A 54,281-nucleotide genomic window follows, 5' to 3' on the forward strand; every position below is an offset into this window, starting at 1 on the left:
AGAGAGAAGCTTTCAGAAGAAGAAACGGCTACCATTTACCGTCAACGGAAAATTGACGTAGAGCCTGTTTTTGGATTCTTGAAAGCTAATTTAGGTTTTACTCGATTTTCGGTTCGCGGAAAAGCGAAGGTCGAAAATGAAATCGGACTTGCGTTAATGGCTGTTAACTTAAGAAAATATGCGGTAAGGGGCTAAATCCTTGCCTGTATTTCTTTAAACCACATTAAAAAAGGTGAAATCGACGAAGCGATTTCACCTTTTTACTTCTAGAGACTAGTTATGTCCCAGCCTCTTTTTTACATTTACATAAGGTAACGTTAGCCGGGTGTAAAGCGTTTGACTTGTTTTTTGCCATTTTAATCATGTATAATGATTTCAAGTGACTGGGTGCGGTGATTTAAAAATTTAATGTAACTAATATACAACGTCCAAATTAACTAGGAGGGTTAGATTCACTTGTCCAAAAAAATGAATAATGATAAATTGACGATCTTTGCATTGGGCGGCGTAGCGGAAATCGGAAAGAATATGTACGTCGTTCAATATGCCAATGACATCGTTGTGATTGATGCTGGCCTTAAATTTCCAGAGGAGGACATGCTTGGCATTGACATCGTCATTCCCGATATCACTTACTTAACGGAAAATCGTGACAAAGTAAGGGGCATCGTGCTTACGCACGGCCATGAAGACCATATCGGAGGACTGCCGTACGTTCTCAAAAATTTAAATGTTCCGGTTTACGGGACGAAATTAACGCTGGGCCTGGTGGAAAATAAGCTGAAGGAAGCTGGCCTGCTTGGCGATACGAAGCGTGTACTCATTCACGCCGATTCAGAAGTTCAGTTAGGCTCCACGCTTAAAGCGACGTTTTTCAAAACGAACCACAGTATTCCTGATTCGGTTGGTGTCTGTATTGAAACGCCGGAAGGCAACGTCGTGCATACAGGTGACTTTAAATTTGATCATACTCCAGTCAATGATCAATTTGCCGATTTGCACCGTATGGGTGAAATTGGTAAAAAGGGGGTGCTTGCTCTTTTATCGGACAGCACCAATGCGGAGAAGCCGGGATTTACCCCTTCGGAGAAAAATGTCGGCATTGTACTGGATGATATTTTCCGCAAAGCGCAGCAGCGTGTAGTCGTTGCTACGTTTGCCTCCAATGTGCACCGGATTCAGCAGGTGATTGACGCGGCATATTCAACGGACCGCAAGCTGACAATTATCGGCCGCAGTATGGTTAACGTAGTGACGATCGCTTCGGAGCTTGGTTATTTAAACGTTCCTGACGGCATTTTGATCGAGCCGGAGGAAGTGAATAAAATGTCTGCCGACCGCGTAGTTATTCTGTGCACAGGCAGTCAGGGCGAGCCGATGTCCGCGCTGACGCGGATGGCGCGTTCTACGCACCGGAAAGTTGATATTTTACCCGGCGATACGGTCATTATCGCAGCGACGCCAGTGCCTGGCAACGAGAAATATGTTGGCCGTACGATTGATGAGCTGTTCCGCCTCGGAGCAGAAGTCATTTACAGCGGCTCCAATTCCGGTGTTCACGTATCCGGCCACGGAAGCCAGGAGGAATTGAAGCTGATGCTCAATTTGATGCGTCCTCAGTACTTCATTCCTGTTCACGGTGAATATCGTATGCTGCGCAAGCATGCGCTGCTTGGAGAATCGGTTGGTGTTGACCCGGACAACATTTTCCTATTGGATATCGGTGAAATGGTGGAAATTCAAAATGGGGCGGCTCGTAAAGCAGGGAAAGTTCCAGCTGGAAATGTGCTTATCGATGGTCTTGGCGTTGGCGATGTGGGCAATATTGTGCTTCGCGACCGCAAGCTGCTGTCCCAGGACGGTATTCTGGTCGTCGTCGTAACTTTAAGCAAGCAGGATGGAACTATAGTTTCAGGCCCTGATATTATTTCGAGAGGCTTTGTCTACGTAAGGGAATCGGAAGGACTTCTCGAGGAAGCCAATCGGATTGTCTCCAGCACTTTGGAGAAATTGATGAGCGAGAATGTAAATGAATGGGCTTCATTGAAGACCAATGTCAAAGACGCTCTAGGCCGCTTCTTATATGAGCAAACACGGCGCAGACCGATGATTCTTCCCATTATTATGGAAGTCTAAGCAAACAGGCAATTAAAAATTAAAAAACAGAGCCAAATAACGATTTAATATACTGACCTTTTCAGGTTGGGCACACAGTCGCCCCTTCTCCTGCCGGTAATAATGGACGGTTTCTTGCAGGAGAGGGGGCTTTCTTTTTGTCTTTGGCTGAATACCCTGCATGAAGGCTGCCAGCCTAGGCACATAATAACTTCACGATGAAATCACAATTGGCCTACGGCCGAAAGGAAGTGTCAATCGATGAAGGAGCAGTGGCAACAACTCGAATTTACCGACAACGATGGGGCAGAACCTCCACCGGGGACCCCAGGGACTCCGGGGGCTCCAGGGGAGGAAAAAACGCCGGCAGCCGTAACGGAAATGATCCAGCAATTGGGGCAAACAGCAGTTCCTGCGCCTGGAGAATCCAATATATACTGTTTGACAATTATCGGCCAAGTTGAGGGACATCTCGTGCTGCCGCCGCAAAATAAAACGACCAAATACGAGCATTTGATCCCGCAGCTTGTAGCGGCTGAACAAAATCCGCGAATTGAAGGCATATTGATTATTCTTAATACGGTTGGCGGTGACGTTGAGGCCGGGCTGGCCATTGCCGAAATGATATCCTCGCTCTCCAAGCCGACTGTCACGGTCGTAATCGGCGGCGGGCACAGCATAGGCGTACCGATTGCCGTAGCTTCCGATTATTCGTTTATTGCGGAAAGTGCTACGATGACCATTCATCCGATCCGGATGACAGGCATGGTAATTGGGGTGCCGCAAACTTTTGAATACATTGAAAAAATGCAGGAAAGGGTTGTTCGCTTTGTAACAGCGCACTCCAATATTTCAGAAGAACTGTTCAAGGAACTGATGTTCAAAACCGGCGAACTGAACCGTGATATTGGTACGGCCGTAGGCGGCAGCGATGCGATTAAATACGGATTGATCGACGGGATTGGCGGCATTGGCCAGGGGCTTAAGCAGTTGAACTCCCTCATTGACTCAAGGCGGTCGGTGACCCCGGGAGGAGGAATTACGCAGTGACCCATTATACGGTTATGCCTGAAGATGCTTATTGGGACAATAAAGAGGTCGCGGACAGTTATACAGAAATTGAGCTCGGCGGCGTATTGATGCAGGTTAGAATGGAGCAGAACAATCAGGCGACGATTATAAGGCTGCTAAGCTGTTCCCTTGACGACTATTTAAACCCTGCATTTGCGCCAGGGCAGCAAATTACGTTTAGGCCTGTATTGAAAAATGAGTAGGTTCACCAACTTGTAAACTCTGTCCAACATCTTCAACATCTACTAGGTGGCCCCCTGTGAGTATGGTATAATATTCATCTAGGGGGTGTTCCTGTTTGGCACGGAAAAAGAAGAAAAAGAAAAATGCGCTTGGCAGTATGCTCAAGTATGAAATATACGGGATCATCCTGATCACATTATCAATTATCGCCTTGTCAGGGGAAGCCGCAGTCGGCAGATCCTTATCTAAAATGTCAGCGCTTCTCCTTGGTAAATTTTATTTTGCAATCCCGTTAGTGGGCGTGTTCGTCGGGCTGAGCGTCATGATTCACCGCAAGTGGCCTTCGCGCTGGAATACACGGCGCAGCGGGCTGGTGCTGAGTGTGTTATCGCTCGTACTGATGAGTACGATTTTTGCGATGGAAAAAAAATTGGCTCCATCTGTCTCTTTGTCTGCCGGGAATATTATGTCGCAGATACATCATGATCTACAGACGGCATTATTTACATCGGCACAAGGGGATAAAGGATTCAGTATGCTAGGTCTCGACATTAGCGGAGGATATATAGGCGGCCTAGAATTCGCCTTGCTATACTCCTTATTTGGCATTCCCGGGGCAAAGCTGATCATGATCGTTATGATGGCCATTAGCTTCATGCTTATTACAGGACTGTCTTATGTCGATTTATTCCGTATAATCCGTAAAAATTTAAGCGGGGCAGGCGCCAGCTTCAGTCGGAAAATGAAATTGCTGCGGCCTGTCCCTGTAAATCATAAACCGAAGCGGCCAGAAGCCAAAATTCAGGACACCCGTTACGTAGACGTGGATGAAGAGGAAGAGGAGAAGGACGAGCAGCTGTCTGGACCTGATCGCCTGCCGAGAAAAAAACCAGTGTTTTTCCAGCTGTTTAATTTCAAGCCGCGGTCTAAGTCTGCCGGCGCGGCCGGGCACGAGGAGGAAGAAGGCGCCGATAAGAACGTCGCCGCATTCGATTCGCCAATCATTGGTTCAGAGGTGAACTGGAATGATCTGGACTATGCGGGTAGTGGCTCTGCAGAGCAAGGACAGGCCCGGTTTGATCCCTTGACGGGAGAACTGCTGCATGGCGAAGAGGAAGGGGGAGCGGTGGGTCCCATTATCCGCGATTTCTTCGATAACATCCAGTTGGAAGGACGTTCCGATGAAGAGGAACAGGATGGGGAAGAGCGGCCGGACGAGCCTGTCTCATGGCAAGAGGATATGCCGGAAGCGGCGGGTGCGCCGGGCATGAGTGGAGATGAACTTGACGCTTCAGAAGACGCCGGGGCCAGTACAGCAGCTGCTGAAATGCTGAATGATGCCCCAGACGAACCGGAAGCGGTCGTGGCTTTGCCGCCCAAACCGCCGCCTAAACCGTATAAATTGCCGCCATTCCGGCTGCTCTCCAAGCCGGCGGGAAGCGGGAAAGCAGGGGACCAGGCGGATTACAAGCAGACTGCCCGCAAGCTGGAGGCGACGCTGGAGAGCTTCGGCGTGCGAGCCCGCGTGCTTGAGGTCGTGCGCGGCCCGGCTGTAACCCGATATGAAATACAACCGGATATCGGAGTCAAAGTTAGCCGCATTGTCAACTTGACGGATGATATAGCGCTGGCCTTGGCGGCAAAAGACATCCGTATGGAGGCGCCGATTCCAGGGAAATCGGCCATTGGTATTGAGGTGCCGAACAATGAGGTTTCACTTGTTACGATGCGGGAAGTGATGGAGACTCCGATTTTTCAGGACGCGGAATCGAAGCTGTCGATCGCTTTCGGCCGGGATATTTCCGGTCAGACGATCGTTGGCAACCTGGCAAAGATGCCTCACTTGTTAGTTGCAGGTGCTACCGGTTCAGGGAAGTCAGTATGCATCAACGGCATCATTACCAGTATTTTATATAAAGCGAAGCCGGATGAAGTCAAATTTATGATGGTCGATCCGAAAATGGTTGAGCTTAATGTGTACAACGGGATTCCTCATCTGCTTGCCCCGGTTGTTACGGATCCGAAGCGGGCTTCGCTGGCTCTGAAGAAGATCGTCGTAGAAATGGAAAAGCGTTACGAGCTGTTTTCTAAATCGGGTGCTCGTAACGTTGAAGGCTATAATCTGATGATGAAAGACAATCCCGAGGCGGTGCTGCCGTATATTGTTGTCATCGTTGATGAGCTTGCAGATTTGATGATGGTTGCAGCTAATGATGTGGAGGAGGCGATATCCCGTCTGGCGCAAATGGCCCGTGCCGCAGGCATCCATCTTATTATCGCTACGCAGCGGCCTTCCGTGGATGTCATCACAGGCGTAATCAAAGCTAACATTCCTTCTCGCATCGCCTTCGGTGTATCTTCGCAGGTCGATTCCCGCACGATACTGGATATGGCTGGCGCTGAGAAGCTGCTTGGGCGCGGCGATATGCTCTTTATGCCAATGGGAGCTTCAAAACCGATCCGTGTGCAGGGGGCGTTTATGTCCGATCAGGAGGTTGAAGCGATCGTCAACTACGTTCGCGGGCAAGGCCAGGCGGAGTACGATGACAGCCTTGTTCCTGAAGTGGATGATGACGTGCAGGAGGCTGAAGAAATCGTGGACGAGCTGTTCGATCAGGCGGTGCAAATTATACTGGAAGCCAAGCAAGCTTCAGTATCGCTGCTGCAAAGAAGAATGCGCATCGGATACACCCGCGCCGCCCGGCTGATCGATTCGATGGAGGCGCGCGGCATCGTTGGCCCTTATGAAGGAAGCAAACCCCGCGAAGTGCTGATATCGGCAGACCAGTTCAAGGCAGGGAAAATATCATCTTAATTTTATGTCACGGCAGTTCCCGGCAATTTTGGGAGCCTGCCGTTTTTTTACATAGGCATGAAGTCGCTGTTTCGTACGGAGGTTTCTTTTGCAGGATTGTTTTTTTGGGTGCATAGGAAAAGGCTGCAGTAGTCATAATAATGTCATCCATCTATGTTAATCCACAAAAGAAAGGTAGAGCTAAACGTATGAAAAAAGCGAAAATTTGGTTTGCTACCGGTTTAGTGCTGCTTTTGTGCGGTGCGTTGTTCGGTGCTTATCGACTATGGAATAATGCACCCGTTTTGACGGAAAGAAGCGAGGAGCCGAAATCTTCCCTTCCCGTATTCAGCGAACAGGTTATCCAGTATGGAGCATTCGGCACTGACGTGTATGAACTGCAAGGCCGGCTGGGCTTTCTAGGATTTTATCATGGCAAGCTTGACAGTTACTTTGGTCCCAAAACTCAGGATGCCTTGAAGTGGTTCCAATCCGAATTCGGGATGAAGGTTGATGGTCTCGCCGGACCGAAAACAAAGCTGAAGCTGTACAATGCCACAAAAGAATGGAGACCGGGAATAGAAACCGCTGAAGGGACTGAAAGCAACAAAGAGGCGCCCGCTAAGACGGGGCAAGAGCAGGCGAACAAGGGAACGGCTGATCTGTCATCGGCCAATGCGATGGGGCTGTCTGCGAACGACCTCAAAATTATGGCTAACGCAGTATATGGGGAGGCACGGGGAGAGCCCTTTGAAGGCCAGGTAGCCGTAGCCGCCGTTATTCTTAACCGTGTGAAATCGCCGAGCTTCCCAAATTCGGTGTCAGGCGTCATTTTTCAGCCGCTCGCCTTTACCGCGGTCGCTGATGGGCAAATTTGGCTTGAGCCTAACGAAAGCGCAAAAAAAGCGGTACAGCAAGCTTTAAATGGATGGGATCCTTCAGGCGGCTGCTTGTATTATTTCAATCCGGAGACGGCGACGTCAAAATGGATATGGTCTCGGCCGCAGGTGAAGACGATTGGTAAACATATATTCTGTATGTAATAAGATTTGGCAGGGAAGCAGCCGCTCATTCGTCGGGTTGCTTCTTTACTTTGCCATGGTATAGAATGGTACTAAAATTGCGAAAGCATTGTAAGCATGTACGTACAGTCTCTTGTAAAGGAGTTATCAATTTTGAAAAAAACCCTATTTGAGCGGGGCAGCGCAGGTCATATCCGGATTCACGTTCTGCCGACCACCAGATTTAAAACGTTTGCGGTCTCATTATATGCGGGGATTCCGCTGAATGAGGATACTGTGACGGCCACGGCATTAACTCCGTTTGTTCTGCGCCGCGGAACGGCGTCGTATCCGGAGACAATTCAGTTTCGCGAGCAGCTCGAACATCTTTATGGTGCGGGCTTTGGCTTTGACGTATATAAACGCGGAAATTATCAAATCGTGCAGTTTCGCATGGATACGATTAACGATGACTTTGTATCGAGCAATGAATCCTTGCTGCACAAGACGTTTTCATTTCTCGGGGAAGTAGTAACAAAGCCTGTAACAGAGAATGGCGCTTTCCGGGAAGCTTACGTTGCTTCAGAGCGGGAAACGGTCCGCAAGAAGCTGGAATCCATCATTAATGATAAAATACGCTATGCTGCCGAGCGCTGCATGGAGGAGATGTTCCGTAACGACCCTTATCGTCTTCATCCCCTCGGCGAGCGAAAAGAGCTGGACGGCATTACCCCACAATCGCTGTATGATGCTTACCAGCAGTGGCTGCAGCATGCGAGTCTCGACCTTTATGTTGTCGGTGATACGACGCTTAGTGAGGTGCAGCAGCTTGTTGAACAGCATTTTACTTTGAACCGTGCCTCTTCTCCTCAATATGTTCCGGCCGTAAGCCGCTTGACAGATCGCGAGGTCCGCACGGTAGAAGAGGTACTCGATGTGAACCAGGGCAAGCTGAATTTAGGACTCCGCATCCCGGTCACGTATGGTGATGACGCTTATGCCAGTGCATTGCTCTATAATGGCATTCTCGGCAGCTATCCTCATTCCAAGCTCTTTATGAACGTGCGGGAGAAGGAGAGTCTGGCTTATTACGCAGCTTCAAGATTCGACGGTCATAAAGGCATTGTCTCGATCCAGTCGGGGATAGAAATCGCTAATTATTCCAAAGCGCTCGATATCATTAAGGCACAGCTGGCCAGTTTGCGCGAAGGCCAAATTAGCGAGCTGGAGATGTCCCAAACGAAGGCGATGATCCGCAACAGCTTGCTGGAAATGCAGGACTCGGCTTTTGATATGGTCGCTTATGATTTCAATCGCGTACTTTCCGGGCGGGAACGGCCGGCGGAGGAGCTTCTGCAGCAAGTGGCGGCTGTAACGCCAGAAAATGTCGTTGAGGTGGCTAATCAGGTTCAACTGGATACGATTTACTTTTTGACAGGGAAGAAGGAGGTGTAACGGATGGAAGTGATCACGCATGAACGGCTGAAAGAGACAGTGTACTTGGAAACGATGGATAACGGTTTGCAAGTGTATGTGCTCCCGAAGCCGGGATTTAAGAAGACGTATGCCACCTTCTCGACGAAATTCGGATCGATCGACAATCATTTTCAAGTAGCTGGAGAAGAAGAAACGACTGTTCCTGACGGGATTGCTCACTTTTTAGAGCATAAAATGTTTGAGGAGCCGGAAGGCGATATTTTTGCAACATTTGCCTCACAGGGAGCATCCGCCAACGCTTTTACCAGCTTCGACCAGACAGTATATTTGTTCTCGGCTACCGACAACATTTTAAAAAATTTGGAGACGTTGATTGATTTTGTGCAGCATCCGTATTTCACGGATCAGAACGTGGAGAAGGAAAAAGGGATCATCGGCCAGGAGATTGGCATGTACCAGGACAATCCAGATTGGAGAGTTTATTTCGGCATAATTGAGGCTATGTATGCTGTCCATCCTGTTCATATTGATATTGCCGGTACGGTGGAATCCATCGGCACGATCACGAAGGAAACGCTGTACACGTGCTATAACGCTTTCTATCATCCGAGCAATATGCTGCTGTTCGTTGTAGGCGGCGTCGATCCAGAGGAAGTATTTTCTTTGGTACGGAGCAACCAGATGAAGAAGGAGTATAAGCCGCAGGGGGAAATTAAACGGATATTTACGGCGGAGCCGGCGGAAGTTCATGAGAAGCGGAAGGAAATTAAGCTTCCGGTGTCCTTGCCCAAATGCTTGTTTGGGTTTAAAGAGACCAAGATCGGTCTGAGCGGCGAAGCATTACTGCGTCAAGATCTTACAACAAAGCTGGCGCTGGATTTGCTGCTTGGCACCAGTACGAAGCTTTATCAGAAGCTGTATGATATGGATTTGATTTCCGATGGCTTTGGCCACGAATACAATAGCAATCCGAACTATGCTTTTTCGGCGATCGGCGGAGACACCCGGGACCCTGATCAACTTCTAGAGGTTGTGACAGAGGCCGCGAATGAGATGATGGCCAGCGGCTTCCAAGCGGATGATTTTGAGCGTGCGCGGAAGAAGAAAATCGGCGGTTTTTTACGAATGCTGAATTCCCCGGAAAACATAGCTCATGAGTTTACAAGGTACCGCTTCCGGGGCGGCGATTTATTTAAGGTGCTTCAGATGTATGAATCCTTGACGCTAGAGGAAGTAAACACCCGGCTTCGCGAGCATTTTAACTGGGAGCAATTGGCGGTTTCGCTTGTGGTCAGCCCGTAAATGATGAATAGCAACTATGGGATAGATAAAAGCATTGGGGAAATGACGGTGCTGGTCACCGGGGCAAGCCGGGGAATCGGGGCCGCGATTGCACTCCGTTTCGCAGCTGAGGGGATGAACATCGTCCTTCATTATATGAAATCACACGAGGCTGCCAATGAGGTGGCCAGAAAGTGTCTGGAGCTCGGGGCTAATGTGTACACTGTAACGGCTGATATCAGAAGCCGGGAAGACATTTGCCGGATGAAGGAAAAGCTGGAGAGCCGCGGCCTTAAACCGGATATTCTCGTCAACAATGCAGGAATATCTCATTATGGCCTGCTTTCGGATGTCGATGATGAGCAGTGGGATGAAGTGATGGCCGTCAACTTAAAAAGTGTTTTTTTGTGCACGCAGACTTTTATGCCTTATATGATCCGGCAGCGGTTCGGCCGCATCATTAACGTCTCCTCGGTCTGGGGAATATCCGGAGGGGCCTGTGAAGCGGTCTATTCGGCCGCCAAAGGAGGCGTTAACGCCTTTACTAAGGCGTTGGCTAAGGAGTTGGCCCCTTCTATGGTTACGGTGAATGCGGTCGCTCCAGGCGCTGTCAGGACCGATATGATGGAGCGTTTTGCTGCAGATGAAATTCAGATGCTGAAAGAGGAAATTCCAGCCGGCCGGTTAGCAGACCCGGAGGAAATCGCTTCTTTGGTTTATTTTCTTGCCCTGCCCGAATCAGGCTACATTACAGGTCAAGTCATAAGCCCTAACGGCGGCTGGCTTACCTAATAGATGAGCATATTGTTGAAATTCGGCTGAAGAGGCAAGGAAAAGCGGTTTGCTGGCCGCAGATTAACGTATAAAGCTGCCGATTATTTCGCATATTACGACTGTTGATTTAAATCTCAAGCGCTAAGCGAAGGAGGATTTAAACATGTCAACAGTACTCAAAAATTTTGATACCTGGAAGAAGTTTTTGGGCGAGCGGGTAAAGCATGCGGAAAGCGTAGGTTTTAGTGATGAGGCCATTTCCCGTCTGGCTTATGAGATCGGAGGCTTTCTCGATGAGAAGGTCGACCCTCAGAACTCTTCAAACCGTACCTTGAAAGAGCTTTGGGATGTCGGTAATGAAGAGGAGCGTAAGACGATCGCCCGGCTAATGGTGAAATTAGCCAAGCAAAACGCATAGGTTGGAGACAAAAAGCTCCCTGCTTCGGGGAGCTTTTCTCCCATTTTTTACAGCCGCTTGCCTTTCGAAAATATTTTATATATCATAAAACACGTATTGTTAATGACGCCTATATTTTCACACAGCATTAAAAATTCTAAAAGCAGTGCAGGAGTAATGACCTATTTTGTCGAATGGGTACATAGGATAAAAGTAGTGGCGGTTAGTGGTATCACGTTTGTTTCCGCCGGCTTTTGGATATATACCGCTTGGATATCCTGCATTACACATTTGTGGCTTTTGGTGAAATAATATAGAAATTGTTGAAAAAGGAAACGTTGTTGAAATTCGTTGAAAATTGACAATGTTATAAAAAAGCGTAACAATTTTGGTTATGCGAACGTTATGTACGTAAATGCTGAATATGAATCCAATAGGGTTAACAATAATGGCCTTCAATTTAAATTAATTATATCAATTATTTGCAGGAGGTGATGGACGTGTCGGATTTGGGCGAACAATTAAAGGAAGCCCGCCTTGCCAGAGGCTTGTCGCTGGATGATGTGCAGGATATGACAAAAATTCGCAAAAGATACTTAGAAGCCATCGAAGCGGGGGATTATAAAGTGCTGCCGGGGAGCTTCTACGTTCGGGCCTTTATAAAAACTTATGCTGAAGCGGTAGGAGTGAATGCGGATGAACTGCTGAATGAGCATCGCCAGGATGTGCCGGCCCCGGCCGCCGAGCCGGCGATGGAGCCGGTTATGCAGAAGCGCCGCAGCAGGCAAACATCGGAGCGTAATTCGAAATGGATGTCGACTACGTTGATGTGGTCTTTTTTAATTCTTATACTGATCGTTATTTATTTAAATTTCGCGGTATGGGGCAAAAATCCGTCTGCGGACAAAAACAGTGAAACCGACCCGACGAAAGTGACGCAATCGAAGGATCCTACGAAGCAAGGCGAGCAAAGCCAGAACGGGGCTTCGAATGGAGACGGTAACGGGGCTAATGCGACAAATGGAGGAAATGCTTCAACCGGCGCGGATGGAGCATCAGAGGATGGGAATGCGCCGGATGACAATGGTACCGCAAATGAAGGAAACCTGCCCGAATCAGGCGGTGCTATTGTAGTGTCTCCGGACGGCAAAAGCGGCGGCACGACGAATTTCAAAGTATACAGCCCTGGCGGTCAACCGGTGCCCGTTGTAATCAATGCGTCGGGAAAAAGCTGGGTTGAGGTATACAAGGGTGGAAAAGACGGCGAGAAGCTGTATTTTGCTAACACTTCCGAAGGTGAGGTGCTGACGTACGAGCTGGGCCCTGAAGGGATGTATATTAAATCGGGCGCTTCCTCGTACACTGCTATTACGGTAGCGGGACAGGTGGTAGAGGATGGCAAGAATACATCCAAAATACAGCTTGTTTGGGATGCTGACGGAACCGGGTCTGGTTCTGCTGACGGTACCAATTCTTTAGCTGGGGATGGAAATACGGACGGGGAACAGCAGTAATATAACGGCAGGCGTTCTCGGGCTGAATGCCCTGGGAGCGCCTTTTGAGTTCCAATACATGGTTGGACTTTAACTATCGGATTACATATAATTAATAAATATATGCACAAGGAAGGGATGGAGAAGGTATGGCTTCTGAAAGTTCATTTGATATTGTATCCAAAATGGACATGCAGGAATTAACGAACGCGATCGATCAGACGGAACGGGAAATCGCCAATCGATATGACTTTAAAGGCAGCAAAAGCGATCTTAAGGTCGAAAAAGATGATCTGGTCATCGTATCGGATGATGAATACAAGCTGGGAGCTGTAATTGACATTTTACAAACGAAAATGATCAAACGAGGACTGCCTATCAAAAACCTGGATTATGGCAAAGTTGAGCCGGCTTCACTGGGAACTGTACGCCAGCGCATTAAATTGAAGCAGGGCATCGATGCGGAGAATGCGAAGAAAATTAATGTCATGATCCGCGATTCCAAACTGAAGGTGAAGAGCCAGATTCAAGGCGATCAAATCCGCGTCACAGGCAAAAGCAAGGATGATTTACAGCAAGTGATGCAACTGCTTCGCAAAGGCGATCTATCCGTGGATTTGCAATTTACAAACTTCAAATAATGTCACGATATAATGGTCTTTCTCTGCGTCCAAGGCGTGGAGGGGGGCCTTTGTACTTTTTTGACATGCTATATTCATAAAGCTTATACTTGTATGGAAAAACGGGTATTTCGGTTATTTTCGATGGGGGATACTGCATATGATTGAAAAAGTAAAGATCGTGACACTCGGTTGTGAAAAAAATTTAGTGGATTCGGAAATCATGTCTGGCCTGATCGATCAAAGAGGCTACCGCCTAGTCGAGGATCGTGAGGAAGCGACGGTTATTATCGTGAACACATGCGGTTTTATTGATGCGGCCAAGGAAGAGTCAGTCAATACGATTCTGGACCTGGCGGATCTGAAACAGACCGCTAACCTAAAGGCTTTAATTGTGTCCGGCTGTCTCACGCAGCGGTACAAGCAGGCGTTAATGGAAGAAATGCCTGAGATCGATGGTATTGTCGGTACGGGTGATTTTTACAATATTAATGAAATTGTCGATGAGGCGCTAAAGGGAAAGAAACCGATTCAAGTCGGAAATCCGGTGTTTAATTATGAAGAGGTGCTGCCTCGCAAGCTATCGACTGCTAAATATACGACGTATGTAAAAATAGCCGAAGGCTGCGATAACAACTGCACCTTCTGCAGCATTCCGATTATGCGGGGCAGCTTCCGCAGCCGCTCTATTGAATCGGTCGTGGCTGAGGTGAAGCACATGGCTGCGCAAGGGGTAAAAGAGATCAGCCTGATCGCCCAGGATTCTACGAATTACGGAACCGATCTGTACGGAGAATATAAGCTGGCAGAGCTGATGGATCACGTGACTAAGGTAGATGGTATTGAATGGGTAAGGCTGCACTATGCTTATCCTGGCTTTTTTACGGATGAATTGATCGAGATGATCGCGGCGAACCCTAAAATTTGCAAGTATGTGGACATGCCGCTGCAGCATAGCGAAGACGCTGTCCTCAAGCGAATGCGCCGGCCTGGACGGAACCGGGACATCCGGGAGCTTGTGGCCAAAATCCGCGCTCGAATTCCAAATGTGGCCCTGCGTACATCGCTCATTGTCGGATTTCCAGGGGAAACGGACGAAGACTTTGCAAGGTTGTGCGAATTTGTTAAAGAGATTAAGTTTGACCGGTTAGGTGTATTTACATATTCAAAAGAAGAGGACACGCCAGCGTCCAGGCTGCCTGATCAAGTGCCCGAAGAGGTGAAGGAATGGCGCGCAAACACACTGATGGAAATTCAGCGTGAAGTGTCCAATCAAAGCAGCGGTAAATATATCGGCCAAGTGATGGATGTGCTTGTGGAGCGTTATGACGGGCGCAGCGACGTATATATTGGACGTTCCCAGTACGATGCTCCGGAAATCGACGGCGAAGTATATGTAGCCAACTGCCCAGTAGGGATCGGCGAGATGGCCAAGGTTCGCATTACCCATGCCTATGAATACGACTTGTCCGGGGAGGGTGTCCTTTGAATTTACCCAATCGCATAACGCTTGCGCGTATTATGATGATTCCCCTTATGCTTGTTTTTTTGCTGCTGGATTTCCAGTGGCTCTCTTATGAGCTAAAGCTCGGGGTGTATACGCTGCCGCTCAACCAATTAATCGGCGCATTATTGTTTATTGTCGCAGCCTCTACAGACGGCATCGACGGTTACATTGCCCGCAAGCATAACCTCGTTACCAATCTTGGCAAGCTGCTTGATCCGCTGGCAGACAAGCTGCTCGTGGCTGCAGTGCTGGTTGCGCTCGTCTCCATGGGCGAGATTGAAGCGGTCATAGCGATTATTATCATCAGCCGTGAATTTGCAGTGACCGGACTGCGTGAAATCGCATTGCTTGAGGGGGCTGTCATCGCTGCCAGCAAATGGGGCAAGGCGAAGACCGTTGCGCAAATCATTGCCATTTCAGCGCTGCTTCTGAACAATTTTCCGTTCGAATGGCTGGGTATCCCTTTTGACAATATGGCTATTTGGATCGCTACGATCATTACGATTTATTCCGGTATCGATTATTTTGTTAAGAACAAAAATTTGCTTTCGTTTTCTAAAAGCTAATTCTAAAAAGCTAGTTCTAAAAGCTAATATTCAGGTAAGAAAAGAAGCAAGCGGAACAATTTCTTATTAGTATAATACGGAAGCGCTGCTGTACTTGACTGGCGTAAGGAGACGTGAGAGAAAAATGAAAGCGGAAATTATTGCCGTAGGCACCGAGCTGCTGCTCGGGCAAATCGTGAACACCAATGCACAGTTTTTGTCTCAGGAATTGGCGTCTCTTGGTATTGACGTATATTTTCAGACGGTGGTCGGCGACAATATGGGGCGGTTATGCCAAGCGATACGGGCCGCTCAGTCCAGAGCGGATTTGCTCATCTTTTCGGGCGGTATCGGACCAACTCAGGATGATTTGACGAAAGAGGCGCTAGCTTCGGTGCTGGGGAGATCCCTTCATTATGACCGGATGGCGATGGACAGCCTCGACCGGTTTTTCCAAGGCCGCGGAACGCCAATGACGGAGAACAATTTGCGCCAGGCGCTAGCAATAGATGGCTGTACGCCGCTGCAGAATGAGACGGGACTTGCGGTAGGGAATGCGATTGAGCAGAACGGAAAGTTCTATATCGTATTGCCCGGGCCGCCGAAAGAAATGATCCCTATGGTTCAAAATCAGGCGAAGACCTGGATATTGCAGCATGTGCTCACGCACGAGAAGCCGATCTATTCCAAAATGCTCAAATTTGCCGGCATCGGCGAATCCGCACTGGAAACCCGGGTGATCGATTTGATTGAACAGCAAAGCGACCCGACTGTGGCCCCGTACGCCAAGGAGAGTGAAGTTACCCTTCGTCTAACGACGAAGGCGGACAGTGAAAGCGAGGCGATGGCCAAGCTGGAAGGACTGGAGCAGGAAATCAGTTCCCGGTTTGCCGATCATTTGTACGCCACGGAAGATGTGCCTATTGAGAAAACGATCGTCGATATGCTGACCGAGCGGAACCTGACGGTCAGCTGCGCAGAGAGCTGTACCGGCGGATTGCTCATGCAGACGATTACTACGATTCCCGGGAGCGCTGCCGTATTTCACGGTGGAATCGTATGCTATTCCAATGAAATGAAAGAGAAGCTTCTGAATGTTCCTCATGATATGCTGGAGGGGGAGTCGGCTCCCGGTGCGGTCAGCGCTGAGACGGCAAAAGTGCTCGCGGAGCAGGTCCGGATGATCGTGGACACCGACTTCGGCTTGTCGATTACCGGTGTTGCCGGCCCGGGATACTCCGAACGCAAGCCGGTGGGGCTCGTATATATCGGCATATCGCGCCGCGGCAAGGATACAGCGGTATATGAGCTGAACCTGAAGGGCAATCGGGAAACGATCCGCATGCGCTCAACGAAGACGATACTTTATCATTTATGGAAGCTGCTTAAGGAAATAGAAGGCAAGGCATAACCTTTCTTGCACGCAGTTATTGTTCGCAGTATAATGTAATTACGGAAGAACCGTAGCCTGACAAATTGTTTGCGCTGCGGTTCTTTTTTTGTTTCTTTATATAAATGAGCGGATGAAAGAAGCAATTATCCCGTGTTTTTGTCGTTATGTTTAATTTCATATCATTGCGGTATTGCGGCCTTGCGGCGGGATTTACAACGCGAGTTCATCCCCTCATGGGCCATCACAAGAACAATTTCCGAACACGGCCAAGCTTCAATTAAACGAAAATCAACTATTACTCAAAGGAGGAATCTAAAAAGTTGAATACGCTAAATGGAATTCATGTATCTAATCGCGCTCTAAGCGAATGGTTCAGGGGATTAGATGGATTTTACGTACCTAAACTTCAGAATCCAGCCCATCATTGATAATTTACTTTACTAGCGACATGGAATCCATTTAAATCCATATTCCTTTCCTTGGCGCAGAAACTAACTACTATAAATCCATTTACTGTATCTAAGGTGCATTAGAATTAAGCACCGAAAATCGCAGCACCTTGAGAGTCAGACATCATCGTATGTCCTTCCCGAGTACTGCTTTAAGAGCACTGCGCCCAAAGCGAGCGTATCCCGCAGGGAGAGCGCCCTCCTAGCTGGCATTAGAATCAAACACGGCCAAAGGCCCCACCGAGTGTGTTACAGCATCATTGTATGCCCATCACGAGCAAATCACTAGGAGCACTGCGCCCAAAGCGAGCGTATCCCGAAGAGAGAGCGCCCTCCTAGCTGGCATTAGAATCAAACACGGCCAATGGCCTCACCCTAGTGTGTTACAGCATCATTGTATGCCCATCGCGAGCAACTCACTAAGAGCACTGCTCCTAAAGCGAGCGTATCCCGAAGGGAGAGCGCTCTCCTAGCTAGGAGTAGAACCAAACGCCGCAAACTGCTTCTCCCAGCGCCCAGCAGGAGCACAACCCTAAAGCGTGCCCGCGGGGCGACAAGCGGCTTGCTTGCAGTAAAATGTTCGGGAGATCCACCTTTACTCATTGAGCAGCGTGTCTTCAGGTAGCCCGGGTGGACCCAAAGTAAGACGTACCCGAAGGGGGAAAAGCGTTCCACGCTCAACAGTCAAGCGCATCCCCAAAGGGGACAGCGTGCAGGAGCGCCTCTGTCACTCCCACGTTCCCCCAATTTGCGGGAGTCCCGATGGGCTGCAAGCCCTGCGGGGGCCCTCCCTTACGGTAAGGGAGGGTTTGGGAGGGTTGAGCCACCCGAATGTATGTTCGAAAAAATGCTTGGCAAACGTTCCAAAACAAGGTACAATTATATTATAACAAGCCTGAAATTAATTAATTTTGATAAGGATGTGAGCTGATTGTCAGATCGTCGTGCAGCGCTGGATATGGCGCTTCGTCAAATAGAAAAGCAATTCGGTAAAGGTTCAATTATGAAACTGGGTGAATCTACGCATATGCAGGTGGAAATTGTACCCAGCGGCTCATTGGCGCTAGATATAGCTCTCGGCACAGGCGGCTTGCCTCGCGGCCGGATTATTGAAGTATACGGCCCGGAGTCTTCCGGTAAGACAACGGTGGCTTTGCACGCTATCGCTGAAGTTCAGAAAGTGGGAGGACAAGCTGCATTTATCGATGCAGAGCATGCGCTTGATCCTTCGTATGCCAGCAAGCTGGGTGTAAACATTGATGAATTGCTGCTTTCTCAGCCGGATACAGGAGAACAGGCGCTGGAAATCGCCGAAGCACTCGTCCGAAGCGGAGCTGTCGATGTTATCGTAATCGACTCCGTTGCTGCGCTTGTACCTAAAGCGGAGATTGAAGGGGAGATGGGGGATTCGCACGTTGGCTTGCAGGCGAGGCTGATGTCCCAAGCACTTCGTAAATTGTCCGGAGCGATTAGCAAATCCAAGACAATTGCCATATTTATTAACCAGCTGCGCGAGAAAGTCGGCGTTATGTTCGGAAATCCCGAGACGACGCCAGGCGGCCGGGCATTGAAGTTCTACTCTACGGTCCGCCTCGATGTACGCCGCATTGAGACGATCAAGATGGGCAATGACATGGTAGGTAACCGCACAAGAATTAAAGTAGTCAAGAATAAGGTAGCCCCTCCATTCAAGCAGGCGGAGATTGATATTATGTACGGTGAAGGAATTTCGAAGGAAGGCAGCATTATTGATATCGGGGTGGAACTTGACATCGTTGATAAAAGCGGTGCATGGTACTCTTATTCTGGAGAGCGGTTAGGCCAAGGCCGCGAGAATGCCAAGCAATTTTTGAAGGAGAACCCACATATTTGTGATGCAATTGAACAGAAAATTCGCGAGGCCAGCAATTTGACGACATTGGTTCCTTCCGCCTCGGCAAACGAGCTTGCGGCGGAAGAGAAAGAAGAGCAGGCGCTTTTCGAAGAATAAGGAACAATAATTCGAAGAATGTAAGAAACAATAATAAATGTTGATGATGATGCGCCCTGTAGTCTGGTGGAATCCAGGACAGGGCGCATTTATGTTGTGACTTCATTGTGCTGTATAACAAAATTTAAGTCATGATCAATGGGAAGTAAAGGTTGAACAAGGAGGACTGTCCGATGAGCGAACGTTACAGAAGCTGGGGGAGAAAGAGCACTCGGGGGAAGGAAAATAGCCCCTTGGAGAAAGAACAGGGAATAGTTGATATTTCTGAAGAGCGCTTTTGGGGAAAGACTATAGATGAGCCCAGTCATGAAAAGGAGAGCTTCGCGGATTTTCCTGAGGAAGGCGAATTGGAAATCACGAAAGTGGAGGCTCTAAGGCGGCCTAAATTCAGGTATCGTATCTATTTCGGCCCCTATGCCATTGAAGTTCATGAAGATGTCATGATTAAATACCGGATGATAAAAGGAACCGCTTTTTCCAAAGCTGATCTGGAAGAAATTATCGCTGCCGATGAGCGGCAGAGAAGCTACGGAGATGCTCTAGCCTACTTAAGCCGCAAACCGCGTACAGCTTACGAAATCTGCCTGCGCCTGGACGAAAAGGGGTGGAGCGAGGGCACGGCAAGTGACGTGATTCGCAGGCTAACGCAGGAGGGCCTAGTAGATGATGCCGCATACGCCCAAGAATGGGTCAGGCAGCGTGTAGGAAGCCACGGGAAGGGTAAACTATGGGTTCGTCATGAATTGCAGCAGAAGGGCATTGCCAAGCCTTTAATCGAGGAAGCGCTGAACGAAGTGAGCGAAGAGGATGAATATGATAGCGCCTTTCAGCTGGGATTAAAAAAATGGAAATCCACTAAAGGTGAATTGATGGAAAGGAAACGTAAGACAGGGGCTTTTCTTATGCGCAGAGGATACCCGGGCGGACTCGTCGCGAAAGTCATTCGCGAGTTGGTGCGTCAGGATGGTCAGGAATATGCGGAGGATTGGGAAGAGGAATAGGCCTGTCGCAGCGGCTGCTGTCATTTGCTTGACAATATCTTTCGTCAAATAATAAAATGTCTATATGTACAGAGTCCTTTTTTCCTTCCAAAATCATGACTCTGTGCACATTCTATTCGCCAATCATGAAGGCTTATAATGACGTGGCTCAGGATTAACGATGAGCAGCCTACCTGAATCGGCCTGTATACGATTCTTAGAAATGATGATGAATTGAGAAAGTTAACTACAACTGCAAGTATCCCAAGGAATGCCTTGGAGGAATCAACGGGGAGGTGAACAGATGGACGACTATGGAGTCTGGATCGCTCTCGTTGCAGCCGCTTTATTCTTTGGGTTCGTGATCGGATATTTTATTCGCAAGTCTCTTGCAGAAGCTAAAATTTCCAGTGCTGAACATGCTGCAAGCCAAATTTTGGAAAGCGCAAAGAAGGATGCAGAAGCACTGAAGAAAGAAACAGTTCTGGAAGCTAAGGACGAAGTCCATAAAATCCGGACTGAAGCTGATAAAGACATTCGTGAACGTCGAAATGAAGTTCAACGGCAGGAAAGACGATTGTTGCAAAAGGAAGAGTCGCTGGATAAAAAATTGGAATCGCTGGAACGTAAAGAAGAGCAGGTGGCAGGCAAAGAGAAGCGAATTGAAGAAACTCAGCAGCAAATTGATCTGATTTATAAAAGCCAGGTTGCGGAATTGGAACGCATCTCCAATTTAAGTATGGAGGATGCGCGGACTATTATTCTGAACAACGTGGAGCAGGAAGTCCGCCATGAAACAGCACAGCTGATTAAAGACATTGAACAGCAGGCGAAAGAGGAAGCGGATAAGAAATCCCGTGAAATTATCTCGCTGGCGATTCAACGCTGTGCCGCCGATCATGTTGCAGAAACAACCGTATCTGTCGTAGCATTGCCGAACGAGGAGATGAAAGGCCGGATTATCGGACGTGAAGGCCGGAATATCCGGGCACTTGAGACGTTGACGGGGATCGATCTGATCATTGATGATACTCCGGAGGCGGTCATCTTGTCAGGCTTTGATCCGATTCGTCGCGAAATTGCCCGTACTGCACTGGAGAAGCTTGTGGCAGATGGACGAATTCATCCGGCGCGGATTGAAGAAATGGTCGAGAAATCCCGTCGCGAGGTGGATGAACGGATTCGTGAATATGGTGAGCAAGCTACCTTTGAGGTGGGTGTCCATGCTTTACATCCGGATCTGATTAAAATTTTGGGACGTCTAAAATTCCGGACAAGCTACGGACAAAATGTGCTGAAACACTCGATGGAAGTTGCTTATTTGGCTGGCCTGATGGCTGGGGAATTAGGCGAGGACATCGTTCTGGCGAAGCGTGCGGGTTTGCTGCATGATATCGGTAAAGCGCTTGATCATGAAGTGGAAGGATCTCATGTCGAGATCGGCGTGGAACTGGCTAAGAAGTACAAAGAGCATCCGGTGGTTATCAACAGTATTGCATCCCACCATGGCGACTGTGAGGCTACCTCGGTGATTGCGATGCTGGTAGGTGCGGCTGACGCCTTGTCTGCTGCAAGACCTGGCGCTCGTCGAGAAACGCTGGAGACGTACATCCGGCGTCTGGAGAAGCTTGAAGAGATTTCGGAGTCGTTCGAGGGTGTCGAGAAATCGTACGCTATTCAAGCTGGCCGTGAGGTTCGCGTTATGGTGCAGCCTGACAAAATCGACGATGCAGAAGCATTCCGTCTTGCCAGAGATATTACGAAGACGATTGAGAATGAGCTGGATTACCCAGGGCATATCAAAGTTACCGTTATTCGTGAGACGAGAGCGGTTGAATACGCAAAGTAAAGGTAATGCTGAGAAGTGGCCCCGCGGGGCCGCTTTTTCTCATTGCTGCAGACATAAAGCCAGGTTTTTATGATGTGAAAAAGGTTATTAGTTATAGAGGAGGAAAAATCATTAAGGTATTATTTATCGGAGATATCGTTGGAAATACGGGCCGGAAAGCATTAAAGGAAACACTTCCTCATTTGAAATCGAAATTCAATCCGCATGTCATTATAGCTAACGGTGAAAATGCTGCCGGAGGAAGAGGGATAACCGCAGCGATTGCGAAGGAGTTTTTTGAACTTGGCGTTCATGGCCTGACGATGGGCAACCATACTTGGGACAATAAAGACATTTTTGATTTCATTGATGACGAGCCGCGAATGGTCCGTCCGGCTAACTTTCCGCCAGGTACGCCAGGAATGGGTCATACCGTGATCAAAGCGAATGGAAAAGAACTGGGGGTTGTCAATTTGATGGGGCGGACCTTTCTCCCGGCGATCGATGATCCGTTTAGAGCCGCCGATGAAATCGTCGGGAAATTAGCGAAGAAGCATAAGTGCATCCTGGTCGATTTTCACGCTGAAGCTACCTCGGAAAAAATCGCAATGGGCTGGCATTTGGATGGCCGTGTCTCGCTGGTCGTTGGTACGCATACGCATGTGCAAAGCAATGATGATATCATTCTGCCGCAAGGAACCGCATATTTGACCGATGTTGGGATGGTTGGATCGCGTGAGGGCGTGCTTGGAATGCAGAGGGAAGCGGTGCTCCGTAAGTTTATAACGCAGCTTCCTGTGCGTTTTCAAGTGTGCGAGGGCAAATGGCATTTTCACGCTGTCGTTGTCGATATAGATGAATCTACCGGCAGGGCGAAGAAAATAACTAAAATTCGTATGCTGGAAGATGAATGGATTTTGGATTAACTTTGAAGCAACAGAAACATTGCCTCTTGAAAGAAGGAGAACATGGTAAAAAGCAGGAATTTTTTCGCTTCTAACGAATATCTTCTAAGTAGTGGAATCAACCATTATTCCCAGGGAGGTACTTACCATGGAAGTATTAAAAGTTTCAGCAAAATCCAATCCCAACTCCGTTGCCGGTGCGCTTGCTGGAGTTCTAAGAGAACGTGGCGCTGCTGAACTTCAGGCTATTGGGGCCGGTGCTCTTAATCAAGCCATAAAAGCGGTAGCGATTGCCCGGGGATTCGTCGCACCTAGCGGTGTTGACTTGATTTGTATTCCGGCGTTTACGGACATTGTCATTGATGGTGAAGATCGTACAGCAATTAAACTGATCGTTGAACCTAGATAAAATAATAAACGTTCCAGCTATAAGTAGATACCTGTTTACGAGCGTAATGACGTAGACAGGTTTTTTGCATTAGGGAGAGCCGATGCTGTCATTTTTCGTTTCATTTCGCGGCCGATAGTGTAATCAGCTAATGAAAAGAGGGGTGTAAAGGTTGAAATTGAAAGTCGTCGATTTCCATTGTGATGCACTGAGTAAAATGCAGCTTAACCCGGGAATGGACTTCAATACAGACGACAAACTCGACGTTACAGCAGAACGGATGGAACGAGGCAATGTGATGCTGCAGTGCTTTGCCATTTTTGTACCCAAACGTCTTGGTTCTCCGAATATGGGGCATATTCTGGATCAAATAGATATTTACAAAACAAACGTCGTTCCCAGCGGAATACACCCGCTTCGTTTCGCCGAAGATTTGGAGTGGTGGGAGCGGATGGACGCGAAGGGCGGCCTGCTGTCCTTGGAAGGAGCGGACGGTCTGGAAAGCAATCTGCATTATTTGCGGATTTGCTTTGATCTTGGCGTAAGATTTCTAGGTCTGACCTGGAATAATGCAAACTGGGCTGCCGATGGCATCATGGAGGCACGGGGCGGAGGATTGACTTCCAAAGGGGGCGAGCTGGTTCATTTGTGCCATCAGCTTGGCATGATCCTTGACGTATCCCATTTGTCTCATCAAGGCTTCTGGGACCTTGCTGAGCTTGCGGAAGCGGCCGGAAGGCCCTTCATCGCCTCTCATTCCAATGCCTATCGCATTTGTCCGCACGTTAGAAATTTGCATGATGAGCAAATTACCGCTATGATACGGATGAATGGCCGAATTGGTGTGACATTTGTCCCATGGTTCGTGCATAATAGTAATATAGTGTCTAGCAAACAGCTATTGCCGCATATTGAACATATATGCTCTTTGGGGGGCGAAAATCATATTATGTTCGGTTCTGACTTCGATGGAATAGAATATCATCTAAGTGATTTTAGTCATTGCGGACAATATTCGGAGTGGGCGGAAACCCTGCTAAAACATTACCCCGAGCAGCTTGTCCGGGGGTGGTTGTACGGCAATGCGGTTGAGTTTTTGCGAGCGTGGCTGCCAAAAAAGGAGAAAGCGCTTTAATTAATCCAATCGTGAGATCGATATGATCGAAAACAACTATATGAGAAAAGGCTCGAAAACGCTTGCTTTTTATTCGTTTGCGACATAAAATTGACATGACTCTGAAACAGAATGTTCACAAATATGGAAGCGGCGGAATGATGCTTCCAAGTTAACATTCTAGCTGCACTATAAATATACTAAATAGTGCTAAGCGATACGATTAAAGGGGTGGGCGATCTTGATTAGTCAATTGTCTTGGAAGATCGGTGGACAGCAAGGTGAAGGCGTTGAAAGTACGGATCGAATTTTTTCGACGGCCTTGAACAGACTTGGATATTATTTATACGGGTATCGTCATTTTTCTTCCCGTATTAAGGGCGGCCATACGAATAACAAAATTCGGATCAGTACAATGCCGATTCGTGCGATTTCCGACGATTTGGACATTTTAGTCGCTTTTGACCAAGAAAGTATCGATTTGAATGCACACGAGCTTCGCAGCGGTGGTGTCATCGTAGCGGATGCGAAATTCGATCCTACTGTTCCTGAAGGTGTGGATGCAACTCTTTTCGCAGTTCCAATTACGGCGATTGCGGAGGAGCTGGGTACTTCACTGATGAAAAATATGGTGGCGTCCGGTGCATCATGGGCATTGCTTGGTCTGCCATTGGAAGTGTTCAATAAAGCAGTCGAAGAAGAGTTTGGCCGCAAAGGGCCAGCTATCGTTGAGAAAAATATCGAAGCGGTGAAACGCGGTGCGGATTATGTACTTGAGCTTGCTGGAGGGCCTATCGACAGCTTCAAGCTAGGGCCTGCAGACGGCAAGCAAAAGCTCTTCATGATCGGTAATGACGCTATCGGTCTCGGAGCGGTTGCGGCAGGATGCCGGATTATGAGTGCCTATCCGATTACACCGGCTTCTGAAATTATGGAATATTTAATTACAAAATTGCCGAAATTCGGCGGAACAGTCGTTCAAACCGAAGATGAAATCGCCGCAATTACGATGGCGATCGGCTCGAACTATGCTGGCGTTCGGACAATGACCGCATCGGCGGGACCCGGTTTATCTCTAATGATGGAAGCGATTGGGCTGGCCGGCATGACGGAGACGCCTGTCGTTATTGTAGATACGCAGCGTGGAGGACCAAGTACGGGGCTTCCAACGAAGCAGGAGCAAAGTGACATTAACGCACTGATCTACGGTACTCATGGTGAAATTCCGAAAATTGTAATTGCGCCTAGTTCAATCGAAGAATGCTTCTACGACACGATTGAAGCCTTTAACCTGGCGGATAAATATCAGGTGCCTGTCATTTTGGCGACGGATCTTCAGCTTTCGCTAGGCAAGCAGTCCTGTGAAATGCTTGATTATAACAAGATCGTCATTGACCGCGGATATGTAGTGAAGGATATTCCAGATCGCGAAGATGGCAGCATGTTCAACCGCTATGCGTTCACGGAGAATGGTATTTCTCCACGGGTGCTGCCTGGCGAGAAGAACGGCATTCACCACGTTACCGGCGTAGAGCATGACGAGGCAGGCCGTCCATCAGAAAGCCCGATTAACCGGAAGAAAATGATGGATAAGCGTTTACGCAAGCTGAACAAACTGGAAGTGACGAACCCGATCCACCTGCAAGCGCCGCATGCTGAGCCGGATATTCTCGTCATCGGAATGGGCTCGACGGGCGGTACCATTGACCAGGCGCGCACGCGTCTCGATGGCGAAGGCATCAAGACAAACCATATGACTGTGCGGCTGCTGCACCCGTTTCCGGTGGATGAAGTTCTTCCGCAAATTCAGAAAGCGAAGAAAGTACTCGTCCTGGAGAACAACGCAACTGGCCAGCTGGCCAATTTGATTAAGCAAAACATCGGACATCACGATAAAATTGTCAATGTGCTTAAATATGACGGTAATCCGTTCCTTCCTTCGGAAGTTTACAACGAATGCAAAAATGTAGCCGGAAATAAACCGCAGGAGGAGTTGGTGTAAATGGCAACTTTTAAGGATTTTCGCAATAAAATTAAACCGAATTGGTGTCCTGGGTGCGGAGACTTCTCCGTGCAAGCTGCCATTCAACGCGCTGCGGCCAATGTAGGGCTGGAGCCGGAGGAGTTGGCTGTCATTTCCGGAATCGGTTGTTCCGGCCGGATTTCCGGGTATATTAACGCTTACGGCCTCCATGGCATTCATGGGCGCGCACTGCCGATTGCCCAAGGGGTGAAGCTGGCGAATCGTGACCTGACGGTTATTGCTTCCGGCGGCGACGGCGACGGCTTCGCGATTGGTTTAGGTCATACGGTTCATGCGATTCGCCGCAACATTAACATTACCTATATCGTTATGGATAACCAGATTTATGGTCTTACCAAAGGACAAACTTCCCCACGGAGCGGCGAAGGCTTCAAAACGAAGAGTACGCCCGAAGGTTCAATCGAATCTACGTTGTCTCCGCTGGAGGTCGCGCTCGCTTCGGGAGCGACTTTTGTAGCGCAATCGTTCTCCAGTGATTTGAAACAGTTGACTTCACTAATTGAACAAGGGATCCAGCATGAAGGCTTTTCACTCATTAACGTATTCAGCCCATGCGTCACGTTCAACAAAGTGAACACCTACGACTGGTTCAAGGAGAACATCATCAATCTGGATACGGTGGAAGGCTATGATCCTACAAACCGTCTAGCTGCGATGACGAAGCTGATGGAGACGGGCAGCATGATTACCGGCTTGATCTATCAGAACAAAGAGAAGAGAAGTTACGAGAATCTCGTACACGGCTTTTCCCGGGAACCGCTGGCGCATCAATCGCTGGCATTATCCGAAGCTGACTTTGACAATCTTGTAGCGGAATTCAGATAATTTAGTGAAAGACGTCCATTTTGTACGGACGTCTTTTTCTTTTTGTTTGGATTAGGTGTATAATGGGTATCGATGTGAAACGATATCGACATAGAGAAAAAACTGAGGAGTGTTTGCAAAATGAGCAAAACAGTGCCAGTCGGCGTATCAGCGCGTCATATTCATTTGACTCAAGAACATATCGAGACTTTGTTCGGACAAGGCTACCAGCTTACGGAATTTAAGCCGCTATCCCAGCCGGGGCAATTTGCGGCCAACGAGACGGTTGCTGTCATCGGTCCGAAGGGTCAATTCGACAAAGTGCGTATACTGGGACCTGCACGTCCTGCTTCGCAGCTCGAAATTTCCCGTACGGATTCGTTTGCCATCGGTGTGAAGGCGCCCGTTAGGGAATCTGGAAATATCGATGGTACACCAGGCATTAAAGTTAAAGGCCCGGCCGGAGAAGTGGAACTGCAAGAAGGGGTAATCGTTGCGGCTCGCCATATTCATTTCCATACCTCTGATGCTGAGAAATGGGGCATTAAAGATAAACAAATGCTGAAAGTTCGTTTGAGCGGAGAGCGCGGCCTTGTGCTGGAAAACGTCATTGCGCGCGTATCTGATTCCTTTGCACTGGACATGCATATCGATACGGACGAGGCTAATGCAGCTGGCGCCAGCAATGGCGATACGGCTGAAATTATTGATTAATTTACAGTATTTGATAACGGGCTATTCCAAGGAGTTTCTCCTGTGGATAGCCCGTTTCAGCATTTTTATAGTTAATTTTTATAGTTTATGGTTTACGTTGCCTGCGTATTCTCAATTGATACGGCGTGAGCGATGCAAGGGATCGTCTCGCCCTGCTGGAATGACAAGGGAGAGAGAAGCGCGCCTGTCGCTACGACAAGAATTCGGTTTAATTCGCCGCGCTCCAGTTGATTCAGCAAGTGTCCATAGGTTACGACAGCGGAACAAGCACAGCCGCTGGCCCCCGCTTGAACTTTCTGTTTGGTGTAATCGTAAATCATCATCCCGCAGTCCTTATAAACGGTTCCTTCCATCGGGATACGATGTTCTCTCAGTAAATCTTTGGCGATATCATAGCCTATTTTGGCTAAGTCGCCTGTGACGATCAGGTCATAGTACGACGGATCGATTCTCAAATCCCTGAAATGGGCTTGAATGGTGTCTACCGCCGCAGGTGCCATGGCCGCTCCCATATTAAACGGGTCGCTGATTCCCATATCGATAACTCTGCCAATCGTCGCTGAAGTGACAGACGGACCATTCCCCTCCAGTGATACTACGGCAGCGCCAGACCCGGTGACGGTAAACTGGGCCGTTGGCGGCTTCTGGGAGCCATACTCCGTCGGATAGCGGAACTGCTTCTCCGCACTGGCGTTATGGCTGCACGTACCGGCCAGTGCGTATTTGGCACCGCCATGATTCACGGTGAAAGAAGCGAGCGCGAGACTTTCCATCGAGGTGGAACAGGCACCGAAGAGGCCTAGGAAAGGGATGTTTAGCGATCTGGCGGCAAAGCTGCTGCTGATGATCTGATTCATCAAATCTCCGCCAAAATAAAACTGAACCTGCTCTTTGTTCAGACCTGCTTTTTTTACGGCTAGGTTGGCTGATTCTTCAATGAGCGTCTTCTCCGCCTTCTCCCAGCTTTCCTGTCCGAGATACAGGTCTGAATGTATGATGTCAAAATCTTCGGCCAACGGCCCATCGCCCTCGAATGGGCCAACGATCGCCGCCCTGCCGACGATCTTCGGTTTGTTCTCAAATATCCAGCTTTGGTGGCCTTTAAGCATGTCACGAACCTCCTCCTCCTGTATATCCAGGCACGAAAATCGCGTAAATTAGCCCAATGATGAACGCGGCTACGGTACCGAATACGATAACGGATCCGGCTAATTTAAACATTCCCGCTCCGATTCCCAGGACGGTTCCTTCGCTGCGATGCTCAATGGCGGAAGAGGCCATGGAATTGGCGAAGCCGGTAACTGGCACGGCGGACCCGGCGCCGGCCCACTGGGCGATTTTATCGTAAACTCCTAGTGCCGTAAGTATGACGGATAGTAATATCAGTATGGCAACGGTCGGGTTTCCCGCATCCTTTTCCGTAAAACCGCCATACTTCATGAATGCTTGCCGAATAGCTTCTCCAATAAGGCAGATCGTCCCTCCGATCAGAAAAGCACGGATACAATTGCTCCATACGGGGCGCTTCGGTTCTTTGGATTGTGCCAGCTTCTGGTATTTTTGCTGGACCGGCGTCATCTTTTCGTTTTTGTTACCCATCGATATGCCTCCTATCTAGCTAAAATCGGCCTGACGTCTTTTATAATTTGCTGCAGTTGCTTGGAGCAGCTGGCATATGACTGCCTCGGTTGTTCTGCTTCCGTCGATAAAGCATACATTTCCAGATCGGCTTCGCATTTTTTCAATAGCGCGAGCAGCGCTGCTTTTTCTTGAGGCACAGGGACAGTAATTTTATCGTCGTAAAGGTCCACATATAGCTGACCGAAGCCGTCAACTTGTGCGAGATAGACATTATCGACAGTTACGCCAAGCTTCTCCAGTTCGGTATGAAGCCATGCCCTGCTCAACCCGATCGTAGAGAGCGGTTCGTCCATTATGTTTCCGTCAAGTATGACGGCCTGTGTCTCGGGCTCCGGAGAAACCTTGATCCCTAAATGAGATGGAGTTATAGGTTGATACTCTCTCTTCAGCAGCACATTGATTTCCCCACTGGGCTCGATGATAGCAAATTCAACCTCGGCCGCTTTGAATATGCTTTTTTTACGAAGCTGTTCCAGCAGCTCCTCGTTCGTAAGTTTTTCTTTCTTCAAATTGTCCTCAAGGATTTTGCCGTCCTTAATAAGTACGGTAGAGCTGTTATCGATCCATGTTCTTGCTTTTTTACTTTTGATCTGCAGAAATTCGATTCCTAGCGAGATGAGAACCCAGACACTCAGGGCGATAACACCGACATACCATTTATTCTCATAGTTTATTGAAATATAAGCAGCCAAATCTCCGATCGTAATCCCTGTAATGTACTCAAATAAGGAAAGCTGCGAGATCTGTCTTTTGCCAAGCAATTTGGTCAGAAGAAACAGGACCGAGATCGCAGCCAAAGTTCTTACGACAACCTCTAACCATATTTGCACAATGACACTCCTTTCGCTGCGGATTAAACACGGGTAACCAAATTATGTGCAGAAGCAGTTTTTTTACTATTACAAAATTTGGTATTTTGGAAGCGGTATGTTTTGTGGGGAAATGGTGAAATTATGATGGCGAAAAGTAAAGTTATTAGCGAAGGTGGTGAATGAAAAAATGACAGTAGCAGCACAAGTAAAAACGACGCTGGCGTCTTTAAAAAGCGCCCAAGCGAACCTGGAGCAATTTGCTCTGAACACGCAAAACCAAAACGCTAAAAATTTGTTTACTACTGCCGCTCAGCAAACGCAGCAAATCGTTGATCAGGTAGAAATGCGGGTTCAAGACCTTGAAAATGAAGAGCCGCAATACAAAGGATTCTAAATTAACGCAAAATGAAGGCTGGCCCAACGTCATAAGATGACAGCGGGGCAGTCTTTTTATGTTGGCTCCAAGAGTAGGATCCGCCTGACCATATTAAAGTAAAGCATTGATGTTCTGGATATCACTTTAGAACCATGTTATAATTTAGTGTAATGCATTTTTAAAATTATCATTAAGACTTTTGTGTTTAGCGATAGATTTAATTAAAGGAGTGGGCCGACATCATGGCTAAGGAAACGAAAGATTACTCCAAATATTTTGACTTCTCGGACGCTAAAGTCATTTCCGAAGACGAGCGCGGGAAGAAGATCAGAATCCGCGGACGGGATATTCAAATTCTTTCGGAGCCGGATCACCGTAAAGAAAAGCAGCGCGGAAAAGAGGATATTCAGGTACTGTACGACACCGCAGTGCCTGACGAACTCAAAGGGATCGGAACCGGTAAAAAATACATTATTTATACGTATGGCTGTCAGATGAATGAGCATGATACCGAAACGATGAAGGGCCTGCTGGAAGAAATGGGCTATACATCAACGGAGGAACGCAAGGAAGCGAACATTATTTTACTTAATACGTGTGCAATTCGGGAGAATGCCGAGGATAAAGTATTCGGCGAGCTTGGCCACCTGAAGGGATTAAAGACGGAAAATCCGGATTTGCTGCTTGGGGTATGCGGCTGCATGTCGCAGGAAGAGGTCGTCGTCAACCGAATTTTGCAAAAGCACGGCTTTGTCGATATGATTTTCGGCACACATAATATTCACCGTCTCCCTTACTTAATTCAGGAAGCGTTATTCAGCAAGGAAATGGTTGTCGAAGTATGGTCCAAAGAAGGGGACATTATCGAGAACTTGCCGAAGAAGCGGGAAGGCATGCGCGCTTGGGTTAACATTATGTACGGCTGCGACAAATTTTGCACCTATTGCATCGTACCGTTTACACGTGGCAAGGAGCGCAGCCGCCTTCCAGAGGATGTCATTGCTGAGGTTCGCAACTTGGCACGGCAGGGCTTCAAGGAAATTACGCTGCTGGGACAGAACGTCAACGCATACGGCAAGGATTTCACGGACATCGATTACACGTTTGCCAATTTGATGGATGATATCCGCCAGATCGACATTCCGCGTGTTCGTTTCACTACCTCGCATCCGCGTGATTTTGATGATGCTTTAATTGAAGTATTGGCGAAGGGCGGCAACTTGGTGGAGCATATTCATCTTCCGGTTCAATCCGGCAACACCGAGGTGCTGAAGCGAATGAGCCGGAAATATACGCGGGAGCACTATTTGGAGCTCGTAAAGAAAATCAAGACGGCGATTCCAAACGTAGTCTTGACGACGGATATTATCGTCGGATTTCCCGGGGAAACCGAGGAGCAGTTCGCGGACACGGTGTCACTCGTTTGTGAAGTTGGCTTTGACTTCGCTTATACGTTTATTTATTCACCACGTGAAGGGACGCCGGCCGCCGTCATGGAGGACAATGTGCCGATGGAGGTCAAGAAGGAGCGTTTGCAGCGGCTGAATGACGTCGTTAATGAACATTGCCGGATAAGCAATGACCTGCTGGAAGGGGCGATCGTCGAGGTGCTTGTGGAAGGCGAGAGCAAGAACAACGCCGACGTACTGTCCGGTAGAACACGGAGCAATAAGCTGGTTCATTTTGAAGGCAGCAAAGATTTGATCGGCAGCTTCGTTCAAGTAGAAATAACGGATCCAATGACATGGTATATTAAAGGAAACATCGTATCAGAGCAGGTTACCTCTGCTTAAACAGTAAGCTGGAGGGCGAATCCAGATACCGCGAAGGTGAAGCGGATACTCTGATGTGATCATAATAGGGAGGATAGAAACTTGGGACAAGAGCATGAGAACATGACAGATTGCGGAATTCCGAAATACAATTCCCGCGATCTTGTCATTCGGGAAGATATTATGTCTAAAGCAAAAGAGCTGGCAGAGCTCATAGGAACGAGTGAAGAGGTTCAGCATTTCCAGAAAGCGGAGCGTCTGATTCAGAAGCATGAAAGAGTACAGACATTAATTAGCGCCATTAAGAAGAAGCAGAAAGAAATCGTTGCTTTTCAGAGCTTCGAGAATCAGGCGATGGTGGACAAAATCGAGCGGGAAATTGATGAGCTTCAGGATGAATTAGACGGAATTCCGGTCGTTACCGAGTTCCAGCAAAGCCAGAGCGATATTAATTACTTGCTGCAGCTTGTTGTTTCTGTTATCCGTGATACGGTGTCAGAGAAGGTAAACGTCGAAGAGGGCAGTGAACCGGCTCCCTCATCGGGGTATGGCGAGTAAGTTGTCATTCAAGGTGCGGAGGCTTCCCCTTCGCACTTTTTTTGACCAGATATGATATATATTTATTGCCTTGTATATTTAATGAGGTTAAATATTAGAGATGTGTGCATATGTGTAATCGAATAGCGGCATCTATGCAATAATACAACTAGAAGGGTGATTACCCGCATCAGAACAGGGGGGACGATAATGGATTGGACGGATATCATGTCCCGCAGCGAGAGCTCATTCTGGGGACTGCTTGGCCTCCGGCTGTTATCGGCAGACAGTCAGCGCGTTGAGATCGGTCTTACCGCTAACCAGTCGCACCTAAATTCTATGGGAATTGTTCACGGTGGAGTGCTGTCTTCGATGATGGATCAGGCGATGGGGATGCTAGTAACCGCTGTTAAAGGCGGCCAGGAGGGTGTAACGACCCATTTGAATATTAACTATCTAAGTCCGATGTCCGCCGGAGAATTAATTGTAACTGCCTATCCGCTGCATGAAACTTACCGGACGATGACATTGCGGGCCGAGGTTTGCAATAGCGAGGGGATACTAGGTTGTATTTCGACCGGCACCTTCCGCTTGCCAAAAGATAAGGGGAAAGCCGTCACAGACCGGGGCTAAATTAAGTTTTAATATAAGATAGGGCTAAGGAAATGTTGTCGCAGCGAAAGCTGCGCAGCATTATCATATGATTAATGTGGTGATTCAAGATGAGTATGGAACAGGAAAAGGAACAGGATCAGGGACAGCAGCGATATGATGCTAAGAAATACAGGACGCCGGACGGCATTCCTGCCGATATCGTCATGTTTACATTAGCGAAGCAGGAGCGGAAGGCGTCAACGAAATCCCTCCCAAGGTTCGATTTGAAGGTGATGCTGATACGACGGAGAAGCTGGCCGTTTGCCGGTGCCTGGGCGCTGCCGGGAGGATTTTCCCAAGAGGACGAATCGCTGTACGAAACAGCTCGCAGAGAGCTGAAAGAGGAGACAGGGGTAGACGGCCATCATTTGGAGTATCTTGGCGTGTACAGCAAGCCGGGCCGGGATCCGCGCGGATGGATTATTTCGCATGCTTTTTTCGCTCTCGTAGAGGAGTGGGTGCTGGAAAAACGCCAATCGGCGGACGACGCCCAGGAAGTAGGATTGTTTACGGTCAAGGAGGCGCTGGATGATTTGCAATTGGCGTTCGACCACCGGGAGATTTTGGAGGATGCATATAAAAGAATTCAGCAGCAAATGCTCCATACTACGATTGCGAAGCAGTTTTTGCCGCCTCATTTTACACTAGGTGAGCTGTATCAGGTCATTCAGACCGTCGTTCCGGATTTTGCCGAGCTGAACTTTATTCGCAAAATTACGTCGACCCGCAGCAGGCAAGGCATTTTGGAGGAGGTACATGATGAGAAGGGCGTTCCGATGCTGTCCAACCAATACTCGCAGCGGCCGGCTCAACTGTATCGCTTTACGGATTACACGCCGCGCCTGTCCATTTATACGTAGTGACTCGTAAATCAGTTTTAAGGTGTGTTTTACATACAACGGTGAAAGCTTATAATAATAAATACAGCATTTTGGATTCGTTTTCAGCGCTTCAGGGATGAAGCCGCTGTGGAGTTTTGGAGAGAGGATGAAAGAAATATGGAAAGCGCAAGTCTGGCGCTGCATACGGATAAATATCAAATCAATATGATTTACGCGCATTGGGTGAATGGCACCCATGAGCGTAAGGCCGTGTTCGAGGCTTACTTCCGCAGACTTCCTTTCGGCAACGGGTATGCCGTGTTTGCGGGCTTGGAACGCATCGTGCAATATATATCCAATTTGCATTTTACAGATAAAGATATGGCGTTTTTGGCTAAGCAGGAGGAAGAATACGATCCGGCATTTCTGGAGCTGTTGCGCAGCTTCCGGTTTAAGGGGAATCTTCATTCCGTTCCTGAAGGCGCGCTTGTCTTCCCAAATGAGCCATTGATCCGTGTAGATGGGACCATTATGGAAGCTCAGCTTATCGAGACAGCATTGCTTAATTTCATGAATTTCCAGACGCTGATCGCCACGAAGGCATCCCGCATTAAACGGGTAGCAGAAAAAGAGGTGCTGTTGGAATTCGGCACGCGCCGCGCCCAGGAAGCTGACGCCGCCATTTGGGGTGCCCGGGCTGCCTATTTGTCCGGGTTCGATGCAACATCGAATTTGCTGGCTGGAGAAATTTTCGGCATCCCGACGAAAGGCACGCATGCGCATTCCTGGGTACAGAGCTTTGACTCCGAGCTTGAAGCGTTCGAACGGTTCGCCAAAGCGCTTCCCGATCAAGTCTCGCTGCTCGTTGACACGTTTGATACGCTGGATAGCGGCGTGCCGAATGCGATTAAGACCGCTAAACTATTGGAGAGTAAAGGGAAGCGGCTTAGCAGCATTCGGCTGGATAGCGGCGATTTAGCCTACTTGTCGATCCAGGCTCGCAAAATGCTCGATGAGGCAGGTCTGCCTTACGTCAAAATCGTCGCCTCTAACGACCTGGATGAGAATACGATCTTTAACCTGAAAGCCCAGGGGGCCCGGATCGACATTTGGGGCGTGGGCACTCAGCTTATTACGGCTGCAGACCAGCCGGCGCTTGGCGGGGTGTACAAGCTTGTTGAACGGGAGAAGGATGGCCAAATGGAGCCGGCGATCAAAATTTCCGCCAATCCGGAGAAAGTAACGACACCAGGCAAGAAAGACGTGCTTCGAATCGTCGATAAGGAGAGCGGTAAAGCGATAGCGGACTACATTTGCTTTCCTCATGAGCAGCAGGCGCGAGATGGAGGCAAGCTCCGTCTGTTTGATCCGGTTCATCCCTATCTGAAGAAATCCGTTAAAAACTATACGGCGGTATCTATGCTGCAGCCCATTTATACAGATGGCGAGCTTGTGTATCAATTGCCTTGCTTGGAGGAAATCCGGGAGTATCACAAGGAGCAGCTGAAGATGTTTTGGCCGGAGTACCTGCGAAAGCTTAACCCGGAAATTTACCGGATCAATTTAAGCCAGGAAGCTTGGGAATTAAAGCAAAGTTTGATCGAAGAGTATATGGGCCATTCCGAAGATTAATTTAAATATGTATATTTTGAGACTGTTACCAGGCAATTTGCCCGGGGCAGTCTTTTTTTTAGCTATTAGAAAGTATAAAGTACGTGGCCAGAATTTCCTGATAAGGCATGAAAAACTGCCGCTAATCGCGGTCTATCTTAGAGAATACGCCGCTGGACGTTTTTTTATTTCTCGGGAAAGCGCAAAAAACGCTATTTTCAGCGCTGCTGCCCGCCCCATTCGACACTGGTCTCAAAACTGTCCTTATGACATTTGTTACATCCGTCACACCCCACATATGATAAATTGAAAAATTAATCGAGGGTTTATTGACTCGAAGAAAAAGCACTGCATTTGAAGTGTGTTTTCATCGTTTTTTAGCTTTTAATAATGTCGTTATGATGAACTCGCAAAGGCGAAGGAAGGGAGTCAAAGCGCGTGGTCCAATTACCAAAATTGAACGAGTTGGGTTTTTTTGAAATTAGGCTGGAGTCCATCGGAGGGCTTGGTGCGAATCTTGCCGGCAAGATGCTGGCCGAGGCAGGAGTTGAGGGAGCTGGGCTTAACGGGGTAAGCTTTTCTTCCTATGGATCGGAGAAGAAGGGTTCTCCGGTGAAAGCGCATATCCGTTTCTGTGATCTGAAAACACCGATTCGGGATACCTCGCCCGTAGAACGGCCGCATATCGTCGCTATTTTCCAAGAAGCGCTCGCTAAGACTGTAAATGTGATCAGCGGAATTTATGAAGACAGTACGGTGCTTGTAAATTCACGGAAATCTCCGGCCGAGCTCAAAAATCAAATGAAGCTGCTCGGCGGAACGATCGCTGTTGTCGATGCTACGGGAATCGCTCTCGAAGAGAAGAACCGTGTCAACATGGCGATGCTGGGGGCCATGTTCCGGCTGTGTCCTTTCCTGGATCCGCAAACGATGAAGGACGTTATCCGAAAATCACTGGAAGCGAAATATCCTCAGTCGGTTGCTCCTGCACTGGCTACATTTGAAAGAGGGTACCAGGAAGTGACGTTCGAAACTTTTCCGCTGCCAGAGGGAATGAGCATGCCTTCATTCGTTCGGGCTGATACGCCAATTCTTGGCTATCAAACGCAACCGATTGGAGGAATTGTCGCCAATCCGGGCAACAGTATTTTGAAAGATTTAAGCATTTCCCGCTCGGGCATGATGCCTCATTTTAAAGCAGACGCTTGCATTCACTGTGCGCAATGCGACAACGTATGTCCTGACAACTGCTTTGTCTGGGAGGAGCTGCCGGATAAAAGAGGACGCTTACAGATGTTTTTGCAGGGGATCGATTATCAGTATTGCAAGGGCTGTCTGAAATGTATTCATGCCTGTCCTACGGACGCACTGTCCGGGGAGCGGGAAGAAGAAGGATATGCGGAAGCGAACCGTTTCCCGCATCGTTTTGACCTGGCTGTACAGTAAGAAGAGATGTCGGCGGACGAATGCTATGGTTGAAGAAGTCTAATATATTATAGAAGGGCGGAAGCGATATGGCGATGGATATTGCAAAAGAGCGAGGCACTGCCAAAGTGGAGCAGCGGGTAGTCTATGAATCAGGCAACGAAATGGCGGCATATGCAGCGCATCAAATAAATTATCATATCATGGGGTATTTTCCGATATCCCCCTCAACAGAAGTAGCTCAGTTTCTCGATTTAATGAAGGCTAACGGTGAGCATGACATTAAGCTGATTCCTTCTGACGGGGAACACAGCTCTGCGGGAATTTGCTATGGGGCATCTACAGCCGGCGGCCGGGTATTCAATGCTACGAGCGCTAACGGTTATATGTATATGCTGGAACAAATGCCAGTCCAGTCAGGAACACGATTTCCGATGGTCATGAATTTGGTGTGCCGCTCTATTTCCGGCCCATTGGATATTCACGGCGACCATTCCGATTTGTATTTTGCACTGAATACCGGCTGGCCGATCTTGATGTGCCGTGATCCTCAGGCGGTATATGACATGAATATTATGGCCATTAAGCTGGCCGAAGATCCGGAAGTACGGCTGCCTGTACTCGTTGCCTCGGACGGTTATTTTACATCGCATCAGAAACGCCGTGTGCATACTTTTGCTCATAAGGAAGATGTATTGAAATTTGTCGGCGAGCAGCCGCCAGCCGGGTTTCCTGATACGCTTGACCGCAATAACCCGATTACCGTCGGTCCGTACATGAATGAGCCGGACTATATCAACAACCGTTATCAGCAATCTCAGGCGATGTACAAGGCGGAGGAAGTGTTTGAACGGATTGCGGAAGAGTATGAGCTGCTGACTGGAAGAAAATATGAAATGCTTGATACGTACCGGATGGAGGATGCGGAAGTTGCTGTTTTCTTGATGAATTCTGCGTCTGAAATTATTAAGGATGTAGTGGATAATTTGCGGAGCCAGGGAATCAAGGCCGGGTCGATTGCGCCGAACATGATCCGTCCATTCCCGCAGCGGAAAATCGCCGAAGCGTTGAAAAATGTCAAGGCGGTCACCGTAGGGGATCGGGCAGACTCCTATGGGGCGCATGGCGGAAATATGTCAAACGAAATTAAGGCTGCGCTGTTTACTTATGGCAATACGACGACCCAGGTAGTCAGCCGCGTATACGGACTGGGAGGGAAAGAGTTTTATGCCGAGGATGGCCATTATTTATTTTCTCTCGCTATTGAGGCGGCGAACAGTCAGCGCGTAGAGGTGCCGTTCGACTATTACGGACATACTCCGGGAGATGCGGAGAAGGCTCCGAAGCGGTTGCTGAAGCCGCTGCGTTTTGAAGATTTGAAAACAGGGCTCATTACAGTAACGAAAAATGAAGAGTCCGGAAAGCTTGGCGTCCGTATTCCTCCGCTGCGCGCCTTGACCAAGAAGCCGAAGCGCATTGCACCAGGGCATGGCGCATGTCCGGGCTGCGGCATTTTCTCGGGACTTGAGCTGTTCTTTAAAGGGATTGAAGGGGATATCGTCGCTTTATTTCATACGGGCTGTGCAATGGTTGTCACGACGGGATACCCTTATTCCTCCCATAAGGCAACTTACATCCATAATTTGTTCCAAAACGGGGCGGCGACGCTGTCAGGCGTTGTGGAAATGTTCTGGGAGCGCAAGCGCCGGGGCGAGCTGGATGATCTCGGATTGCAGGACGATTTCACCTTTGTGATGGTTACCGGAGACGGCGGGATGGATATCGGCATGGGACCAGCGATTGGCGCCGCGCTGCGCAACCATCGCATGATCATCGTGGAATATGACAATGAGGGCTATATGAATACAGGTGCTCAGCTGTCTTATTCGACTCCGCTAGGGCATCGTACATCTACTTCGAATATCGGTTCCGTTCAGAAGGGGAAAGTGTTCCATCACAAGGACACGGCACAAATTATGGCGGCCACCAACATTCCCTATGTGTTTACTGGCAGTGAAGCTTATCCGCAGGATCTGGTCAAAAAAGCGGCCAAGGCCCAATGGTACGCTCAGAATGAAGGGCTGGTCTATGGTAAAATACTAATAGCCTGTCCACTGAACTGGATTAGTCCTGATGATGAAGGGACAAATATTGTGGATGCTGCGGTAAATTCCTGCTTCTTCCCTCTTTATGAGGTTGAGCGCGGTGAAACTGCCATAACGTACAATCCGGATGAGAAGGGCAAAAGAGTTCCGCTCGTGGATTGGCTGAAAACGATGGGCAAAACCCGCCACTTAATAAAACCGGAAAACAGTGAAGCTCTTGCCGAGTTTGAACGGGAAGTGAACCGGAGATGGCAAGTGCTGCTGGCCAAGCATGAGCATCCGTTTTTGTAGGGCTAAGCTATTGCACGAATTTAATGTTGAAATCAGATCATCGCAGCTATGTCCTTGCGCTGATAAAGGGGAGGCGATTTCATGGAGACAGCTTTTCGCGCATTTCGTGTCCACAGGGATGAAGAAGGATTCACATCCGGGGTGGAAACGCTGAGCATCTCCGACTTGCCGGAAGGCGACGTTACGGTTGAAGTGCATTATTCCAGTGTCAATTATAAAGATGGGCTCGCCAGCATACCTAACGGCAAAGTGGTCAGCAGTTATCCGTTGGTGCCTGGAATTGATCTGGCAGGCATAGTGCTCAGCTCGCGCAATACAAAGTTTAAGGCCGGAGACAGTGTACTTGGTACAGGTTATGGACTCGGCGTGTCTCATTGCGGAGGGTATGCGGAAATCGCCCGTATGCCTGCAGAGTGGCTGGTGCCTTTGCCGGAAGGTCTTACACTCCAGGAGAGCATGGCGATTGGCACAGCCGGATTCACCGCTGCTTTATCGGTTGAGCGGCTATTGCATAACGGACTTGAACCCGCTGACGGCCCTGTTCTCGTTACGGGCGCGACTGGCGGCGTCGGCAGCATGGCCGTGAACATTTTGGGCAAGCTTGGTTTCGAAGTCGTTGCTTCCACGGGAAAACCCGAAGCCGAGGAGGCGCTGCGGCGCTGGGGGGCTTCTTCCGTCGTTTCGCGTGAAGCAGCCATGGGCGCTGTGAAGGGGACGCTCGGCAAGGCACAATGGTCAGCCGTCGTCGACCCTGTAGGCGGAGCTGGAACCGGCGAGATTATGAAAGCTGTAAAATACGGCGGCTCTGTTGCGTTATCCGGATTAACGGGCGGCGGAGCATTTCAAACTTCTGTGTTTCCTTTTATTCTTCGCGGCGTCAACTTGCTTGGGATCGACTCGGTCTACTGTCCGATGCCTGAGCGGGTCAAGCTGTGGCAGCGCCTGGCGGCGGCATGGAAGCCCGAGCAGGTGCTGCGTGAAGCCATTAAAGTGTATCGGCTGGAGCAGCTTGAAGAAGCCTTTGGCACGGTACTGAGCGGCAAGGCGCTGGGGCGCCAGCTCGTCTCCTTGCAAAGTCGTTGAATATGTATGTAATAAGAAAAGGGCTGTCCCCAAAGTGATCATTGATGACTGAGAGGCTCCCTTTTCTTTCAAAAAGCTTTCTGTTTCTTCGGAATCAATTTTCGCCCTTGCCTGGATAATCCTATTCTTAAGCTCCTCTTAAAAAAGCTGCCGGATACTAAGCTGTCAAACATTATGCTTACATACACAAATGGATTTTATGTAACTAATTATGCTCAAAACGAATGCCTAAGGGGATTAGATGGATTTTATGCATCTATAATCAAGAATCCATTACCTGATTGACAATTTCCTTCTTCTAACGGCATGAAATCCATTTAAATTTACATATCCTTCTTGGCCGCAGAAACTAACTACTATAAATCCATTAGATAAGTGTTGAACTATTAAAAAAGTTGTAGGGCAAGTAAATCCTTGAGCAAAGCTTAGGATAACGTCGTGTTTGAGATCGTGGCATTAGCCCATCATCTACTGAAAGTGACAGGCATCCGCTCGCTACTCTTCGGAAAAGAAGACAAACAAAAAAGTTGGACGGAAAACATTACGTTTTTCCGCCCAACTTTTTATTTTGGTGACTTATTGGGCAGCCCTTTTTTTGTTATTAGGATGTCCTACGGTTAGGTTGAGTCCGCCTCCTCGTATGAAACGAATGGACAGGAGACAATCTAATGCTGAATAGTGTAAGGAGTACAGGAAAAAAGAAGGAGGATGGGGATGAAGATGCGGGGGCTTTATTTATATTTCAGCGTGCTCCTGGTCCTGCTGGCGGCTACTGCAGGGTGCGGCGGGGGCAGCAACAGAATTGCTAAGGAAGAGCTGGATCGAGTGCAAATGAAAACGTACCGCAAAGGAAATATACGACAGTTAAATCAAGGGAAAACGCTGAATAATGCACTGCTGCAAAACCTGCAAGCCGAATGCGCCAAACGCGGCATCCGGCTGACGAAAGGGACCTATGCTGATTCACTGGACGGTACGATCAGCTATAGCTATTTAATTGAAAGTGATCCCCGGCATTTCGTAATCGTCTACGTTTACCCATCAGAAAGTGTACGTATTCGGGAAATGGCAGAAATTTATGGCGACGGAATCGGAATCGCTCAGGGGGATAATCGGCCAGCGACCAGAGGGGCAGCGGTTATTTCCGCACGCGGAAGGACGGCCATCGTTTACGGCTCCAGCGGACAAACAAATATGCACTACCATGCTGATATGAAAGCGATATTCGAAGGGCTGCTGGAGCGGATATCCAACCCGTGAATTTGTTATTAAGAGCACTCAGCGGGCAATAGTACTATGATTTGATCATCGTCATGTAACGCCGACTACCGCGCACTGGGAGCTTTGCGCGGTGCCTATGCTTTGTAAATTTCACGCATGACATGCCTTAGCTCGGGGATTATGATTCGCTCCATGGCAAGTTTAACGGCCGCTTGCGAGCCCGGCATGGAGAAGACGGCCATGTTGCTTAGCGTCCCGGCAATGGCCCGGCTTAATATGGCGGCGGAGCCGATATCCTCCGTAAAACTCAAGTAGCGAAAAATTTCCCCGAATCCGGGCATTTCTTTGTTCAATAAGCTGCGAACCGCCTCGTAAGTCGTATCCCGGGGGGAGATGCCGGTACCGCCGCTGAGCAGAACGGCCTCTATACTGCGGTCCGATGCTGCTTCGCGCAGCAGCTGGCGAATGCTGTCATAGTCATCCTTAACGATTTGATATTTAACGATGTGATAGCCGTTCGCTTCGAGAAGATTTCGGATCAGTTGACCGCTTGTATCATTTTCAGAGGTCCGGGTATCGGACACGGTTACGATCATGCAGGAAACATGCTCAGGCGCCTCGTTGCGGTGTTGTTCAATGGATCTCATAGTCTCGTTTCCTTTCTAAGTAAGGTTTTGTTCCTATTCTAACATCATTCCCTGCCGTTTATTGCCGGGACAGGTTGCATCCGGGAAAGGCATAGTGTAAACTCGCTCTCATGGAAGTGGATTTGAAAGCGGGGGAATTTAGGATGTCAGAAGCGGAATTGAATAAAGTTACACCTATTTATATATTATCCGGTTTTCTCGGGAGCGGCAAAACGACGCTGCTGCAGCGCATGTTGTCCTTTTGGAAAAAACAGGGGCTAAAGCCTGCGGTCATTATGAATGAAATTGGAGATATTAATTTGGACGGCATTCTTGTAGATGAAGAGGTGCCGATGGCTGAAATGCTGGGAGGCTGCATTTGCTGTACGGTCCGTGGCAACCTCGGTATTCAAATGTTCGAGCTCATTCGTACGGAGCGGCCTGATCTCATCGTCATTGAAGCGACCGGTGCGGCGAACCCGATGGAAATATTGGATGCGGTAACCGAGGTGTCGCTGACGGCCAAGCTTGACATCCGGCCGATGATTACGGTTGTCGATTCGGTCCATTTGTTGGCGCTCCATGAAGCCCAGAAAGGAAAAACGTACCGTCTGATGATGGAGCAGATTCGCTGCGGTTCCGTTCTTATCATGAATAAAATCGATAGATTGGACGAAGGACAGGCACAGGAGGTTCAAGCATTGCTGCAGCGCTTGAACCCGTTTGCCAAACTTCTTCCTGCCGAAAAATGCGATGTAGATATTGATGCTCTTACTACTATGTATAGTCGCCAAGCTGCGAATCATGATCACAGTTGTGATATGGATATGGATAAGAGTAAGGAATCGAATAAGGACAAGGAACAGAAAAAGGATACGGATAAGGAAAAGGATAGCAGCTGTCAGCAGGAACATACGCATACAACCCATGAACATGTAACGGTTTATGCGCATTATTTTCAGGAACCTGTAAACAGCGAGCTGTTTGAACAATTTCTTGCCGAGCTGCCCAGAGAAGTATACCGCGGCAAAGGAGTGCTAAGCTTCTCCGACACATCAAGCCGTTTTTTATTCCAATATGCTTATAGGGAATCTGACTACATAAAAATAACGCCTCAAGGTTCAGTGCCTGATGTAGCTGTATTTATTGGCGAGCATTTTGATAAAAATAAGCTTGCGAATCAGCTGCGCCAGCTGGAAGTCAGATCTCGTTAGCCATTGTTCATATTTCCCATACCGCTCTTGATCGTTTCACTTCAGGCTGTTCCTGGTTAGTTTAATAAGGAGATTGTTAGTGGAACTAAGGACAAACTACGCTCTACAGCTCTCAGGAGGGATAGAAAAATGACTCAGGAAAAATACAGAGTATGCATTGAAGCTTGCCTGGAATGTATGAATGCTTGTAATTATTGCTATGTTTCCAGTTTGAAGGAATATGATCTGGCGATGTTGCGAGAATGCATCCGCCTTACCCGGGAATGTGCGGAGATTTGTTCTTTTGCTGCAGAGTCCTTATCGAGAAACACGCCTTTTGCCAAAGAAATATGCGAGCTCTGTGCGAAGGCTTGCGATGCCTGTGCAGCGGAATGCGGCAAACATGAGCACCATCACTGCAAACAGTGTGAGCAGTCCTGCCGGCGCTGCGCAGAAATATGCCGCAAAATGATTCAAGCCGCATAACACACACCGCGCGCATCTCCCAGCGCGCGGTGTTTCGCTGCATGACAGCGGTCGGTCGACCACATGAACATGAAGCAGGGAAAGCCACGCCTTCAATATCACTTCGGAAAGCTGTCATTTTGCTGAAACTTTCCAGCCCGCCGCTGCGTCTGAGAGGATAGAGGTGATAAATGATGAAATTTAAAAAAATGAAAATGGCAGCTGCGCTTATGCTGTCGAGCTCTTTGCTGCTAGCCTCCTCTGCTTCCGCATTCAATGATGTTGAAGGCAAGGATGCAGCAATTACAAAGTCATTGCATCAAAAAGGCATTATTCACGGCGTGACCAAAGACAAATTTGCCCCTAAGAGTCATCTCACAGGAGCGCAAGGCGTGAAAATGATCGTACAGGCGTTGGAGCTGAAAGGAAAACACGGAGGAAAAACCGGTAATGGAGCTGGATTCTGGTACTCCCATTCACTGCAAATCGCTAAGGACAACGGCATTAAATTGCCGGCCGATTTCAAGCCGAATGAGAAGCTGACGCGGGAAGCCTTCGCTGATATTTTGCTGCAAGGCGTCAATGCAACCGGCAATTATCCGGTCGTGAAGATGTACATCAATATTGCGGATTCGAAGTCGATTAACCTGGACTACATGAACAGTATCCAGACGCTGCTGCTTATGAACATTGCCTCCCTGGATGAGGACGGCAAGTTTCATCCGAAGTCAGCGATCAACAGGATCGAAGCAGCCCGTTTAGTGTACAATGCGGCGGAGTTTGTGCGCAATCATCAAGACAATACGATCCCGGATAAGGAAGGGGAGGGGCATCTGGATCAAGTATCCTACAATGTGGAGAAGGTAAACAACGAGGTGAACAGAGTTGTGTTAACCCGTGCTAACCAGCCTCATCCCGGTTATGGGATTTCTGTAGCCAAAGTGGAGTTCAATGAGAAGACGGCGGTTGTATACTATGAACTGCTGTCCCCGGAACCTGGCAAGTTTTATCCACAAGTAGTGACAGACTCCAAGATAGAAACGTATGTAGCCAGCCATTATCAAGTGAAAATAAAACAGTTGAAAAAATAAGCTAATGCCAAAACGCCACTCACGGTTCCAAGGTGAGTGGCGTTTGCTGCATCTTATTTAGTTGACACCGTCAACGTTTGAGTACCGCCGATTTTAACCCGGCTCAGGTTGGATTCATCGCTGTTCGCCCGGATGCCGCGCTTAAAGGCTGCGAGCCGGAAGCGGAGCCGGAAGCTGTCTCTGCAGTCGTCTCTGCAGCGGTTTCTGCGGCGGCATTTCCAAGCTGGAGGCGGTACATTTGATGATATCTGCCGCCGAGAGCCAGCAGTTCCTCATGCGATCCTTGTTCAACGATCTCGCCGCGGTGCAACACGAGAATTTGATCAGCGCTTCGAATGGTAGAGAGGCGATGAGCGATAATAAATGTCGTGCGGCCCCGTTTCAAAACCTCCAGCGCCGATTGAATGAGCGCTTCCGTCTCTGTATCAATATTAGCGGTCGCTTCGTCCAAAATTAGAATCGCCGGATCAAAGGCGAGCGCCCGGGCGAAGGAAATTAACTGACGTTCGCCTGCGGATAGAGTGCTCCCTTTTTCCACTACCGGTTCATCAATTCCTTTGGGCAAATGCTGCAAAATCCGCATCGCTCCAACGTCTTCCAGCGCCTTGATAACTTTTTCCCGCGTAATGCGTTCATCGCCCAGGCTTACATTCGAGGCAATGGTGCCTGTAAACAGGAATGGGTCCTGCAGCACGATGCCCATATGCTGGCGAATCCATTGCTTCGGCAATTCGGTTACCTTCTGGCCGTCAATCGTAATGGTTCCTTTTTGAGGATCGTAGAAACGGAACAGCAGGTTAATGATCGAGCTTTTTCCTGACCCTGTATGTCCAACGAGAGCGACGGTCTGCCCTTGCTTTGCTTCAAAGTTAATGTTTTTCAGCACAAAATCTTTCTTATAGGCGAAAGAAACGTTGTTGAATTGTACATTTCCTTTATAACGGGGCATGAAGCCGTCTGTTACTTCTTCACCCGGTTCATCCATCAGTTTAAAGACGCGGCCTGCGGATACCATCGACGAATCGAGAGCGGCAAGCTGGTTCACCATTCCGGTGATCGGCTGGAACAGCCGACCCAGCACATCGACGAAAGCGTACAATACCCCGATGGAGATGAATCCTAAGCCGGTTAACTGGGCTGATCCGAAATACCATAGAACAACGGCGAAGGACAGGCTGCGAAGCACATTGACGAGATTGTGCGAAGTCAGTGCATTCAAATTGAGCATTTTGTTCTGGTGCTTCATATAATCGTCATTTAAGTTTTCAAATTCCTCCTGCGTCTGCTTTTCACGCCGGAAAATGCGAATGATGGTCATCCCTTGAATCGATTCGTTAATGATCGCGTTAATTTCGCTCAGGCGGGAACGAATAATGGTGTTGTACTTCGTTGCAAACTTTCTATAGAGTACAACCCACAGCCAGATGACCGGAACGACAAAAAGACAAATTAGTCCAAGCCGGACATCGAGCAGAAACAACGCCACATATACGCCCAGCATGTTGATGATGCCCGAGAAGAAGTTGGATAGTACAGCGATGAATAAATCCTTGACGGCTTCGGTATCGTTGGTCACCCGGGAGACAACTTTTCCCGCTGGCAAATTGTCAAAGAAGTTCACCGGCAGGCGCTGGATATGACTGTAAACGTCCGTGCGAAGCTTGCGGATGACTTTATTTGCCGAGGACTGCAGCCAATACGTCTTGCCGAATTCCATGACGATGGCGATGGCTAGAAAGACGAAATACCAGCCGACCAACGCGATGATGCCCGGAACCTCCGGTTTGTAAAAAGCGAACAGTTCAGTTGGCTTCAATTTAACAGCCGGATATTGGAACGCACTCCCGTTGTAATCGATCGTTAGCACGCCGTTGCTGAAGCTGCGCTCACCGCTGGCCTGGGTAACGGGCTCATTAACGAATACGAAAGATGTTCCGGTTTGGAGGACCCGGACTTCCTGTCCTTTGGGCTCCCCGGCGGCAAAACGGTCGCCCCGCTTGAAGTAACGTCCATCGTAGGCCGCTGTTTCTTCACTCGCGGCCGTGGTTTCATAGAATGGCCTCTCGATGGCGAGGATATGATCATCGATCATGGAGCGGGCGATGAACGGCCCAGCCAGTTCCGCTGCTACACCAATAGCGAGCATAACCAGGGCGAGAATAAAAGTATTTTTCGCTGTGAGTGCGTATTTAAATAATGCTTTTCCTGTATGAGTATGCATTATGACACCTCCCCGTCAGTAAGGTCGGATTCCACCTGCTGGCGTTCGTATTGTTCGCGGTACCACCCGCCTGCCCGCAGCAGTTCTTTATGGGTACCCTGTTCGATAATCCGGCCTTTCTCCAGCACGACGATCCAATCGGCATGTTCTACGGCAGAAAGGCGGTGCGTGGAGATCAGTGTAGTTTTGCCGGAACGCTTGTTGCGAATATTATCGATAATTCGTGACTCCGTACGGGCATCGACCGCGGAGAGCGCATCGTCCAAAATAAGAATTTCCGGATTGGCGATAAAGGCTCTCGCCAAGGACACTCTCTGCTTCTGGCCGCCGGAGAGGGCCACCCCTTTTTCCCCGACCAGCGTATCCAGCCCGTCGGACAACGTTTCCAGATCCTGATCAAAGGCAGCGGTGCGAATGGCCTCCATTATAAGTTCATCGGATGCATCCTTACACCCGAATTGAATGTTCGCTCTGACGCTTTTGGAGAACAGAATCTGCTCCTGTGGAACATAACCGACCCATCCGTGCAGCTGCTGCAGAGCGATATGCTGGATCGGTACGTCTGAAATCGTAAACTCCCCTGTGCCAGCAGGATATTCGTGAAGCAGCTGCTTCAGGAGCGTAGACTTGCCGCTGCCGGTTCTGCCAACGACGCCGAGTGTTTCGCCGCGCCGGACCGATAAAGTAATTTGGTCCAGATTGAGCATGGCAGAGGTCGGATATTGAAACGTGTAGCCGTTAAACTGGATCGTGTCAGGCTGCGCCACAATTACCGGATCGTCAACGTCCTCGACATCGGGCTTCACGCTAAGCGTTTCGTTAACCCGGTCGAGCGATGCGCCGCCGCGCTGCATAATGTTGATTAATTCGCCGATGGCAAACATCGGCCAGATCATCATGCCGAGATACATATTGAAGGATACGAGAGCGCCAAGCGTCAGCTCGTTATGAAAGACGAGATAAATGCCATAGGTTAAGCCGATGGCATAGCTCAGGCCGACACAAAGCCGAATCGTAGGCTCGAAGTAGGCATCGACCCGGGCCACAGCTAGATTTTTACGGTAAACGTCATCCGTTACGTCCTGGAACCGTCTTTCGTCCAGCCGTTCCTGCACATATGCCCGGATTACCCGGATGCCGGCAACCGATTCGAGCACCTGATCGTTCATGTCGCCAAATGCGTCCTGGGCGAGCGTGTATCGCTGGTGAATAATCCGGCCATAAATCATCATCGCCAAGGCGATGAACGGCAGCGGAATGATCGCGGCAAAAGTCAATTTCCAGCTGATGAGCGTGCCCATCGCTACGAAGATGACGGTCAAATAGACGGTTGAGTCGGTTAAGGTCAGCATGCCGAAGCCGGCCGTCTGCGCCACCGATCTTAAATCATTCGTTGCCCGGGCCATCAGATCACCAGTCCGGCTCCTTTCAAAAAACGGCGGGGTCATTCTTGTCAAATGGCTCATGAACCGCGAACGCAGCAGGCGCTCGATCAGATTGGAGCCGCCAAACAATTTGTGCATCCATATATAAGTCATATAATAGATGACGATGAGTATGCCGATGATCATAAAAATATATTGAGCTAATGCGGTCCAAGTGATCGAGCCGCTAACGATGTCATCAATTGCGCTGCCAAGCAGTCTGGGTGGGACGAGTTCGAAAATCCCCGTGAAGATCAAGAGAATCAGCCCGATCGTATACCGCCGTTTTTCCCGCCGGAAAAACCAGCCCAGTTTCTGGAGAACGGAAAACATAACAGTTTCCTCCTATTCCTAAAACCCATTTTGATAATGTAAATGGTAGTTTGGTTTGAATCAATTTGTAAAAAAAAGCAAAAAAGGCATATCGTCCGTAAACGATATGCCTTGAAAGCTTCACATATAACGCGTACGCTGCTATCTGAATCAAGCAACCGCCGCTTAAATGGCCTAACCTGTTCCCGTTAGAAGGCAGCGGGGAAAGGCGGATTAGAGAGTTTGTTCAAGCCAGCAGGGGTCACTCCGGTATTTAATTGTAGTGTTGCGATAATTCGAGCTGCAGGAGTATGATGAATAACAAACACCGTGATCACCCTTTCATAGTTATTAGTTATTGGTAATTAATGCAATTGAGATCTCATATGTTTTTGAGTTTAACACCGCTTTCCGAGGAATGTCAATTTTTATTTTGGCAATTCGCTGAGGAATAGTCTAAAATAAGGAGAAGATAGGAGGGGATCGAGATGATCAACGTTACGAAAGATGCGGCCGCCTGGTTCAAAAACGAACTTGATGTACAGGAGGGGCAAGCGATCCGTTTTTTTGCCCGCTATAGCGCCGGAGGAACGATCCATCCTGGATTTTCACTCGGCATCGGGATTGAAAGCCCCGTATCTCCAGGAGCTAAGTCGGAAGTAGAAGGGATTACTTTCTATATGGAGGATAAAGACCTGTGGTATTTGCAGGGCTATAAACTGAACGTCATATATAATCGGAACCAGCAGGATATTGAATACGAATATGAAAAGACCGAAGCGGCCGGGGTTCAAGGCTAGCCAGCGGAAGATCGCTTCCGCAGCGCGGTGCAAAGCGGTAGCGTACAATCAGACATCAGCATTTTTTGCAAAGGTAAAGGCCCGTATATACGGGCCTTCCTTTTGTGCTAATGGGGTTAATGGCGCTGATTATGATTTGAGAAGATATTGTCTTCCAACGCAAATTCAAAATCCTGTATATCGAACACCTGAACGGGAAGCTCGGCTTCAATAATGCGGCGGATGAGCTCCAACTGGTCCGTTAAGACCGGTGAGTCCTCACGCTGCGCAGTCAGCACGATCTCTGTCTCGATCGGGTCAAGAAATTCACCGTATTGTTCATTATCAAGCGCGTTGACTACAGTCCAGGATACATTTTCGCCAAACAATATGCCTGAGCTTTTGGACCAGGGGACGTTCAGAGTTCGTTCCAGCTTTTTGCGGTTTAATGGCTCTTCCAAGTAAGCTATTAATTCACTAATTTTATTCTTCACATGCAAATCATCAGCCGGATCATGCATGAGCGGTTCTGGACTCTGTTGAAATTCGTAGAGCTCCATGACGGTGGTATAGGGTACAATATATTCCACAGGCGCACTTGGCGCAAGCAATTCACCATAAATCGCCACCATCACGGCTTCGATTACAAATCGACGTGACATGGTTATCCTCCTACAAGCGGTTGCTGCACTTATCGCTGTCTTGACGCTACAACAGTCTGCGTTCCAAACTCATACTGACAGCAACATATTATAGGGAGTATATCATATCATGAATACAATGTGCAGCTTTGATCGGTAAAAATGAATGACGAATGGAGGAAGGTTATGCCTGAATCACAGCATCTGGCACGGCAAGCTGGCTTGTCTCCGGGTGTCCTTGCCTGGATTAGGAAGCAATGCGGAGCGCAGTGGCACATTCGCGGTATCCGCCCGCTGTTAGGGGGGATCTCGTCTGCCGTCTACGAGCTGGAACTGGAGGGAAACGGCGAGAGCGCCAGTTGGGTGCTTCGCCAATATACGAACCGGGACTGGCTGGAAGAAGAACCGGATCTCGTCGCGCATGAATCGGCTGCGCTTCAAGCCGCATCGGAGTGCGGGATTGCAGCGCCGGGCTGGCTCGCCTCCGATTCCAATGGAGGAGGCAGCGGCACGCCTTCCGTCCTCATGTCGCGCTTGCCAGGCGAGGTCGTTCTTATGCCAAAAGCCCGGGCAGGCTGGCTTCGCGGGCTCGCCCAAGCGCTGGCCCATTTGCATCTTCAAGGAACGAAGTCGTTCCCTTGGACTTATTTTTCATATATCGATCCGACTCGTTTCAGTCTTCCCGAATGGACGGGGAAACCTGAGGTTTGGCGGGACATCTCCCGGGTCATTCAGGGGCCGGAGCCAGCATATACGCACCGGTTCATTCATCGCGATTATCATCCTGGCAACGTGCTGTGGGAGCATGGGCGGGTGTCCGGCATCGTCGACTGGGTCAATGCCTGCTTGGGGCCGTCAGGAATCGACATCGGTCATTGCCGGGTGAACTTGGCGCAGCTTCACGGGCCTGAGGCAGCTGACCGGTTCCTCGAAGCCTACATGGAATGCATGCAGGGCGGGCAGGGAGCTGAATACGACCCTTACTGGGACATGGTGACCTTAGCGTGCTACGTTTCGGATGGTCTCGAGGTATACCGTGGCTGGACAGATCTTGGCGTAACGCATCTGAACGAGGAGTTGCTGGCTATACGATTGGATGAATATGCGGAAAGTCTGCTGCAAAGACGTGCGGCCAGCCTTATAACGCGTTAATTTCGTAATTATGGAATTATTTACGGGTCATTGATTTCTACAACATTCAAATTCGTCTAACAGAATAGCATAAGGGATGTGCGCATCAGTTGAAACATTGGAAAGCTTATTTTGCTTTTGTTAAACCTTATACGAAATGGATCTTGCTTACATTATTTATAGGCGTGCTGAAGTTCGGTATTCCGTCAATGCTGCCGCTGGTGCAGAAGTATGTCGTTGACGATATTTTGCTGAATAAATCGATCGGGCTTCAGGATCAGGTCTCTCAATTGATGATCGTACTCGGGATCACTTTGTTCCTCTTCGTCATCGTTCGAGGGCCGGTGGAATATGCCCGGCAGTATTTCGCGCAATTGATTACGGCTAAAATATTGTTCGATCTGCGGAACCGGCTCTACAGCCATTTACAGAAGCTATCGCTCCGTTATTATCAGAATACGAAGGTAGGGGAAATTATTTCCCGCTTCATTAACGATGCAGAGCAGACTAAAAACATTGTTGAAGTCGGCATGATGAACGTGTGGCTGGACGCTTTTACGCTCGTATTTGTGCTCGGCTTCATGTTTTATCTCGATCCGGTACTGACACTTGTCTCCATTGCGATTTTTCCACTGTACGCTATTGCCGTTAAGGTGCTGTACAAACGCTTGAAGCAGCTGACGAAAGACCGCTCTGCAGCGCTTGCGGGCATTCAGGCCTATCTTCACGAGCGGATTCAAGGCATATCCGTCATTCGCAGCTTTGCCCTTGAGAGACATGATCAGGCCAAACTGGAAGGGATCAACGGAAATTATTTGCGCAAAGCGCTGGCACACAGCCGCTGGAATGCCTGGACGTTTGCCATCATCAATACGCTAACGGACATCGCGCCGCTGCTTGTTATCGGATATGGCGGATACCAGGTGATCCAGGGAAATTTGACGCTCGGCACATTCGTAGCTTTTTTCGGCTATCTGGATCGTTTGTATTCGCCTTTGAAACGGCTGATCAATTCCTCCACTGTCCTTACCCAGGCTTCCGCCTCATGGGAAAGAGTGCTGGAATTGCTGGAGGAGCCCTATGATATGGTGGATAAACCCGATGCGCTTACGCTGCCGAAAGGAAGCCAGGAGATTGCCTTGCAAAATGTATGGTTTAAATATCATGACTATGATCCGTGGGTGCTAAGGAACATTACGCTGAAAATTCAGCCTGGTCAAACCGTCGCCTTCGTCGGCATGAGCGGCGGGGGGAAATCGTCGCTCGTAGGACTCATCCCGCGATTTTATGACATTCAAAAGGGAGTTCTGAAGGTCGGCGGCCGGAATGTAAAGGACTGGACGATGGAGAGTTTGCGCGGTGGAATCGGGATGGTGCTGCAGGATAACTTTCTGTTCAGCGGCAGCGTTCGCGACAACATTCTGCTGGGGAATCCGGACAGTAGTGAGGAAGCGGTCTATAAGGCTGCGCAGGCCGCCAACGCGCATGATTTCATTATGGAGCTGCCGAACGGGTACGATACAGAAGTGGGGGAACGGGGCGTAAAGCTGTCCGGCGGACAGAAGCAGCGGATTGCGATCGCCCGCGTATTTTTGAAGGATCCGCCGATTTTGATTTTGGATGAAGCTACTTCAGCGCTCGACTTGGAATCCGAGCGATTAATCCAGCAGTCATTGCAGCAGCTCTCCAAAAGACGGACAACCCTGATCGTTGCCCACCGGCTGTCTACCATTACACATGCGGATCAAATTTTGGTAATGAAAAACGGCGGGATCGCCGAGCGGGGAACCCATGATGAGCTGATAGAAAAAGATGGGGTGTATGCGCAGCTTTACAACATCCAAAATCTTAACCCATAGTTCTATATGGCCTTATACTAATCCTTAATAAAACATGCGCCCATGAAGCTACTGCTCCATGGGCGCATGTTTCTTCAGGCTTTAGCCAGTTGGTTATTGTTTGATTCTAGCTATGATGAACGATAAACAGACAGCCCTCCACATTGCTACATCTCGTAGGTTAAAATGGAAAGTGGAAAGACCAACCATTTCAGAGCTACATAGCAAAGGAGAGCTGATACTATGCAGTCTATCACAAAATTCGTCGGTTTAGATGTATCCAAAGAAAAAATTTCGGTGGCCATTGCGGATTCAACCGGGGAAGCCCCTCGCTATTACGGGAGCATTCCACATTCGGCGGCGGCACTTCGTAAACTCATCAAA

General features: G+C 48.8%; 47 protein-coding genes. 40 read left to right on the forward strand and 7 right to left on the reverse strand.

The annotated features are described in order from the left end of the window. From G358_RS30930 to pduL, 24 genes are all read left to right on the forward strand, one after another. Positions 1-195: transposase (locus tag G358_RS30930; protein ID WP_019640215.1), on the forward strand; the 195-nt coding region annotated here is incomplete at its 5' end. Positions 196-456: 261 nt separating this feature from the next. Next, positions 457-2,136 (forward strand): ribonuclease J, encoded by a 1,680-nt coding sequence (locus tag G358_RS0126115; RefSeq protein ID WP_019640216.1) that lies wholly within the window; start codon positions 457-459, stop codon positions 2,134-2,136. A gap of 240 nt (positions 2,137-2,376) precedes the next feature. Beyond that, the gene (locus G358_RS0126120) at positions 2,377-3,165 is read left to right on the forward strand and encodes a ClpP family protease (protein WP_019640217.1); all 789 of its coding nucleotides are present in this window, start codon (positions 2,377-2,379) and stop codon (positions 3,163-3,165) included. Beyond that, positions 3,162-3,389, forward strand: coding sequence for a YlzJ-like family protein (locus G358_RS0126125; protein ID WP_019640218.1), 228 nt, complete (start codon positions 3,162-3,164; stop codon positions 3,387-3,389). The genes G358_RS0126120 and G358_RS0126125 overlap by 4 nt, the downstream gene beginning before the upstream one ends. Positions 3,390-3,484: 95 nt before the next feature. After that, positions 3,485-6,184, forward strand: coding sequence for a DNA translocase FtsK (locus G358_RS0126130; protein WP_019640219.1), 2,700 nt, complete (start codon positions 3,485-3,487; stop codon positions 6,182-6,184). 188 nt (positions 6,185-6,372) lie between these two features. Next, positions 6,373-7,206: a spore cortex-lytic enzyme gene (gene sleB, locus G358_RS0126135; protein WP_019640220.1), complete on the forward strand. Its 834-nt coding sequence runs from the start codon at positions 6,373-6,375 to the stop codon at positions 7,204-7,206. Positions 7,207-7,338: 132 nt separating this feature from the next. Then, entirely contained in the window at positions 7,339-8,619 is a 1,281-nt protein-coding gene (gene yfmF / locus G358_RS0126140; RefSeq protein ID WP_019640221.1) for an EF-P 5-aminopentanol modification-associated protein YfmF, read from the forward strand. 3 nt (positions 8,620-8,622) lie between these two features. Beyond that, on the forward strand, positions 8,623-9,903 hold the full coding sequence (gene yfmH / locus G358_RS0126145; protein WP_019640222.1) for an EF-P 5-aminopentanol modification-associated protein YfmH: 1,281 nt from the start codon (positions 8,623-8,625) through the stop codon (positions 9,901-9,903). Further along, a complete protein-coding gene (ymfI, locus tag G358_RS0126150; protein ID WP_019640223.1) occupies positions 9,904-10,674 on the forward strand; it encodes an elongation factor P 5-aminopentanone reductase in 771 nt (256 codons plus the stop codon). It abuts the gene before it with no gap. A gap of 145 nt (positions 10,675-10,819) precedes the next feature. Continuing rightward, positions 10,820-11,074: a DUF3243 domain-containing protein gene (locus G358_RS0126155; RefSeq protein WP_019640224.1), complete on the forward strand. Its 255-nt coding sequence runs from the start codon at positions 10,820-10,822 to the stop codon at positions 11,072-11,074. Between the two features lie 479 nt (positions 11,075-11,553). Beyond that, a complete protein-coding gene (locus tag G358_RS0126160) occupies positions 11,554-12,567 on the forward strand; it encodes a helix-turn-helix domain-containing protein (protein WP_019640225.1) in 1,014 nt (337 codons plus the stop codon). 128 nt (positions 12,568-12,695) lie between these two features. Further along, positions 12,696-13,187 carry a YajQ family cyclic di-GMP-binding protein gene (locus G358_RS0126165; protein WP_019640226.1) on the forward strand — a complete coding sequence of 164 codons (492 nt, stop codon included), beginning with the start codon at positions 12,696-12,698 and terminating at the stop codon, positions 13,185-13,187. Between the two features lie 139 nt (positions 13,188-13,326). Beyond that, complete coding sequence (rimO, locus tag G358_RS0126170; protein ID WP_019640227.1) at positions 13,327-14,655, forward strand: 30S ribosomal protein S12 methylthiotransferase RimO; 1,329 nt, start codon at positions 13,327-13,329, stop codon at positions 14,653-14,655. Further along, positions 14,652-15,239 carry a CDP-diacylglycerol--glycerol-3-phosphate 3-phosphatidyltransferase gene (gene pgsA / locus G358_RS0126175; RefSeq protein WP_019640228.1) on the forward strand — a complete coding sequence of 196 codons (588 nt, stop codon included), beginning with the start codon at positions 14,652-14,654 and terminating at the stop codon, positions 15,237-15,239. The genes rimO and pgsA overlap by 4 nt, the downstream gene beginning before the upstream one ends. A gap of 124 nt (positions 15,240-15,363) precedes the next feature. Continuing rightward, complete coding sequence (locus tag G358_RS0126180; RefSeq protein ID WP_019640229.1) at positions 15,364-16,629, forward strand: competence/damage-inducible protein A; 1,266 nt, start codon at positions 15,364-15,366, stop codon at positions 16,627-16,629. Between the two features lie 1,362 nt (positions 16,630-17,991). Beyond that, a complete protein-coding gene (recA, locus tag G358_RS0126190; RefSeq protein WP_019640231.1) occupies positions 17,992-19,050 on the forward strand; it encodes a recombinase RecA in 1,059 nt (352 codons plus the stop codon). Positions 19,051-19,223: 173 nt separating this feature from the next. Further along, a complete protein-coding gene (locus G358_RS0126195) occupies positions 19,224-20,051 on the forward strand; it encodes a regulatory protein RecX (protein ID WP_019640232.1) in 828 nt (275 codons plus the stop codon). Positions 20,052-20,334: 283 nt separating this feature from the next. Next, entirely contained in the window at positions 20,335-21,879 is a 1,545-nt protein-coding gene (gene rny, locus G358_RS0126200) for a ribonuclease Y (RefSeq protein WP_019640233.1), read from the forward strand. Between the two features lie 110 nt (positions 21,880-21,989). Beyond that, complete coding sequence (locus G358_RS0126205) at positions 21,990-22,784, forward strand: TIGR00282 family metallophosphoesterase (protein ID WP_026342481.1); 795 nt, start codon at positions 21,990-21,992, stop codon at positions 22,782-22,784. 127 nt (positions 22,785-22,911) lie between these two features. Then, positions 22,912-23,172: a stage V sporulation protein S gene (locus G358_RS0126210; RefSeq protein WP_006286829.1), complete on the forward strand. Its 261-nt coding sequence runs from the start codon at positions 22,912-22,914 to the stop codon at positions 23,170-23,172. Between the two features lie 151 nt (positions 23,173-23,323). Continuing rightward, entirely contained in the window at positions 23,324-24,286 is a 963-nt protein-coding gene (locus tag G358_RS0126215) for a dipeptidase (RefSeq protein WP_019640235.1), read from the forward strand. A gap of 220 nt (positions 24,287-24,506) precedes the next feature. Continuing rightward, positions 24,507-26,267, forward strand: coding sequence for a 2-oxoacid:acceptor oxidoreductase subunit alpha (locus tag G358_RS0126220; RefSeq protein WP_019640236.1), 1,761 nt, complete (start codon positions 24,507-24,509; stop codon positions 26,265-26,267). Then, a complete protein-coding gene (locus tag G358_RS0126225; protein ID WP_019640237.1) occupies positions 26,268-27,134 on the forward strand; it encodes a 2-oxoacid:ferredoxin oxidoreductase subunit beta in 867 nt (288 codons plus the stop codon). A 120-nt stretch (positions 27,135-27,254) separates the two neighbouring features. Then, complete coding sequence (gene pduL, locus G358_RS0126230) at positions 27,255-27,827, forward strand: phosphate propanoyltransferase (protein WP_019640238.1); 573 nt, start codon at positions 27,255-27,257, stop codon at positions 27,825-27,827. Positions 27,828-27,919: 92 nt separating this feature from the next. Here pduL and spoVAD read toward each other — a convergent pair whose 3' ends face one another. The 3 genes from spoVAD to G358_RS0126245 are packed head-to-tail and all read right to left on the reverse strand — an operon-like array spanning position 27,920 to position 30,298. Beyond that, positions 27,920-28,936, reverse strand: a complete 1,017-nt coding sequence (gene spoVAD / locus G358_RS0126235; protein ID WP_019640239.1) for a stage V sporulation protein AD — start codon at positions 28,934-28,936, stop codon at positions 27,920-27,922. Position 28,937: 1 nt separating this feature from the next. Beyond that, positions 28,938-29,426: a stage V sporulation protein AC gene (gene spoVAC / locus G358_RS0126240; protein ID WP_019640240.1), complete on the reverse strand. Its 489-nt coding sequence runs from the start codon at positions 29,424-29,426 to the stop codon at positions 28,938-28,940. A gap of 11 nt (positions 29,427-29,437) precedes the next feature. Then, positions 29,438-30,298, reverse strand: a complete 861-nt coding sequence (locus tag G358_RS0126245) for a DUF421 domain-containing protein (RefSeq protein ID WP_019640241.1) — start codon at positions 30,296-30,298, stop codon at positions 29,438-29,440. 169 nt (positions 30,299-30,467) lie between these two features. Between G358_RS0126245 and G358_RS0126250 the strand changes: the two genes are divergently transcribed. The 10 genes from G358_RS0126250 to G358_RS0126295 all read left to right on the forward strand — a co-directional run bounded on the left by G358_RS0126250 (position 30,468) and on the right by G358_RS0126295 (position 42,215). Next, positions 30,468-30,674 carry a DUF1657 domain-containing protein gene (locus tag G358_RS0126250; RefSeq protein ID WP_019640242.1) on the forward strand — a complete coding sequence of 69 codons (207 nt, stop codon included), beginning with the start codon at positions 30,468-30,470 and terminating at the stop codon, positions 30,672-30,674. Positions 30,675-30,898: 224 nt separating this feature from the next. Further along, positions 30,899-32,449, forward strand: a complete 1,551-nt coding sequence (gene miaB, locus G358_RS0126255) for a tRNA (N6-isopentenyl adenosine(37)-C2)-methylthiotransferase MiaB (protein ID WP_019640243.1) — start codon at positions 30,899-30,901, stop codon at positions 32,447-32,449. A 102-nt stretch (positions 32,450-32,551) separates the two neighbouring features. Next, positions 32,552-32,986 (forward strand): YlbF/YmcA family competence regulator, encoded by a 435-nt coding sequence (locus G358_RS0126260; RefSeq protein WP_033404558.1) that lies wholly within the window; start codon positions 32,552-32,554, stop codon positions 32,984-32,986. A gap of 189 nt (positions 32,987-33,175) precedes the next feature. Beyond that, positions 33,176-33,598, forward strand: coding sequence for a PaaI family thioesterase (locus G358_RS0126265; RefSeq protein WP_019640245.1), 423 nt, complete (start codon positions 33,176-33,178; stop codon positions 33,596-33,598). Between the two features lie 89 nt (positions 33,599-33,687). Then, complete coding sequence (locus tag G358_RS0126270; RefSeq protein WP_019640246.1) at positions 33,688-34,479, forward strand: NUDIX domain-containing protein; 792 nt, start codon at positions 33,688-33,690, stop codon at positions 34,477-34,479. Positions 34,480-34,617: 138 nt separating this feature from the next. Then, on the forward strand, positions 34,618-36,072 hold the full coding sequence (locus tag G358_RS0126275; RefSeq protein ID WP_019640247.1) for a nicotinate phosphoribosyltransferase: 1,455 nt from the start codon (positions 34,618-34,620) through the stop codon (positions 36,070-36,072). Between the two features lie 417 nt (positions 36,073-36,489). Next, a complete protein-coding gene (locus tag G358_RS0126280) occupies positions 36,490-37,497 on the forward strand; it encodes a 2-oxoacid:acceptor oxidoreductase family protein (RefSeq protein ID WP_019640248.1) in 1,008 nt (335 codons plus the stop codon). 68 nt (positions 37,498-37,565) lie between these two features. Further along, entirely contained in the window at positions 37,566-39,872 is a 2,307-nt protein-coding gene (locus G358_RS0126285; protein WP_019640249.1) for a thiamine pyrophosphate-dependent enzyme, read from the forward strand. Between the two features lie 81 nt (positions 39,873-39,953). Continuing rightward, positions 39,954-40,955: an acrylyl-CoA reductase family protein gene (locus tag G358_RS0126290; protein ID WP_019640250.1), complete on the forward strand. Its 1,002-nt coding sequence runs from the start codon at positions 39,954-39,956 to the stop codon at positions 40,953-40,955. A 714-nt stretch (positions 40,956-41,669) separates the two neighbouring features. Continuing rightward, the gene (locus G358_RS0126295) at positions 41,670-42,215 is read left to right on the forward strand and encodes a hypothetical protein (protein WP_019640251.1); all 546 of its coding nucleotides are present in this window, start codon (positions 41,670-41,672) and stop codon (positions 42,213-42,215) included. 95 nt (positions 42,216-42,310) lie between these two features. Here the strand turns inward: G358_RS0126295 and G358_RS0126300 are convergent, their stop codons facing one another. Beyond that, positions 42,311-42,823, reverse strand: coding sequence for a MogA/MoaB family molybdenum cofactor biosynthesis protein (locus tag G358_RS0126300; RefSeq protein ID WP_019640252.1), 513 nt, complete (start codon positions 42,821-42,823; stop codon positions 42,311-42,313). A gap of 143 nt (positions 42,824-42,966) precedes the next feature. Between G358_RS0126300 and G358_RS0126305 the strand changes: the two genes are divergently transcribed. The 3 genes from G358_RS0126305 (at position 42,967) to G358_RS0126315 (ending at position 45,551) form a co-directional block, all read left to right on the forward strand. Further along, positions 42,967-44,016, forward strand: a complete 1,050-nt coding sequence (locus G358_RS0126305; protein ID WP_019640253.1) for a CobW family GTP-binding protein — start codon at positions 42,967-42,969, stop codon at positions 44,014-44,016. A gap of 129 nt (positions 44,017-44,145) precedes the next feature. Next, the gene (locus tag G358_RS0126310; protein ID WP_019640254.1) at positions 44,146-44,481 is read left to right on the forward strand and encodes a four-helix bundle copper-binding protein; all 336 of its coding nucleotides are present in this window, start codon (positions 44,146-44,148) and stop codon (positions 44,479-44,481) included. 170 nt (positions 44,482-44,651) lie between these two features. After that, complete coding sequence (locus G358_RS0126315) at positions 44,652-45,551, forward strand: S-layer homology domain-containing protein (RefSeq protein WP_019640255.1); 900 nt, start codon at positions 44,652-44,654, stop codon at positions 45,549-45,551. A gap of 103 nt (positions 45,552-45,654) precedes the next feature. Here the strand turns inward: G358_RS0126315 and G358_RS0126320 are convergent, their stop codons facing one another. Together G358_RS0126320 and G358_RS0126325 are read right to left on the reverse strand one after the other, a co-directional pair. Continuing rightward, positions 45,655-47,772, reverse strand: a complete 2,118-nt coding sequence (locus G358_RS0126320; protein ID WP_019640256.1) for an ABC transporter ATP-binding protein — start codon at positions 47,770-47,772, stop codon at positions 45,655-45,657. Further along, positions 47,772-49,529 carry an ABC transporter ATP-binding protein gene (locus G358_RS0126325; protein WP_019640257.1) on the reverse strand — a complete coding sequence of 586 codons (1,758 nt, stop codon included), beginning with the start codon at positions 49,527-49,529 and terminating at the stop codon, positions 47,772-47,774. The genes G358_RS0126320 and G358_RS0126325 overlap by 1 nt, the downstream gene beginning before the upstream one ends. A gap of 467 nt (positions 49,530-49,996) precedes the next feature. Here G358_RS0126325 and G358_RS0126330 point away from each other — a divergent pair, with 467 nt between their 5' ends. Beyond that, positions 49,997-50,308, forward strand: coding sequence for a HesB/YadR/YfhF family protein (locus G358_RS0126330; protein WP_019640258.1), 312 nt, complete (start codon positions 49,997-49,999; stop codon positions 50,306-50,308). A 116-nt stretch (positions 50,309-50,424) separates the two neighbouring features. Here the strand turns inward: G358_RS0126330 and G358_RS0126335 are convergent, their stop codons facing one another. Next, positions 50,425-50,949, reverse strand: coding sequence for a hypothetical protein (locus tag G358_RS0126335; RefSeq protein ID WP_019640259.1), 525 nt, complete (start codon positions 50,947-50,949; stop codon positions 50,425-50,427). 165 nt (positions 50,950-51,114) lie between these two features. Between G358_RS0126335 and G358_RS0126340 the strand changes: the two genes are divergently transcribed. Together G358_RS0126340 and G358_RS0126345 are read left to right on the forward strand one after the other, a co-directional pair. After that, positions 51,115-52,080 (forward strand): phosphotransferase family protein, encoded by a 966-nt coding sequence (locus tag G358_RS0126340; RefSeq protein ID WP_019640260.1) that lies wholly within the window; start codon positions 51,115-51,117, stop codon positions 52,078-52,080. Between the two features lie 89 nt (positions 52,081-52,169). Beyond that, on the forward strand, positions 52,170-53,918 hold the full coding sequence (locus G358_RS0126345; protein WP_019640261.1) for an ABC transporter ATP-binding protein: 1,749 nt from the start codon (positions 52,170-52,172) through the stop codon (positions 53,916-53,918). The last annotated feature ends 363 nt before the right edge of the window (positions 53,919-54,281 follow it).

The organism is Paenibacillus fonticola DSM 21315 (genome assembly GCF_000381905.1).
In the GTDB taxonomy this organism is placed as follows: Bacteria; Bacillota; Bacilli; order Paenibacillales; family Paenibacillaceae; genus Fontibacillus; species Fontibacillus fonticola.

Bases quoted from the DNA above. Each gene is read 5' to 3' on its own strand.
- G358_RS0126120 (WP_019640217.1), top strand. From the start codon at position 2,377: ATGAAGGAGCAGTGGCAACAACTCGAATTTACCGACAACGATGGGGCA.
- sleB (WP_019640220.1), top strand. From the start codon at position 6,373: ATGAAAAAAGCGAAAATTTGGTTTGCTACCGGTTTAGTGCTGCTTTTG.
- yfmH (WP_019640222.1), top strand. From the start codon at position 8,623: ATGGAAGTGATCACGCATGAACGGCTGAAAGAGACAGTGTACTTGGAA.
- ymfI (WP_019640223.1), top strand. From the start codon at position 9,904: ATGATGAATAGCAACTATGGGATAGATAAAAGCATTGGGGAAATGACG.
- G358_RS0126155 (WP_019640224.1), top strand. From the start codon at position 10,820: ATGTCAACAGTACTCAAAAATTTTGATACCTGGAAGAAGTTTTTGGGC.
- G358_RS0126165 (WP_019640226.1), top strand. From the start codon at position 12,696: ATGGCTTCTGAAAGTTCATTTGATATTGTATCCAAAATGGACATGCAG.
- rimO (WP_019640227.1), top strand. From the start codon at position 13,327: ATGATTGAAAAAGTAAAGATCGTGACACTCGGTTGTGAAAAAAATTTA.
- G358_RS0126180 (WP_019640229.1), top strand. From the start codon at position 15,364: ATGAAAGCGGAAATTATTGCCGTAGGCACCGAGCTGCTGCTCGGGCAA.
- G358_RS0126195 (WP_019640232.1), top strand. From the start codon at position 19,224: ATGAGCGAACGTTACAGAAGCTGGGGGAGAAAGAGCACTCGGGGGAAG.
- rny (WP_019640233.1), top strand. From the start codon at position 20,335: ATGGACGACTATGGAGTCTGGATCGCTCTCGTTGCAGCCGCTTTATTC.
- G358_RS0126210 (WP_006286829.1), top strand. From the start codon at position 22,912: ATGGAAGTATTAAAAGTTTCAGCAAAATCCAATCCCAACTCCGTTGCC.
- G358_RS0126225 (WP_019640237.1), top strand. From the start codon at position 26,268: ATGGCAACTTTTAAGGATTTTCGCAATAAAATTAAACCGAATTGGTGT.
- pduL (WP_019640238.1), top strand. From the start codon at position 27,255: ATGAGCAAAACAGTGCCAGTCGGCGTATCAGCGCGTCATATTCATTTG.
- spoVAD (WP_019640239.1), bottom strand. From the start codon at position 28,936: ATGCTTAAAGGCCACCAAAGCTGGATATTTGAGAACAAACCGAAGATC.
- spoVAC (WP_019640240.1), bottom strand. From the start codon at position 29,426: ATGGGTAACAAAAACGAAAAGATGACGCCGGTCCAGCAAAAATACCAG.
- G358_RS0126250 (WP_019640242.1), top strand. From the start codon at position 30,468: ATGACAGTAGCAGCACAAGTAAAAACGACGCTGGCGTCTTTAAAAAGC.
- miaB (WP_019640243.1), top strand. From the start codon at position 30,899: ATGGCTAAGGAAACGAAAGATTACTCCAAATATTTTGACTTCTCGGAC.
- G358_RS0126260 (WP_033404558.1), top strand. From the start codon at position 32,552: ATGACAGATTGCGGAATTCCGAAATACAATTCCCGCGATCTTGTCATT.
- G358_RS0126265 (WP_019640245.1), top strand. From the start codon at position 33,176: ATGGATTGGACGGATATCATGTCCCGCAGCGAGAGCTCATTCTGGGGA.
- G358_RS0126270 (WP_019640246.1), top strand. From the start codon at position 33,688: ATGAGTATGGAACAGGAAAAGGAACAGGATCAGGGACAGCAGCGATAT.
- G358_RS0126275 (WP_019640247.1), top strand. From the start codon at position 34,618: ATGGAAAGCGCAAGTCTGGCGCTGCATACGGATAAATATCAAATCAAT.
- G358_RS0126285 (WP_019640249.1), top strand. From the start codon at position 37,566: ATGGCGATGGATATTGCAAAAGAGCGAGGCACTGCCAAAGTGGAGCAG.
- G358_RS0126290 (WP_019640250.1), top strand. From the start codon at position 39,954: ATGGAGACAGCTTTTCGCGCATTTCGTGTCCACAGGGATGAAGAAGGA.
- G358_RS0126295 (WP_019640251.1), top strand. From the start codon at position 41,670: ATGAAGATGCGGGGGCTTTATTTATATTTCAGCGTGCTCCTGGTCCTG.
- G358_RS0126300 (WP_019640252.1), bottom strand. From the start codon at position 42,823: ATGAGATCCATTGAACAACACCGCAACGAGGCGCCTGAGCATGTTTCC.
- G358_RS0126305 (WP_019640253.1), top strand. From the start codon at position 42,967: ATGTCAGAAGCGGAATTGAATAAAGTTACACCTATTTATATATTATCC.
- G358_RS0126310 (WP_019640254.1), top strand. From the start codon at position 44,146: ATGACTCAGGAAAAATACAGAGTATGCATTGAAGCTTGCCTGGAATGT.
- G358_RS0126315 (WP_019640255.1), top strand. From the start codon at position 44,652: ATGATGAAATTTAAAAAAATGAAAATGGCAGCTGCGCTTATGCTGTCG.
- G358_RS0126320 (WP_019640256.1), bottom strand. From the start codon at position 47,772: ATGCATACTCATACAGGAAAAGCATTATTTAAATACGCACTCACAGCG.
- G358_RS0126325 (WP_019640257.1), bottom strand. From the start codon at position 49,529: ATGTTTTCCGTTCTCCAGAAACTGGGCTGGTTTTTCCGGCGGGAAAAA.
- G358_RS0126330 (WP_019640258.1), top strand. From the start codon at position 49,997: ATGATCAACGTTACGAAAGATGCGGCCGCCTGGTTCAAAAACGAACTT.
- G358_RS0126335 (WP_019640259.1), bottom strand. From the start codon at position 50,949: ATGTCACGTCGATTTGTAATCGAAGCCGTGATGGTGGCGATTTATGGT.
- G358_RS0126340 (WP_019640260.1), top strand. From the start codon at position 51,115: ATGCCTGAATCACAGCATCTGGCACGGCAAGCTGGCTTGTCTCCGGGT.